The 54,155-nt window shown below is 60.2% G+C and carries 59 protein-coding genes, 1 tRNA gene and 1 other RNA gene (2 of these 61 cut by a window edge); 28 read left to right on the top strand and 33 right to left on the bottom strand.

The genetic code is table 11. The features are described 5' to 3' along the window. The 4 genes from rsgA to B5477_RS12630 all read left to right on the top strand — a co-directional run. Positions 1-329, top strand: the 3' portion of a protein-coding gene (gene rsgA, locus B5477_RS12645) for a ribosome small subunit-dependent GTPase A (protein WP_079700021.1). The gene continues 580 nt to the left of window position 1, outside the view; only the last 329 of its 909 coding nucleotides appear in the window; its start codon lies beyond the left edge, outside the window; its stop codon occupies positions 327-329. Next, positions 326-955 (top strand): thiamine diphosphokinase, encoded by a 630-nt coding sequence (locus B5477_RS12640; protein ID WP_079700020.1) that lies wholly within the window; start codon positions 326-328, stop codon positions 953-955. Before rsgA ends, B5477_RS12640 begins: the two co-directional genes overlap by 4 nt. 138 nt (positions 956-1,093) lie before the next feature. Further along, the gene (locus B5477_RS12635; RefSeq protein ID WP_079700019.1) at positions 1,094-1,252 is read left to right on the top strand and encodes a rubredoxin; all 159 of its coding nucleotides are present in this window, start codon (positions 1,094-1,096) and stop codon (positions 1,250-1,252) included. 62 nt (positions 1,253-1,314) lie between these two features. Beyond that, positions 1,315-2,517 (top strand): FprA family A-type flavoprotein, encoded by a 1,203-nt coding sequence (locus B5477_RS12630; RefSeq protein WP_079700018.1) that lies wholly within the window; start codon positions 1,315-1,317, stop codon positions 2,515-2,517. A gap of 78 nt (positions 2,518-2,595) precedes the next feature. Here B5477_RS12630 and B5477_RS12625 read toward each other — a convergent pair whose 3' ends face one another. Further along, entirely contained in the window at positions 2,596-3,978 is a 1,383-nt protein-coding gene (locus B5477_RS12625) for an MATE family efflux transporter (protein ID WP_079700017.1), read from the bottom strand. Between the two features lie 240 nt (positions 3,979-4,218). Here B5477_RS12625 and B5477_RS15100 point away from each other — a divergent pair, with 240 nt between their 5' ends. Both B5477_RS15100 and spoVM read left to right on the top strand, forming a co-directional pair. Further along, the gene (locus tag B5477_RS15100; RefSeq protein WP_159449047.1) at positions 4,219-4,371 is read left to right on the top strand and encodes a hypothetical protein; all 153 of its coding nucleotides are present in this window, start codon (positions 4,219-4,221) and stop codon (positions 4,369-4,371) included. A gap of 51 nt (positions 4,372-4,422) precedes the next feature. Then, positions 4,423-4,506, top strand: coding sequence for a stage V sporulation protein SpoVM (gene spoVM, locus B5477_RS15485; protein ID WP_117507962.1), 84 nt, complete (start codon positions 4,423-4,425; stop codon positions 4,504-4,506). A 68-nt stretch (positions 4,507-4,574) separates the two neighbouring features. Here spoVM and B5477_RS12620 read toward each other — a convergent pair whose 3' ends face one another. Next, positions 4,575-5,969: a hemolysin family protein gene (locus tag B5477_RS12620; protein WP_079700016.1), complete on the bottom strand. Its 1,395-nt coding sequence runs from the start codon at positions 5,967-5,969 to the stop codon at positions 4,575-4,577. A 202-nt stretch (positions 5,970-6,171) separates the two neighbouring features. On the opposite strand from B5477_RS12620, the gene B5477_RS12615 reads away from it, so the two are divergent. From B5477_RS12615 to B5477_RS12605, 3 genes are all read left to right on the top strand, one after another. After that, positions 6,172-6,258 (top strand) — tRNA-Leu (locus B5477_RS12615). Between the two features lie 176 nt (positions 6,259-6,434). Next, positions 6,435-7,430 (top strand): hypothetical protein, encoded by a 996-nt coding sequence (locus B5477_RS14955; RefSeq protein WP_143533598.1) that lies wholly within the window; start codon positions 6,435-6,437, stop codon positions 7,428-7,430. 17 nt (positions 7,431-7,447) lie between these two features. Further along, on the top strand, positions 7,448-8,470 hold the full coding sequence (locus tag B5477_RS12605) for a hypothetical protein (RefSeq protein WP_143533597.1): 1,023 nt from the start codon (positions 7,448-7,450) through the stop codon (positions 8,468-8,470). Positions 8,471-8,586: 116 nt separating this feature from the next. On the opposite strand, the gene B5477_RS12600 is transcribed toward B5477_RS12605, so the two are convergent. Continuing rightward, positions 8,587-8,988: a DUF1284 domain-containing protein gene (locus B5477_RS12600; RefSeq protein WP_079700013.1), complete on the bottom strand. Its 402-nt coding sequence runs from the start codon at positions 8,986-8,988 to the stop codon at positions 8,587-8,589. Next, entirely contained in the window at positions 8,975-9,535 is a 561-nt protein-coding gene (locus tag B5477_RS12595) for a biotin transporter BioY (protein ID WP_079700012.1), read from the bottom strand. Before B5477_RS12595 ends, B5477_RS12600 begins: the two co-directional genes overlap by 14 nt. A 178-nt stretch (positions 9,536-9,713) precedes the next feature. Here B5477_RS12595 and trkA point away from each other — a divergent pair, with 178 nt between their 5' ends. From trkA to B5477_RS12580, 3 genes are all read left to right on the top strand, one after another. Beyond that, a complete protein-coding gene (gene trkA / locus B5477_RS12590) occupies positions 9,714-11,072 on the top strand; it encodes a Trk system potassium transporter TrkA (protein ID WP_079700011.1) in 1,359 nt (452 codons plus the stop codon). Positions 11,073-11,094: 22 nt separating this feature from the next. After that, the gene (locus tag B5477_RS12585; protein ID WP_079700010.1) at positions 11,095-12,567 is read left to right on the top strand and encodes a TrkH family potassium uptake protein; all 1,473 of its coding nucleotides are present in this window, start codon (positions 11,095-11,097) and stop codon (positions 12,565-12,567) included. A 176-nt stretch (positions 12,568-12,743) separates the two neighbouring features. Beyond that, positions 12,744-13,736 carry an SIS domain-containing protein gene (locus B5477_RS12580; protein WP_079700009.1) on the top strand — a complete coding sequence of 331 codons (993 nt, stop codon included), beginning with the start codon at positions 12,744-12,746 and terminating at the stop codon, positions 13,734-13,736. 96 nt (positions 13,737-13,832) lie between these two features. Here B5477_RS12580 and B5477_RS12575 read toward each other — a convergent pair whose 3' ends face one another. The 5 genes from B5477_RS12575 to B5477_RS12555 form a co-directional block, all read right to left on the bottom strand. After that, a complete protein-coding gene (locus B5477_RS12575; protein WP_079700008.1) occupies positions 13,833-14,285 on the bottom strand; it encodes a C-GCAxxG-C-C family protein in 453 nt (150 codons plus the stop codon). Continuing rightward, positions 14,278-14,952 (bottom strand): hypothetical protein, encoded by a 675-nt coding sequence (locus B5477_RS12570; protein ID WP_079700007.1) that lies wholly within the window; start codon positions 14,950-14,952, stop codon positions 14,278-14,280. The genes B5477_RS12575 and B5477_RS12570 overlap by 8 nt, the downstream gene beginning before the upstream one ends. 60 nt (positions 14,953-15,012) lie before the next feature. Next, on the bottom strand, positions 15,013-17,619 hold the full coding sequence (gene clpB, locus B5477_RS12565) for an ATP-dependent chaperone ClpB (RefSeq protein WP_079700006.1): 2,607 nt from the start codon (positions 17,617-17,619) through the stop codon (positions 15,013-15,015). A gap of 222 nt (positions 17,620-17,841) precedes the next feature. Then, on the bottom strand, positions 17,842-18,774 hold the full coding sequence (locus tag B5477_RS12560; protein ID WP_079700005.1) for an alpha/beta fold hydrolase: 933 nt from the start codon (positions 18,772-18,774) through the stop codon (positions 17,842-17,844). Positions 18,775-18,803: 29 nt separating this feature from the next. Beyond that, on the bottom strand, positions 18,804-19,247 hold the full coding sequence (locus B5477_RS12555) for a hypothetical protein (protein ID WP_079700004.1): 444 nt from the start codon (positions 19,245-19,247) through the stop codon (positions 18,804-18,806). A gap of 244 nt (positions 19,248-19,491) precedes the next feature. Between B5477_RS12555 and B5477_RS12550 the strand changes: the two genes are divergently transcribed. The 4 genes from B5477_RS12550 to B5477_RS12535 all read left to right on the top strand — a co-directional run bounded on the left by B5477_RS12550 (position 19,492) and on the right by B5477_RS12535 (position 22,536). Beyond that, positions 19,492-20,652, top strand: coding sequence for an isocitrate/isopropylmalate family dehydrogenase (locus B5477_RS12550; protein WP_079700003.1), 1,161 nt, complete (start codon positions 19,492-19,494; stop codon positions 20,650-20,652). A gap of 98 nt (positions 20,653-20,750) precedes the next feature. Further along, entirely contained in the window at positions 20,751-21,389 is a 639-nt protein-coding gene (locus tag B5477_RS12545; RefSeq protein ID WP_079700002.1) for a redox-sensing transcriptional repressor Rex, read from the top strand. A gap of 41 nt (positions 21,390-21,430) precedes the next feature. Next, positions 21,431-21,970 (top strand): GNAT family N-acetyltransferase, encoded by a 540-nt coding sequence (locus tag B5477_RS12540; RefSeq protein ID WP_159449046.1) that lies wholly within the window; start codon positions 21,431-21,433, stop codon positions 21,968-21,970. A 335-nt stretch (positions 21,971-22,305) separates the two neighbouring features. Then, positions 22,306-22,536, top strand: coding sequence for a helix-turn-helix domain-containing protein (locus B5477_RS12535; protein WP_079700000.1), 231 nt, complete (start codon positions 22,306-22,308; stop codon positions 22,534-22,536). A 326-nt stretch (positions 22,537-22,862) separates the two neighbouring features. Here B5477_RS12535 and B5477_RS12530 read toward each other — a convergent pair whose 3' ends face one another. The 4 genes from B5477_RS12530 to B5477_RS12515 form a co-directional block, all read right to left on the bottom strand. Then, the gene (locus B5477_RS12530; protein WP_079699999.1) at positions 22,863-23,495 is read right to left on the bottom strand and encodes a cytidylate kinase-like family protein; all 633 of its coding nucleotides are present in this window, start codon (positions 23,493-23,495) and stop codon (positions 22,863-22,865) included. Between the two features lie 152 nt (positions 23,496-23,647). After that, positions 23,648-24,187, bottom strand: coding sequence for a hypothetical protein (locus tag B5477_RS12525; protein WP_143533596.1), 540 nt, complete (start codon positions 24,185-24,187; stop codon positions 23,648-23,650). Then, a complete protein-coding gene (locus B5477_RS15230; RefSeq protein ID WP_079699997.1) occupies positions 24,187-24,663 on the bottom strand; it encodes a hypothetical protein in 477 nt (158 codons plus the stop codon). The genes B5477_RS12525 and B5477_RS15230 overlap by 1 nt, the downstream gene beginning before the upstream one ends. Positions 24,664-24,692: 29 nt before the next feature. After that, a complete protein-coding gene (locus B5477_RS12515; RefSeq protein WP_079699996.1) occupies positions 24,693-24,926 on the bottom strand; it encodes a hypothetical protein in 234 nt (77 codons plus the stop codon). 176 nt (positions 24,927-25,102) lie between these two features. Between B5477_RS12515 and B5477_RS12510 the strand changes: the two genes are divergently transcribed. From B5477_RS12510 to B5477_RS12500, 3 genes are all read left to right on the top strand, one after another. Further along, positions 25,103-25,582, top strand: a complete 480-nt coding sequence (locus B5477_RS12510) for a metallophosphoesterase family protein (RefSeq protein WP_159449045.1) — start codon at positions 25,103-25,105, stop codon at positions 25,580-25,582. A gap of 83 nt (positions 25,583-25,665) precedes the next feature. Then, complete coding sequence (locus B5477_RS12505) at positions 25,666-26,850, top strand: cation diffusion facilitator family transporter (protein WP_079699994.1); 1,185 nt, start codon at positions 25,666-25,668, stop codon at positions 26,848-26,850. Positions 26,851-26,973: 123 nt separating this feature from the next. Next, a complete protein-coding gene (locus tag B5477_RS12500) occupies positions 26,974-27,843 on the top strand; it encodes a cation diffusion facilitator family transporter (protein ID WP_079699993.1) in 870 nt (289 codons plus the stop codon). 86 nt (positions 27,844-27,929) lie between these two features. On the opposite strand, the gene gdhA is transcribed toward B5477_RS12500, so the two are convergent. Further along, positions 27,930-29,282, bottom strand: coding sequence for an NADP-specific glutamate dehydrogenase (gdhA, locus tag B5477_RS12495; RefSeq protein WP_079699992.1), 1,353 nt, complete (start codon positions 29,280-29,282; stop codon positions 27,930-27,932). A 251-nt stretch (positions 29,283-29,533) separates the two neighbouring features. Here gdhA and rnpB point away from each other — a divergent pair. After that, an RNA gene (gene rnpB, locus B5477_RS12490) (RNase P RNA component class A) lies at positions 29,534-29,885 on the top strand. A gap of 307 nt (positions 29,886-30,192) precedes the next feature. Here the strand turns inward: rnpB and B5477_RS12485 are convergent. Both B5477_RS12485 and B5477_RS12480 read right to left on the bottom strand, forming a co-directional pair. Beyond that, complete coding sequence (locus tag B5477_RS12485) at positions 30,193-30,873, bottom strand: DeoR/GlpR family DNA-binding transcription regulator (RefSeq protein ID WP_079699991.1); 681 nt, start codon at positions 30,871-30,873, stop codon at positions 30,193-30,195. An 88-nt stretch (positions 30,874-30,961) separates the two neighbouring features. Continuing rightward, positions 30,962-31,156 (bottom strand): DUF6774 domain-containing protein, encoded by a 195-nt coding sequence (locus tag B5477_RS12480; protein ID WP_079699990.1) that lies wholly within the window; start codon positions 31,154-31,156, stop codon positions 30,962-30,964. A 315-nt stretch (positions 31,157-31,471) separates the two neighbouring features. On the opposite strand from B5477_RS12480, the gene B5477_RS12475 reads away from it, so the two are divergent. After that, positions 31,472-32,722 carry a hypothetical protein gene (locus B5477_RS12475; protein ID WP_079699989.1) on the top strand — a complete coding sequence of 417 codons (1,251 nt, stop codon included), beginning with the start codon at positions 31,472-31,474 and terminating at the stop codon, positions 32,720-32,722. A gap of 79 nt (positions 32,723-32,801) precedes the next feature. On the opposite strand, the gene B5477_RS12470 is transcribed toward B5477_RS12475, so the two are convergent. The 8 genes from B5477_RS12470 to B5477_RS12435 all read right to left on the bottom strand — a co-directional run bounded on the left by B5477_RS12470 (position 32,802) and on the right by B5477_RS12435 (position 39,935). Next, entirely contained in the window at positions 32,802-33,113 is a 312-nt protein-coding gene (locus B5477_RS12470; protein WP_079699988.1) for a YbjQ family protein, read from the bottom strand. Beyond that, positions 33,094-33,315 carry a hypothetical protein gene (locus tag B5477_RS12465; protein WP_079699987.1) on the bottom strand — a complete coding sequence of 74 codons (222 nt, stop codon included), beginning with the start codon at positions 33,313-33,315 and terminating at the stop codon, positions 33,094-33,096. Before B5477_RS12465 ends, B5477_RS12470 begins: the two co-directional genes overlap by 20 nt. A gap of 21 nt (positions 33,316-33,336) precedes the next feature. After that, a complete protein-coding gene (locus B5477_RS12460) occupies positions 33,337-34,158 on the bottom strand; it encodes a hypothetical protein (RefSeq protein WP_079699986.1) in 822 nt (273 codons plus the stop codon). 205 nt (positions 34,159-34,363) lie between these two features. Further along, entirely contained in the window at positions 34,364-35,581 is a 1,218-nt protein-coding gene (locus B5477_RS12455; protein WP_079699985.1) for a homocysteine S-methyltransferase family protein, read from the bottom strand. A gap of 223 nt (positions 35,582-35,804) precedes the next feature. Continuing rightward, the gene (gene argS / locus B5477_RS12450; protein ID WP_079699984.1) at positions 35,805-37,496 is read right to left on the bottom strand and encodes an arginine--tRNA ligase; all 1,692 of its coding nucleotides are present in this window, start codon (positions 37,494-37,496) and stop codon (positions 35,805-35,807) included. A gap of 17 nt (positions 37,497-37,513) precedes the next feature. After that, complete coding sequence (locus B5477_RS12445; protein ID WP_165873174.1) at positions 37,514-37,939, bottom strand: YwiB family protein; 426 nt, start codon at positions 37,937-37,939, stop codon at positions 37,514-37,516. 58 nt (positions 37,940-37,997) lie between these two features. Beyond that, on the bottom strand, positions 37,998-38,807 hold the full coding sequence (gene murI / locus B5477_RS12440) for a glutamate racemase (RefSeq protein WP_079699983.1): 810 nt from the start codon (positions 38,805-38,807) through the stop codon (positions 37,998-38,000). Positions 38,808-38,861: 54 nt separating this feature from the next. Beyond that, complete coding sequence (locus tag B5477_RS12435; protein ID WP_079699982.1) at positions 38,862-39,935, bottom strand: D-alanine--D-alanine ligase family protein; 1,074 nt, start codon at positions 39,933-39,935, stop codon at positions 38,862-38,864. A 378-nt stretch (positions 39,936-40,313) separates the two neighbouring features. On the opposite strand from B5477_RS12435, the gene B5477_RS12430 reads away from it, so the two are divergent. Then, a complete protein-coding gene (locus B5477_RS12430; protein ID WP_079699981.1) occupies positions 40,314-40,553 on the top strand; it encodes a hypothetical protein in 240 nt (79 codons plus the stop codon). Further along, positions 40,553-41,899 (top strand): hypothetical protein, encoded by a 1,347-nt coding sequence (locus B5477_RS12425; protein ID WP_079699980.1) that lies wholly within the window; start codon positions 40,553-40,555, stop codon positions 41,897-41,899. The genes B5477_RS12430 and B5477_RS12425 overlap by 1 nt, the downstream gene beginning before the upstream one ends. 67 nt (positions 41,900-41,966) lie before the next feature. On the opposite strand, the gene B5477_RS12420 is transcribed toward B5477_RS12425, so the two are convergent. From B5477_RS12420 to B5477_RS12395, 6 genes are all read right to left on the bottom strand, one after another. Next, the gene (locus B5477_RS12420; RefSeq protein WP_079699979.1) at positions 41,967-42,422 is read right to left on the bottom strand and encodes an ATP synthase subunit B family protein; all 456 of its coding nucleotides are present in this window, start codon (positions 42,420-42,422) and stop codon (positions 41,967-41,969) included. A 1-nt stretch (position 42,423) separates the two neighbouring features. After that, positions 42,424-42,936, bottom strand: coding sequence for a pantetheine-phosphate adenylyltransferase (coaD, locus tag B5477_RS12415; protein WP_079699978.1), 513 nt, complete (start codon positions 42,934-42,936; stop codon positions 42,424-42,426). A gap of 1 nt (position 42,937) precedes the next feature. Further along, positions 42,938-43,576 carry a 16S rRNA (guanine(966)-N(2))-methyltransferase RsmD gene (rsmD, locus tag B5477_RS12410; RefSeq protein WP_079699977.1) on the bottom strand — a complete coding sequence of 213 codons (639 nt, stop codon included), beginning with the start codon at positions 43,574-43,576 and terminating at the stop codon, positions 42,938-42,940. Between the two features lie 243 nt (positions 43,577-43,819). Continuing rightward, positions 43,820-44,974, bottom strand: coding sequence for a DUF4097 family beta strand repeat-containing protein (locus B5477_RS12405; protein WP_079699976.1), 1,155 nt, complete (start codon positions 44,972-44,974; stop codon positions 43,820-43,822). Next, positions 44,971-45,648, bottom strand: a complete 678-nt coding sequence (locus tag B5477_RS12400; protein ID WP_132084998.1) for a permease prefix domain 1-containing protein — start codon at positions 45,646-45,648, stop codon at positions 44,971-44,973. The genes B5477_RS12405 and B5477_RS12400 overlap by 4 nt, the downstream gene beginning before the upstream one ends. After that, the gene (locus tag B5477_RS12395) at positions 45,539-45,979 is read right to left on the bottom strand and encodes a PadR family transcriptional regulator (protein WP_079699974.1); all 441 of its coding nucleotides are present in this window, start codon (positions 45,977-45,979) and stop codon (positions 45,539-45,541) included. Before B5477_RS12395 ends, B5477_RS12400 begins: the two co-directional genes overlap by 110 nt. A 178-nt stretch (positions 45,980-46,157) precedes the next feature. On the opposite strand from B5477_RS12395, the gene B5477_RS12390 reads away from it, so the two are divergent. From B5477_RS12390 to B5477_RS12375, 4 genes are all read left to right on the top strand, one after another. Further along, a complete protein-coding gene (locus B5477_RS12390; protein ID WP_079699973.1) occupies positions 46,158-47,453 on the top strand; it encodes a bifunctional folylpolyglutamate synthase/dihydrofolate synthase in 1,296 nt (431 codons plus the stop codon). Between the two features lie 155 nt (positions 47,454-47,608). Beyond that, on the top strand, positions 47,609-47,932 hold the full coding sequence (locus B5477_RS12385; RefSeq protein WP_117508194.1) for an STAS domain-containing protein: 324 nt from the start codon (positions 47,609-47,611) through the stop codon (positions 47,930-47,932). An 8-nt stretch (positions 47,933-47,940) separates the two neighbouring features. Next, positions 47,941-48,369 (top strand): anti-sigma F factor, encoded by a 429-nt coding sequence (spoIIAB, locus tag B5477_RS12380; protein WP_079699971.1) that lies wholly within the window; start codon positions 47,941-47,943, stop codon positions 48,367-48,369. A gap of 148 nt (positions 48,370-48,517) precedes the next feature. Then, positions 48,518-49,165: a sigma-70 family RNA polymerase sigma factor gene (locus B5477_RS12375; RefSeq protein ID WP_079700490.1), complete on the top strand. Its 648-nt coding sequence runs from the start codon at positions 48,518-48,520 to the stop codon at positions 49,163-49,165. A 30-nt stretch (positions 49,166-49,195) separates the two neighbouring features. Here B5477_RS12375 and B5477_RS12370 read toward each other — a convergent pair whose 3' ends face one another. Together B5477_RS12370 and B5477_RS12365 are read right to left on the bottom strand one after the other, a co-directional pair. Beyond that, positions 49,196-49,489, bottom strand: a complete 294-nt coding sequence (locus tag B5477_RS12370; RefSeq protein WP_143533595.1) for a DUF6809 family protein — start codon at positions 49,487-49,489, stop codon at positions 49,196-49,198. A 1,014-nt stretch (positions 49,490-50,503) separates the two neighbouring features. Then, positions 50,504-52,768: a transglycosylase domain-containing protein gene (locus tag B5477_RS12365; RefSeq protein WP_159449044.1), complete on the bottom strand. Its 2,265-nt coding sequence runs from the start codon at positions 52,766-52,768 to the stop codon at positions 50,504-50,506. A 322-nt stretch (positions 52,769-53,090) separates the two neighbouring features. On the opposite strand from B5477_RS12365, the gene B5477_RS12360 reads away from it, so the two are divergent. Continuing rightward, positions 53,091-53,444 (top strand): hypothetical protein, encoded by a 354-nt coding sequence (locus B5477_RS12360; RefSeq protein ID WP_079699968.1) that lies wholly within the window; start codon positions 53,091-53,093, stop codon positions 53,442-53,444. A gap of 392 nt (positions 53,445-53,836) precedes the next feature. Here the strand turns inward: B5477_RS12360 and B5477_RS12355 are convergent, their stop codons facing one another. Beyond that, positions 53,837-54,155 carry the 3' end of an SPFH domain-containing protein gene (locus B5477_RS12355; RefSeq protein WP_079699967.1) on the bottom strand. Its footprint extends 602 nt past the window's final position, so only the last 319 of its 921 coding nucleotides appear in the window; the start codon falls outside the window, past its right edge; its stop codon occupies positions 53,837-53,839.

Below are 54,155 nucleotides of genomic sequence, written 5' to 3'. Positions count from 1 at the left end.
AGCTCGGCCGGGGCCGGCATACCACCCGCCATGCCGAGCTCTACGAGCTCGAGGGCGGCGGCTACATTGCCGACACCCCCGGCTTCTCGGCGGTGGAGCTCTCCCGCTACGAGGTCATCCGCAAGGAGGAGTTGCAGCGCTGCTTTCGGGAGTTTGCTCCCTATCTCGACGGCTGCCGGTTTACCGGCTGCTCACACACCTGTGAAAAGGGGTGCGCGGTGCTAATCGCCGCCGGGGAGGGCAGGATCGCCGAAAGCCGCCTGCAAAGCTACAGGGTGATGTACGAGGACGCCAAACAGATCAAGGAATGGGAGCTCGATAAGCGATGAAAAGGGGACTGATCGTCGCCGCCGGGGAGGGGGTCCCCCCCGGGCTGCTGCAAGCACTCGCAGATGAGAGCGACCTTGTCTACGCGGTGGACGGCGGCTACCGCCACTGTCAAGCAGCGGGGATCGCCCCCGACCTGCTGCTGGGGGACATGGATTCGCTGGGGATACCGCCCGAGGAGACGGGGGTGCCCTTCGAGCGCCTCCCCTGCGAGAAGGACGACACCGACGCCCTCTATGCCGCGCGCAGGCTGCTCGCGCAGGGGGTGGAGCGGATCACCCTCGCCTGCGCGCTGGGCGGCCGGCTGGACCACATGCTGGGGAACCTCGGCGTGCTCTGCTTCCTGCTCGAGCAGGGGGCCGCGGGCCGGATCGTGGATTCCCGCTGCTGCGCCGAGGCATTCGCGCCGGGGGAACACACCCTAAAAAAGGAGGGCTACAACCTCTTTTCCCTTTTCCCGCTGGAGGGGGCCTGCGAAGGGGTCTGCATTCAGAATGCGAAGTATCCGCTGGAGCGTTACCGGCTGGTCATGGGCTTTCCCATCGGGGTGAGCAACGAGTTCCTTTTGGGGGATGCGCGCGTGTCCTTCGAGAGCGGCAAGCTGCTGGCCATCCGGCTGAAAATTTGAGCCGGGCGGGATAATGGAAGAGTTTTGGGAAAATCTATCATTATCCAAGATTTCTGTCAAAAGCCTATTGACAATTATACTTAAATAGTATACAATTGAGCTACAATCTGAATGTTATAATTTAGGAGGAAATAGAAGATGGCGAGATATGTGTGCACGGTGTGCGGTTATGTGTACGACGAGGCCGAGGGCTATCCGGACGGCGGGATCGCGGCCGGGACCAAATGGGAAGATGTTCCCGACGATTTCGTTTGCCCGATGTGCGGCGTTGACAAATCGATGTTCCAGGCGGAATAATTGCAGGACGATCGGCCTCCGCCTTATGCGGGGGCCGATTTCAAAGAGAAGGAGAATGCAAGATGATCAAAATTTCCGATTCGGTCTATTCGGTCGGGGTGCTCAACCCCAATCTGCGGGTGTTCGATATCGTGATGCGCACCGACTTCGGCACCAGCTACAACTCCTACCTGGTGTGCGGGGAGAAGAAGGCGCTGATCGAGACCTGCCACGACACCTTCTTTGAGGCGTATCTGGAGAACATCCGCGAGGTGTGCGACCCGGCCGAGATCGATTATATCATCCTCAACCACACCGAGCCGGACCATTCCGGCGCGCTCTACCGGCTGCTGGAGCTCTGCCCCAAGGCCGAGATCGTCTGCTCGCAGGCGGCCTCGATCTATCTGAAAAACATCACCAACGCCAAGGATTTTCAGGCGAAGGTGGTGCGGGACAACGACACCCTGGACTTGGGCGGCGGGCGCGAGCTGCGCTTCATCAACGCCCCCTTCCTCCATTGGCCGGACAGCATGTTCACCTACCTGCCGGACGAGCGGGTGCTTTTTTCCTGCGACTTCTTCGGCTCCCACTACTGCGAGCCGCGGATGATCGATGTGCACATCACCTATCCCGCCAAGTACCAGGTCGCCCTCAAGGGCTATTTCGACGCGATTTTCGGGCCCTTTAGACCCTATGTGCTCAAGGGGATCGAAAAGATCAAGGACCTGCCGATCGACTATGTCTGCACCAGCCACGGCCCGGTGCTCACTCCCGGCGGCCTTTTCCCGCAGGTGCTGGCGCAGTATACCGAATGGGCGCAGCCGGTTAAAAACGACAAGCCGCAGATTCCGATCTTCTACTGCTCGGCTTATGAGAACACGCAGCGGGTCGCCGAGAAGCTGCGCGAGGGGGTCTTAGCGGTGCTGCCCGAGGCCGAGGTCCCGCTTTACAACATCATCGACCACGATATGGGGCTGCTGCAGGAAAAGCTGGGCTGCTCCGACGCCTTCATGGTCGGCTCGCCGACCATCAACCGCGACGCGGTGCCGCCCATCTGGGAGCTGCTCAGCCATGTGGACGCGATCAACAACCAGAAGAAGCCGGTGCTGGTCTTCGGTTCCTTCGGCTGGAGCGGCGAGGCGGTCCCCGCCATCATCAGCCGCCTGAGCCTGCTGAAGCTCGCCGTCTTCGGCGAGGGCTTCAAGGTCAACTTCGTGCCGGATGAGCAGGACCTCGAAAAGGCCGTGGCGCTCGGCCGGGAGTTCGCCGAAAGCCTCAAGAAGTAATATTTAATACAGATATTACAAACAGGATAATAAAACAGCCGCTGCGGGGCCCCGCAGCGGCTGTTTTTGATTGAGCGCTTACGCTTCGCTTTGCGGCTTTGCTTCGAGCTCGCGGAAGAGCTTTCGCGAAAAGCGCAGGAACATCAGGAAGGTGACGCTCGCCGCGGTAATGTCCGCGATCGGCTCGGCCAGGAAGATTCCGAAGGTTCCGAGGAAGCGCGGCAGCACCAGCGCCAGGGGGATAAGCAGGATCACCTTGCGCAGCAGCGCCAGGAAGAGGGAGGTCTTGGCCTGGCCCATCGCCATGAAGCACTGCTGGCAGCTGAATTGCAGCCCGATCATGAAGACGCCCGCCATGTAGATGCGCAGCGAATGGACGGCGACCTCCATCAGCTCGGGCTTGTCGTTGAAGATCAGGATAAACACCTGCGGGAAGAATTGCAACGCCGCCCAGAGCAGGCAGGAGGCGATCACGCTCACCTTGATGAGCAGCTTGTAGGTGTGCTTGACCCGCTCGTAGTTGCGCGCGCCGTAGTTGTAGCTGATGATCGGCTGGGCGCCCTGTCCCAGGCCCATCAGCGGCATGGACATGAACTGCATGATGCTGCTGATGATGGTCATCGCGCCGACATACAGGTCGTTGCCGTAGCGCTGCAGCCCCGAGTTGAGGGTGATCATCACCAGGCTCTCGGTGGACTGCATGATGAACGGGGAGATCCCGAGGCTGAGGATCGCGCCCATGATGTCACGGCGCAGGGGCATGTGCCTGAGGGTCAGGCGCAGCACCGTCTTTTTGCCCGTGAGAAAGAGCAGCACCCAAACGGCCGAGACCGCCTGCGAGAGGATGGTCGCCAGCGCCGCGCCGCGCACCCCCATATCGAAGGTGAAGATGAAGAGCGGGTCGAGCGCGATGTTGAGCACCGCGCCGATCAGGACGGTGAGCATCCCCTCCTTGGCGAAGCCCTGGGTGGTGATGAAGGCGTTGAGCCCCAGGGCGATCATCACGAAGACGGTGCCGCTGACGTAGATGGTGATGTAGCGCACCGCGTATTCGATGGTCGCCTCGGAGGCGCCGAAAAACATCAGCAGCGGGCGCTTGAAGGCGAGGAAAAAGGCGGTCAGCACCACGGCGAGGATCAGCAGCGAGGTGGCGGCGTTGTTGAGGATACGGTTGGCGCGCTCGCGGTTATCCCGCCCGAGCTCGATCGAGGCCAGCGGCGCGCCGCCCATGCCGACCAGCGCGGCAAAGGCCGAGATCAGCATGATGATCGGGAAGGTGATCCCCACGCCGGTGAGCGCGAGGTCCCCCACCCCCTCCATATGCCCGATGTACATCCGGTCCACAATGTTATACAGGGCGTTGATCAGCTGGGCGGTGATGGTTGGCACCGCCAGCCTCACCAGTAGTCTGCCGACCGGCCCGGTACCGAGGTCGTTCACCGAATTCTGCGCGTTCTTCATGAGCATTTCCTTTCGCGGGACCCTTGTTACAGCGCGAAAAGAGACCGCGCCGCCGGTTTTGGGATCATGCCGGCGGAAAGGTCTCGAAGGGCCCGAACCAAATATTGATAACTGATTTATTATATCAGAAAACTTTGAACACAACGTAAACAAAAGGAAGTTTTCGCGGGGTTTCTCACCTTTTTCCCCCGCCCAGCGTATCCTATAGTAAGGAAAGCTGATGGGAAGGGGGGGAGGAGCATGCCGCGCGGTCCCGGAAGCGGGATCTGGTGCAGAACGGCGGTCATGTTCGGCTGCGCCATGTTCCTGATCTGCTTTTGCCCGATCCGCCTGGTGCTGATCATCGCCGCATTCCTGCTCATCCTGGCGGGCGTCTCCTCCTGGAGATGCTGACTGCCGGCCAAAGCGTACATTCAATACTTTCAGTTTGGGAGGAGACCCGGTATGAAGATCGTCGTTGTCAAGAGCCCGAAGTTTTTAAGCCCGATCCTGCGCATGCTCTTTAAAATTAAGAAGGAAGAGGCCTGATCTTTGAGAGGCCCCCAGGGAGCAAAAGCGAGGCCCTTTCTCGTCGTTTAGAGAAAGGGCCTCGTATTTTATTCTTTTTCTTCCCGTTCGCGCTCCCGTTTTTCCTTGCGGGACTTTTCCTTGGGCAGCGGCTCGGGGGGCGGGGGCGGCAGCTTTTCCGCGCGCACCATCGCGATCCGGCGGTCCTCCACCGCCAGCACCGAGAAGATCACGTCCTCGATCTGCACCGAGGGGTGTTCATCCTCCTTGGGGATGTAGCCGAGCAGATCGGTGATGAGGCCCCCCAGCGTGTCGTAGTCGTCATTCTCCTCGTCGAAGGTGATGTTCATCAGCTTCTCCACGTCCTCGAGCGAGACCGAGCCGTCGAAGTCATAGAGGGTGTCGCTGATCTTGCGGACCTCCTCCTCCTCGTTGTCGTACTCGTCCTGGATGTTGCCGACGATCGACTCGAGCAGGTCCTCCATGGTCACCACACCCGAGGTGCCGCCGTATTCGTCCACCACGATGGCCATCTGCAGCTTCTTCTCCTTGAAGGAGTGCAGCAGCTCGCTGCAGTTGTTGGATTCGGGCACGTACATCGCCTCGCGCATGATCGAGCGCACGGATACGCTGTCGTAGTCGGGGTTGCCCACCAGCGAGAGCATATCCTTGACGTAGAGGATGCCGATGATGTTGTCGATGTCCTCCTCATAGACCGGGATGCGGGAGTATCCCTCCTCGATCGCGAGCCGGATGATGTCGGAAATCTTCTCATCGGCGTCCGCCGCCACCAGCTCGGTGCGGTGGGTCATCACGTCGCCCGCGGTGCGCTCGTCGAACTCAAAGATGTTGTCGATCATGTCCTTTTCGCTCTGTTCGATGACGCCCTTTTCATTGCCCACGTCCACCATCATGCGGATTTCTTCCTCGGTGACCTTGTTGGGCTCGTCGTGCGGGTTGATCCCGCACAGACGCAAAATGCCGTTGGTCGAGGCGCTCAACAGCGCGACAAAGGGCTTTTCCACTCTATAAATTGCGGTAAGCAGGCCGGAAATCTTGTATGCGATCGCTTCGGGATAGAGCATGCCGAACCGCTTGGGCACCAGCTCCCCGAAGACCAGGGTGAAGAAGGAGAGCAGGATGGTGATCAGCGCCAGCGAGATGATGTGCAGCACCGGGCGCGGGATGGGCACAAAGGTGAGCGCCGCGACCAGCATTTCGGCGAAACGGTCGGCCGCCACAGCCGAAGCGAGCAGCCCGGAAAGGGTGACGCCCACCTGGATGGTGGACAAGAAGCGGGAGGGCTCGCTGACGAGGGCAAGGATGCGCTTGGCGCGCTTATCGCCGTTTTCGGCCAGGCGCTGCACCTTGTTGTCGTTGAGGGAGATCACCGCAATTTCGCTGAGCGCGAAGAATGCGTTGGTCAGGATCAGGACGATCAGCAATACAATGTAGGTCAACCAATTACCGTCAGGGTCGGGCATGTTTATAACCATTCCTTTCAATGTTCGGGGCTGTGCCCCATGGTGATGAGGCGCCGGGCCAAATTACCTCAAAATAGATAATACTGTAAAACCGGGGTTCTGTCAACGGCCAAAACCGGGCCAAATACTTGACTGAGGCCCCAAAAAGGTGTATCATAATTAAGATTCCCGCACGGCACGCAGCCATGCGGGCTCTAGATCGGCCGCCGTGGCGAAATCGGCAGACGCAAGGGACTTAAAATCCCTCGCTGGCAACAGCGTACCGGTTCAAGTCCGGTCGGCGGCACCAGCGGCGAGCCGCCGCTTCCAAACGCGCTCTCACATTTGTGAGGAGCGCGTTTGTTTTTTTTGCATGGGGATATTTTGAAAATTACAATATAATGTGTGAAAAAGTGATACGTTAATGTAACGATTTTAGAATACCTCCCATTACGATAGGACAGTAACAATGGAGGTATTAAAAATATGGAAAATAAAAGTAGTAAACAGGTCACCAAGACAGGGTTTGTCTTATGTGGGGCTGATAAAAAGTATATACGCAGCAAAAATCGATACCCTAAAACGGAATCAAAATATTTACAAGTTATTTGTGAATCCGGAGCCTGTGAAAACTGCCAACGACACAGCGGTATCCCTGTACTTACTTTAGAAGGCGCAATAGGAGAAAATCTTCCACCATTTCATCCAAACTGCAAATGTAGAGTGGAACCGTGGGAAATTGACTCTTGGCAGGCTGAAAATTTCATCTGGGCAAAAGTGGATGACGAAAGTCTGAACTGTGAACAGAGATCGCAGCTACTGATTGATTTTTATCATATTACAGACTTTTCAATTCAATCCATTCGAAGGGTTTTATTTATTTTACGCAATCCTGATATTTACGGGAATACGAATGAGTCAGTACTCGATCAGATAAAAACGTTCTTTTTTATTTTGGGAAAAGCTCCGCAATCATTAGGAAAGGAAATGGAGCTTCCAAAAGAAAATGTTAACTTTGAAATGTACCGATGGGAGGATTATAATGGAATAAAAAGAGATAATCCTAAAATCATGCAAGATATGGCTTATACGGACCAAGACGGGTTTCGACGAATTCATGTTCCGGGGTTGGAAGAAGCCGCCTATATGGCTGCGCTGGGGTCTTTTTACTTAAAAGATGAAATGGGGAAAGTGAATCCCAATGGCGTTGTCTTCCAAGTATATTTGTCCAATGGATATTCGTTTTATTTGGTTGCCGGAGATATGAAAGCAGATAATGATACCAATACAGACACACACCAATATACTTATAATGTAGATTATAATATTATTGAGTCTAATACGGACATAATTGAGTTCATCATTGACCGGGCTCAAATGGATTCCAAGATGTATGAAAATAATTTCAAAGAAATACCTTCCTATTTTCATGGTGGAATTATTAGAATGGAGAAACTTCCTATGACAGTTCTAAACAAGTAGGAAAGGATGTGGCTTTGTTGATAAAGCTCTTTAGATTGCTGGGATTATTTTTGGCGGCGTCGTTGACATTTTGCGGCTGCCAGGACACAAGGGACAATTCCTACACGATGGAAGCCCCTTTGGCTGAGCAGCCCGCAGGCTCCACCACTTCCTCCTCTTTGGAAGCGTCATCGGCGGCTGCAACAGAGCTGCCTAGGCCGCCCGCCTTGTACCCCAAGGTTTGGGAGGCACTCCACGCCTTCAACTGGATGGGAAGCGACGGGGTTTCTGAGGAGCGATTTGCAGGAAAGCCATTTTTACAGGAAAACGACGACGGGATAACCGGTGCCGCGGGGGTTCTGGACATCGACCGGGATGGTGAACCGGAGTTCGTGATGGGAATCTGGCACTGTCCTAGGGGAATCCCGTCGGTGGAAGTCTTCGAGTTCAGGGATGACCGCTTGCAATCGGCCGGCGGCTTCTTCCAAAGCAAGTTTTATCAAAAGGAGGGCCCAATTATGCTCTCCTTTTATCGGGACGCACAGAATCGCCTGCTGCTGGTGCAGCAAACGCACGCTGGCTACGGCGGCTACAATGATACATGGGTTGCGACGGATGTGAACAGTCTGCAAACCTTTCCGATAGCTGGACTGTACAGTGGTTATGACCAAGACCCGATAGGCTACTATGTCTATCCGTCCCCGGATAATGAACAAATTCGTTGTACCAATCATTTTTTATGCACGGGTGATTTGCTCTACAAGGGCCCGAATACAGGAATAGAGGTAACAAAAGAGGAATATGAAAAGCGAATTCAGGAGTATATGAGTTCGCTCACCTGGGCAGAGGATGTGCCATTTGAGTATAGCATTTATTATCATCTATACAACTGGTACGATATCGGGATTGAGTTTCGTTATAAAGAGATTGTGGAGGCGGACGATGGCCCTTATGGAGAAACCTATGCAGAATATCAGTCCCCGGAGAAATTTAAAGAGACCAGCGATCTGGTGGCCGACGCCGTGTATGCGGATTACGTCCAGGCCATGAATAAAAAATAAAAAGCCCCCGCATGAAACTGGCGGTTTCACGCGGGGGCTTTTCTGATCTGGTTGTACTTTCATCTACGGCCTTCGCCCGGGCCTGGAGCCCGCCGCCCGCCAGGAGGAATCCCCCTTTAACGATTGACCGCCTTCCCCTCACAGATGGCGAGCCACTCGCAGCCCCCGCACACCTGCCGCAGCCTGCCGGGAAGGATGATCCGCTCCGTTACCCGCGCACAGTATTCCCCCCAGGAAAGGAGATCCCCCTCCCGCAGTGCGCACAGCCGCAGCACCGCCGTGTCGTAGGCGCGCACCTTCTGCCCGCTCTCGCAGGTCCCTTTGCAGTTATGGGGGCAGTGCGCGCAGATCACGTTCGCTTCGCACCAAAGCCGTACCGGCCGCGACGGGTCGCCGCCGAGGTCTTGCAGCACGGCGGTCATATTCTTAACGAACCCTTCGCTGTAGCCTTTTCCTTCAAAAAATTGCGCGCACAGCCCGTGATGGGGCCGAAGCGCCACCGCCTCAGAGCAGCCCATGGCGTGAGAGGGGGCCGCGTAATTTTCGGCAGAGGCTGGCGGCCAGCAGGATTTTAATCACATCCCCCGGCAGGAAGGGGAAGACGCAATAGAGGAGGCTGGTCCACAGGTTCATCCCGGTGACGACCATGAACCAGATCGTCCCGAAGAGGTAGCAGGCCGCCACCCCAATCGCCATGGACAGGCAGAGTCCCCAGAAGGAGCGCAGTCGGCCCGAGAGCGCGCCGACGATCGCGGCGGCCGCGATATAGCCGATGATATACCCGCCCGTCTTGCCGAAGAGGATGCCCGGTCCCCCGGTCAGCCCCGCAAAGACCGGCGCGCCGATCCCGCCGAGCAGCAGGTAGATCACCATGCTGATCGCCCCGTTTTTCGCCCCCAGCAGCCCGCCGGCCAGGTGCACCGCCAGCAGCGCCAGATTGATCGGCACCAGCGGCAGAGGAATTTGAATCTGCGAGCAGACCGCCGTCAGGGCGGCGAACAGGGCGCAAAGCAGCAGCTGCCGGGTGCGGCTGCGGCCCGCGGTGGTGGTGCGGGTCGTTTCCATGGGTGTTTCCTCCTTGCCATACTTCGATAGGAATATGATAGCGGAGCGGCTTTCTTTTGTCAACTATAAATTTTAAATTGGTTGACCAAAAGATGTTTGTCTTTTCTCCTTCTTCTTGCTATACTGAAAGGAGCGAAAAACCGGGAAAAACAGTGTATGAAGGGCGAGGGGACTGGTTATGAGGATCATCATAGTGGGGCTTGGCAAGGTTGGGCTGGCGCTGACCGCCATGCTCTCGCGGGAGGGCCATGACTTGGTGGTGGTGGACTGCGACCCCGTGGTATTGCAGAACACCCAGGAGACCTTCGACGTGATCGGCGCGGATGGCAACGGCGCTGCGCTCGGCGTGCTGCGCGAGGCGGGGGCGGAATTTGCCGATCTGATCATTGCGGTGACGGGGGCGGACGAGATCAACCTGCTCTCCTGCGTCACCGCCAAAAAGCTCGGCTGCGCCCACACCATCGCCCGGGTGCGCAACCCGGAATATGTCAAACAGCTCTCGCTGCTCAAGGAGGAGCTGGGGCTGAGCATGGTCATCAACCCCGAGGATTCGGCCGCGCGGGAGATCAGCCATATTTTGCAGTTCCCCTCCTTCATCAAGCGGGAGTCCTTCGCCAAAGGGCGCGTGGAGATCGTCGGCCTTAAAATCCGGCAGGGCTGCACCATCATCGGCAAGCCCCTCAGCGAGCTCTACCGCGAGTCGAAGGTCAAGGTCCTGGTCTGCGCGGTGGAGCGGGAGGACGAGGTCTTTATCCCGGACGGGAACTTCGTCATCCGGGCGGGGGACAAGATCCACGTCACCGCCGAGACGAACAACCTGGCGGGGCTGATTAAATACCTGGGGATCCCCATGCAGAAGGTGCGGGACGTGGTCCTGATCGGCGGCAGCAAGATCGCCTTCTACCTGGCCCGGCGGCTGATCGTGGCCGGGATCAGCGTCAAGATCATCGAGAAGGAATACGAGCGCTGCGTCAAGCTCTCCGAGCAGCTGCCCCGGGCGTTGGTCATCAACGGCGACGGCTGCGCGCAGAAGCTGCTCGATGAGGAGATCAACCGCAAGGCCGACGCGGTGGTGGCGCTGCTCAATATCGACGAGGCGAACCTGGTGGTCTCGATGTACCTCTCGGGGCTCGGGGTGCCGATCATCGTGGCCAAGATCGACAGGACCGAATACATGGACGTGTACAAAAACTTTGGGCTCGAGTCGATCATCAGCCCCAAGGGGATCATCTGCAACGACGTGCTGCAATACGTGCGCGCGCTGTGCAATTCGGCCGAAAGCTCGGTCATCACCCTTTACCGCCTGGTCAACGACCAGGTCGAGGCGCTGGAATTCAGGGCCGCCAAGGATACCCGCTATCTGGGGGTGCCGCTTGCAAAAGCGCCCATCCGCAAGGGGGTGCTCATCGCCTGCCTCAAGCGCGGCAGCACGATCATCTTCCCAAGCGGTGACGACAGCATCCAGCTCGGGGACACGGTCATCGCCGTCACCTCGGGCGAGCGCACCATCGGCGAACTCAACGATATTTATCACTAAGCTGAAAGGCAGGAGAACCGCCATGAATCACCGCGTGGTTGCCCGGCTGCTGGGAAGGATTCTGATCATCGAGACGATCGCGCTCGCCCTCCCGCTGACGGTCTGCCTGATCTACGGGGAGGCCGGGAGCGCAAAGGCCTTCCTGATCACCATGGCCTGCACCGCGGCCGTGGGGCTGCTGGCGCTGCGGGTCAAGGCCCAGCATAAACAATTTTACGCTTTGGAGGGCTTCGTGGTCACGGCGCTCTCCTGGATCGTGATCTCGCTCTTCGGGGCGCTGCCCTTTTACCTCAGCGGGGCCATCCCCAGCCTGATGGACTGTTTCTTCGAGGTGGTCTCGGGCTTCACCACCACCGGGGCGAGCATTCTCAGCGACGTCGAGGCCCTCTCCCACGGGCTGCTCTTCTGGCGCAGCTTCACCCACTGGCTGGGCGGGATGGGGGTGCTGGTCTTCCTGCTGGCGGTCGCCTCGATCGGGAAGGGGGAGGGGCACGAGCTCTATCTGCTCAAGGCCGAGAGCCCCGGCCCGAACGTCGGCAAGCTCACCTCCAAGGTGGGGAAGAGCGCCAAGATCCTCTACGGGCTGTATGTCGTCTTCAGCCTGGTGGAGGTGTTGTTCCTGCTGGCAGGCGGCATGCCGCTCTATGACAGCCTGTGCACCATGTTCGCCACCGCCGGCACCGGCGGCTTCGGGATCAAGAACACGAGCATGGCCTTTTACCAGAGCTACTATTTGCAGGGCGTTGTGACGGTGTTCATGGCGCTCTTCGGGGTGAACTTCAACATCTTTTTCCTGCTGCTCATGCGGGAGTTTTCCCAGGCCTGGCACGACGAGGAGCTGCGCGTCTACCTGGGGATCATGCTGAGCTCGATCGCGCTGATCACCCTCAACATCCTTCCGATTTATGGGAACACCTTCGAGGCGTTCCACCAGGCCGCGTTCCAGACGGTCTCGATCATGACCACCACCGGCTTCACCACCACCAACTTCGACATGTGGCCCGAATTCTCCCGCAGCCTGTTGGTGCTGCTGATGGTCGCGGGCGCCTGCGCGGGCTCGACGGGGGGCGGGATGAAGACGGCGCGGCTGGTGATCGCGCTCAAATCGGTCAAAAAGGAGATCAGCCGCATGCTCCATCCCAGGCAGGTCAAGATCCTCAGGATGAACGGCAAGCAGCTGGACAACCGGATCGTCAAGGGCGTCTCCCTCTTCATGACCGCCTATTTCATCACGGTCGCCGCCTCCTTTTTGATCGTTTCATTGGACAACAAGAGCATGGTCACCAACCTGACGGCGGTGCTGTCCTGTCTCAACAACATCGGCCCCGGGCTGGACTTGGTGGGCCCGCTGGGGAATTTCTCCAGCTTTTCCAACCTGAGCAAGGCGGTGCTGACGCTGGACATGCTGCTCGGGCGGCTGGAGTTCTTCCCGGTGATCTTCCTCTTTAACCCCGCGGTCTGGCGGGTGAGGAAGCGGATCCACGAACCGGATTGAGGATAGGACCTAAACGGACATTGCTGATAATTCGCCAAAAGAAAAGCTTGTTTTTCGTCAAACTGCCGAAAAACAGGCTTTTCAAAGAATTTATCAGAATTCGCTTGACAGAACAATATAGAACATTATACAATGACCGTGGGTTCTAAATCTTGAGAAAACGGGAGGAATCACAAATGGAAAAAACCAGAGAAGAGTACACAAAAAGCATTAACGAAGGCGTAGCGCAGAGAGAGGCCGTTGAGAAGGCAGTTGCCGAGATCTACAAGAAGGGCTGCAAGAACGTATTTCTCGTCGGCTGCGGCGGAAGCCTGGCCGTCATGTCCCCGATGAGATACTTCATCGAGAAGTACTCCGAGCTGCCGGTTTATGAGTTCAACTCCAACGAGTTTGTGCACATGAAGCCCAGACAGTTCTGCAGCGAGTCCATGTTCATCACCTCTTCCTACACCGGCACCACCCCCGAGACCGTTGCCGCCGCCCAGTACGCCAAAGAGACCGGCGCGCACATCATCGCTTTCACCGGCAACCTCGAATCTCCTCTGGCCCAGACCGCTGATTACTCCTTCTCCTGCGGTTCCAAGCTGATCATCATGTATCAGATCATCTTCTACATGCTCCGCCTGCACGGCGACTTCGACCAGTACGAGGAGATGCAGGACATCCTCTCGAAGATCGCGGACGAGATGTACGATGCCAAGCTGGCCGCCGAGGATAAAGCCAAGGAGTTCGCCAAGACCTATAAGGACGAGAAGTTCTTCTTCGTCACCGGTTCCGGCGCGGGCTACGGCGAGTGCTATACATACGGCAACTGCATCCTCGAGGAAATGCAGTGGATCTATGCGCATCCGGTGCATGCCGGCGAGTTCTTCCACGGCGCGTTCGAGATGCTCACCGAGGAAAGCCCGATCATCGTGCTGCAGGGCGAGGACGCGACCCGTCCGCTGTCCGACCGCGTGCTGAGCTTTGCCAAGCGCTACACCAAGAAGATCATCCATGTCGACACCGCCGAGTATGCCGATCAGATGCCCAGCGTCAAGGGGATTTTCCGCGAGGTGTTCACCCCCTTCATGCTCACCGAGATCTTGGCGGTTTACTCCTACGAGCTGTCCGTCATCCGCAACCACCCGCTCAAGACCAGAAGATACATGTTCAAGGTGGAGTATTAATCTCCCCGGCAAACAGGGTTATAGCGGCCAGGGCGCATGCTTTTGCATGCGCCCTGGTTTTTTTACGGGGCCGGGGACGCTATGCGGCGTCCCCGGCTAGTTGCCTTTTGGGAAAAGCTCTTCCTCCAGTATTTCAGCCGCGCGGCGCACCAGCTCGGGGCAGGGGCGCTTTTTGTAGTACGTCCCGGTGCGCGCCTCGGGGGTGGGGGAGTCCGGCCCGGCCGGGAGCCCGAGCAGCTCGCGGCAGACGATCGAACCGTTCTCCTCCCGGTAGCGCGCGGCCAGCCGCTGGATCAGCTCGTAGTGCGCCTTTTTGGCGACGGGGTCCTTCGGGTCGCTGTAGCCGCACAGCAGCCCGGCGGCCAGGAAAATACCGCTCACCGCGCCGCAGACCTCCCGCAGCCGGCCCATGCCGCCGCCGAAGGAGGAGGCGAGCGCCGCGGCCGTCTCCCGGCTGAGCCCGCATTCCTCGGCAAAGGGGAGGAATGCCGCCTGCGCGCAGTTGTAGCCCTCCCTGAAAAGTTTTTCCGCCTGCTCCGGTCTAGTCATCCGTTTTGCCTCCCTGATCTTCAAGATAAGTGTTCCGCGCCGCGTCCCACACGTAGGGGACCTGCTCGTACTCCCCGGTCGCGTTGTTGTAGACTTGGGTGGTGAAGCCGTTTTCCTCTTGCACAAAGACGGCGCAATATTCATTGTCCCCCTTGCCATCGCTGGCAAAGATCGCGTAGGGCCCGCTTTGCGGAGTGATCGTCCCGTCGGGCGCGATGGTAAAAAGAGTGTAGCAGTCCGCCGTGCTGCCGGCCCACTGGCCGATGGTGAAGTCCGGGTTCCCGTCGCCGTTATAGTCTGCAAAGCGCAGCGCGAAGGGAAGGCCGACGTCGCTGAAAAGCAGCTCCTCCCGGCCGTCGCCCTCCAGCGCAAGGGAGGAAAGCGCCTCCCCGTCCGCCAGGACCTGCACCTCGCAGACGCCCTGGTAGTTTTCCTCGCCCAGGCCCCCGCCCAGGGCCACCTGATCGCCGGTGAGGAAGACCCCCTCACGCAGGACGAGGCGCACGGTCGCGCTCCTGCCGTCGCCAAGGACGGTATCCCCCTGCGCCAGCAGAAGATCGCGTACCGGCGCGCCCGCGGTCTCGTCCTGTGGGTCGCCCTGTGTTGTGCGGGCGCAGCCCGAAAGCAGGAAGGATACGGCAAGCAGCCCGGATAGGAAACGTTTCATGGTCTCCCTCCTTCATGACAAAGAAATGGTGGGGAACGAAAGCTCCCCACCATTGTAATCTTATTTTTCCCGGATGGCAAGGGCCCCGTTCTCGAGATAGATTTCCATCGCGGTGCCCGGCGCCAAGTCTTTCCCGATAATCTCCTTGGCGATCAGGGTTTCCACCTTGTGCTGGATAAAGCGCTTTAGCGGCCGCGCGCCGTAGACCGGGTCGAAGCCGCTGTCCACGATGAAGCGCTTGGCGTCGTCGGTGACGGTGAAGCTCAGCTGCCGCTCCTCCATCCGCCGTCCGAGGTCCTGCAGCAGCAGGTCGACGATCTTCATGATCTCATCCTTCTGCAGGGGCTTGTAGAAGACGATCTCGTCCAGCCGGTTTAAAAACTCGGGCCGGAAGGACTGGCGCAGCAGGGCGTTTACCTGCTCCTTGCTCTCCTCGCTGATCTCGCCGCCCTCGGTGATCCCGTCGAGAATGTAGTTCGAGCCGAGGTTGGAGGTCAGGATGATGATGGTGTTCTTGAAGTCCACCGTGCGCCCCTGCGAGTCGGTGATCCGCCCGTCGTCCAGCACCTGGAGCAGGACGTTGAACACGTCGGGATGGGCCTTCTCGATCTCGTCGAAGAGCACCACAGAGTAGGGCTTGCGGCGAACCGCCTCGGTGAGCTGGCCGCCCTCCTCATAGCCCACATAGCCGGGAGGCGCCCCGATCAGGCGGGAGACCGAATATTTCTCCATGTATTCGCTCATGTCGATCCGCACGATGTTGTGCTCGTCGTCGAAGAGGCATTCGGCCAGCGCCTTGGCAAGCTCGGTTTTCCCGACGCCCGTCGGTCCCAGGAAGAGGAACGAGCCGATCGGCCGTCCCGGGTCCTGGATCCCCGCGCGGGAGCGCAGGATGGCTTCCGACACCTTGGTGACCGCTTCGTCCTGGCCGATCACCCGCTGATGGAGGATCGGTTCGAGGTTTAAGAGCTTTTCTCGTTCGCCCTCCATCAGCCGGGCCATCGGGATGCCGGTCCAGCGCCCGACGATCCGCGCGATCTCCTCCTCGGTCACCTTGTCGCGCAGCAGATTGTCGCTGCTCGTGCGCTCCTGCTCGGCGATGGTTTCCTCGGCCTCCAGCTCCTTTTGGAGCGCCGGCAGCCGGCCGTATTTGAGCTCGGCGGCCTTGTTGAGGTCATATTCCCGCTCGGCCTTTTCGATCTGGGCGTTGACCTGCTCGATCTCCTCGCGCAGGTGCTGCACCTTGCCGATGGCCTGCTTCTCGTTCTCCCAGCGCGCCTTCATTTCGCCGAAGGTGGCGCGCATCTCGGCGAGCTCCTTCTGGATTTCCCGCAGATGCTCCTGCGAGAGCTTGTCGCTCTCCTTTTTGAGCGCGGCCTCCTCGATCTCATGCTGCATGATCTGCCGGGAGATGTCGTCCAGCTCGGTGGGCATGGAATCCATTTCGGTGCGGATCATCGCGCAGGCCTCGTCCACCAGGTCGATGGCCTTGTCGGGCAGGAAGCGGTCCGAGATGTACCGGTGGGAGAGGACCGCCGCGGCGATCAGGGCGTTGTCCTGGATTTTGACGCCGTGGTAGACCTCGTAGCGCTCCTTGAGTCCGCGCAGGATCGAGATGGTGTCCTCCACCGTCGGCTCGTCCACCAGCACCGGCTGGAAGCGCCGCTCGAGGGCGGCATCCTTCTCGATGTACTGGCGGTACTCGTTTAGGGTGGTGGCGCCGATACAGTGCAGCTCGCCGCGCGCGAGCATGGGCTTTAAGAGGTTGCCAGCGTCCATCGAGCCCTCGGTCTTGCCGGCGCCTACAATGGTGTGCAGCTCGTCGATGAAGAGGATGATCTTCCCCTCGCTCTTCTTGACCTCGGTGAGCACCGCCTTGAGGCGCTCCTCGAATTCGCCGCGGAATTTGGCCCCCGCGATGAGCGCCCCCATGTCCAGCGAGAAGAGGGTGCGCTCGCGCAGGTTTTCCGGCACGTCTCCGCGCACGATCCGCAGCGCCAGCCCTTCGGCGATGGCCGTCTTGCCGACGCCCGGCTCGCCGATCAGGCAGGGGTTATTCTTGGTTTTGCGGCTGAGGATGCGGATCACGTTGCGGATCTCGCCATCCCGCCCGATCACCGGGTCGAGCTTTTGCTGGCGCGCCAGCTCGGTCAGGTCCTGGCCATATTTTTTGAGCACGTCGTAGGTGTCCTCCGGGTTGTCGCTGGTGACCCGGGCATTGCCCCGCACCGTCTGCAGGGCATCCAGGAACTTGTTCTTTTGCAGATCGAAGCTCTCGAACAGCTTGCGCATCGAACGGCTGGGGCGCTCCAGGAGCCCCAGGAAGAGATGCTCGACCGAGACGTATTCGTCCTTCATTCGCTCTGCGATCCGCTCGGCCTCGGTCAGCGCCCGGTCGGTGTCCTGGGAGACGTAGATTTTCCCGCTCTCCCGCCCCGAGCCGCTCACCGCCGGCAGCTTTCGCACAAGCTGTGCGACCGAGCTCGTCATCATCTGGGGGTCGATCCCGATTTTTTTGAGCAGCTGCGGGATCAGCCCGCCCTCCTGCTCCAGCAGCGCCTGGGCGATATGCTCCTGCTCGATCTGCTGGTTTTGGTTTTCTATGGCAATGTTCTGTGCCGCGCCAATCGCTTCCATCGATTTCTGGGTAAGCTTTTGGGTGTTCATCTGTGATTCCTCCTCACTGGGGTAACATTTCTATTCTGCCCTAGTTTCTATTATAGTCATAAATATGAAAAGAATATGAATCAAAATGATTTATTTTGAAAATTAGTGAAATAATATTGTTCTTATCACTGGGAGCCAACCCTATGACGATTGCCCCCGGACGGTTCCTTTTTCACACAAAAAGCCCCCGCTCGTATGCGAGCGGGGGCCCGGCCGACCCGATTAAATCTCGTTCTCGATCCAGTCCAGGATGTCCCCATAGACCTCTTCGCGGTTGAGTTCATTGAGCAGCTCGTGCCGCGCGCCCTCATAAAGCTGCATTTCCAGGTCCTCGACCCCGGCGCTCTGCAGCCGGTTATAGACCTGCAGCACCCCGCGCCCGAAGTTCCCCACCGGGTCGCAGTCGCCCGAGAGCAGCAGGGTGGCAAGCCCCTTGGGATAATCTCTGGCCCAGCGCGGGGAATTTGCAACCTCCATCATGGTGAAGAGATCGAGATAGGCCGAGGCGGTGAAGCGCTGCCCGCTTACAGGGTCGGCAAGATAGCGGTCCACCGCCGCCTCGTCCCGGCTGAGCCAGTCGCTGGCGGTGCGCGTGGGGGTGAAACGCCGGTTCATGTTGCCGATGACCAGCTCGTGCAGCCGTTCGGGGCGGCAGAATTCGCCTTCCTTACGCAGATACCGCTGTGCGAGCAGGATCCCGAAGCCGGTCATCGGGTTCGGCCCGGCGGTGCCCATCAGGATCACCCCCGCCAGGGTGTCCGGGTATTTTACACAGTAGAGCCGCGCGATCAGCGAGCCCATCGAATGCCCCAGCAGGAAGATTTTGCGCTCGGGGAACATCCCCGCCGCGATGTGGCAGAGATGCCGCAAATCCCTGATCAGGCACTGGTAGCCGTTCTCGTGCGCAAAGTAGCCCAGCCGCTCGGGACTGCCGGCGCTCTTGCCGTGGCCGAGATGGTCCTGTCCGAAGACCGCAAGGCCCTGCTGCGCGAGATAGAGCATAAACTCGTGGTAACGTCCGATGTGCTCGAGCATCCCGTGGCTGACAAGCACGATCCCACGGATCTCCTCCCCCTCGGGGAAGTAGGCGACGGCGCTGATGTTGTCCTCGCCGTTCGCGCTGTGAAAGCTGATGGAACGAATATTGATGCGCATATCATTTCACTTCCTTTGATTGGCCCACATCAGATGGAGGCGGGCTTTGCCTTGCGCCGCGCCGGAATCTGCGCGCGGGTCACCTCGGCGGTATTCCCCTCGCCGTCCACCGTGAAGAAGCGCACATGGGTGAACTTGCGCCACACGTCGCAGAGGATGGAATCCTCCCCCTGCGGCAGGCCGGTGAGGACGTTCTGGGTCTTGTTATGCTTGATAAAGCTGATGATCAGCTTGACGGGGTCGTCCCCGTAGACGATGTTCATGGTGGCGTCATGGCTTTTGGAGACCTTGTAAAGATGCTCGAGCGCCAATGGATTCTGCGGGTAGCGCCCACTCTGTACGCTGAAGACGCACAGCTCGGTCTTGGTAATATCCGCCACGGTCTGCCCCGCGTGGATGATCCGCTCGCACTGGAATTGGTTTGTCACCAGCACCACGGTTTTGGGCGTCGCCTCTTTGCGATTGGCCGTCATGGCATTCTCCCCAATCTGTATCGTTGCGCTGCGGTAACAGCGTTCCATCATTATTATAACGTATCTTTGTGAAGAAATCATTACTGGCCTGTATTTTTTCCGCACAGGCTGTCGCATAATGGAACTTGCAATGCAGTATAAAACTTATTGTCATATAATTGACAATCGTTCCCGATTATACTAAAATAAAACCATTGAAGGAAGGCCATGTGTTGATTTTGAGAAGACCCCCAGGAGGTTTACTGTGGAAGATAAGCTCAGCGGCGCCACCGCCCGTTTCGAGCAGCTGGTAAAAGACCAGCTCGCCCGGGTCGAGCGGATGAAGGCGCAGAAGGATTTCATTGACTATAAAACGCTCGACCCCATCATCATCGGGGTGTGCGGGGGTGACGGGATCGGCCCGGTCATCACCGGCGAAGCGAGAAGGGTGCTCGAGTACCTGCTCGCGGACGAGGTGGGGCGCGGCAAGGTGGAGTTCCGTTCGATCGACGGGCTGACCATCGAGAACCGCGCGGCGCAGCATAAGGCCATCCCGGACGACGTGCTGCAGGAGCTCAAGGCCTGCCACGTCATCCTCAAGGGCCCCACCACCACCCCGCGCGCCGGGGACCCCTGGCCGAACATCGAGAGCGCCAACGTCGCCATGCGCAAGGAGCTCGACCTGTTCTGCAACATGCGCCCGGTCAAGGTGCCCAGCGAGGGGATCGATTGGACCTTTTTTAGGGAGAACACCGAGGGCGCCTACGCGGTGGGCTCTTGCGGGGTGAACGTGGACGAGGATTTGGCGATCGACTTCGTGGTCACCACCACCGAGGGCACCGAGCGGATCGCCAAGCTCGCCTATGAGTTCGCGGATAAAAACAAAAAGGACCGCGTCTCGATCGTGACCAAGGCCAACGTCGTCAAGACGACCGACGGCAAGTTTTTGAAGCTCTGCCAGGAGATCGGCAAGCAGTATCCGCACATCACCACCGACGACTGGTATATCGACATCCTGACTGCCAAGCTGATCGACCAGAAGCGCCGGCGCGATTTTAGGGTGTTTGTGCTCCCCAACCTCTACGGGGACATCATCACCGACGAGGCCGCCGAGTTCCAGGGCGGGGTGGGCACCGCGGGCAGCGCCAACATCGGCAAGCGCTACGCCATGTTCGAGGCGATCCACGGCAGCGCGCCGCGCATGGTCAGCGAGGGCCGCGCCCAGTATGCCGACCCCTGTTCGATGCTGCGTGCGGCGGTGCTGCTGCTCTCCCACATCGGGTATCAGCAGCAGGCCGACAAGCTCGAGCGGGCGCTGGATATCTGCATGTATGAGGAGAAACGCCTGAGCGTCACCGGGCGGGACACCGGCGCGACCTGCGAGGACTTCGGCGACTATGTGATGGAGACGATCACAAAGCTCTAGAATTGACACCGCGGGGGCAGACAGGACCGTCTGCCCTCGATTGGTTCTTTCGACGGATGGTCGCAATATGGGAAAATGAAGGGTTGGAAGGTGAAATAGTGGCACGATATGAAGGGGTCTCCCCATCGGTGATCCGGCGGCTGCCGCGGTACTACCGCTTTTTGGAGGACCTGCAGAAAAAGGACGTGCACCGCATCTCTTCCCGCGAGCTCTCCCAGCTGATGAACCTGACCGCCTCGCAGATCCGGCAGGACCTCAACTGCTTCGGCGGGTTCGGCCAGCAGGGGTACGGCTACAACGTGGACGCCCTGCTCGGGGAGATCGGCAACATTCTGGGGCTACATAAGGGATACAAGGTGATCCTCATCGGGGCGGGCAATCTGGGCCTGGCGATCGCCAAGCACATGTCCTTCGAGACCAAGGGCTTCAACCTGATCGGGATTTTTGACAAGCAAAAGGAGCTCATCGGCATGCCGGTGCGCCATCTGGTGATCTCGGACGTGAACCGGCTGGAGAATTTCTGCAAGACCTTCTCGCCGCAGGTGGCGATCCTGTGCATCCCGCGCGAGGAAGCGCCCGAGCTGGCCGACCGGCTGGTGAACTACGGGATCAAGGGCTTTTGGAACTTCTCGCACTATGATCTGGCGATGGATTATCAGGACATCGCGGTGGAGAACGTCCACCTGGGTGACAGCCTGATGACGCTGTGCTACGAGATCAGCGAGATATTGGAATGACCACAGGCGGGCTGCGGCCCGCCTTTTTTAAAGGAGACAGCATGGGAGAAATTGTGATCCGCTCCCTCGGCGTGCGCGACTGCGTACCGGGCCTGCTGCAAAGTTTCGAGCGCTACCAGCAGGTCACCAGGGTCTGGCGCACCGTCGGCGGGGAGCAGAGAATTGTGGATTGCCCCTTCACCGAGCACTGGAGCGGGGAGGAGAAGGACGAACTGGTGAAAAACACGCTCCTGCCCACGCTGCAAGCTGGCGGCGCGCTCTACGCCGCCTACGACGGGGAGACGGTGGCCGGCTTCGCGCTGCTGGAGGGGGCGCCTGCGGGCAGCCGGGGGCAGTACCGCATCCTCGCCGAGCTCTACACCTCTTATCCTTACCGCGGCAGGGGTATCGGGCGCAGGCTCTTTTTGCGCTGTGCCGATCGCGCGCGGGAGATGGGCGGGCAGTATCTCTATATTTCGGCCCACTCGGCAGTGGAGAGCATGGCCTTTTACCGGGCGATGGGCTGCGTTCCCGCCGGGGAGGTCAATCAGAGGCTGGCTGAAAAGGAGCCTTGCGACTGCCAGCTGGAGTGTAGGATTTAGCGGGGTTTCGCCCCCGTACGACGACCCCTTTCTTTTGTTTGAAAAGAAAGGGGGAAAGAAAGCAAACAAAGGAGGGGGTACCCCTCCTTGACCACCCCACGCGCGACCACGCGCGGACTATACACGTTTTCGCACGCCGCGAAATGCGAAGCCGCCCCCGACGTATGTCGGGGGCGGCTTTTTGCCCGCGCAGGCAACTGATCACTACAACGATGGTGCCCTTTCCCGCGCAGGCGCTCTATAAAAGTAAATTTTGTTAGTGCAGTCTTAGTGCAAAAGAGCCCTTGCTTAAAAAAATAGGGTACTATTAATCTACATAAGGGGAGGTGGGAGTCTTGCAGGACAGGGAATATGGATATATAAAAATAAAACTGGAAAAGGTCATCCGGGAAAGCGGCCTAAGCAAAAACAAGGTGTCCCACTTTTCTGAAATGCAGCGCACGCAGCTAAACACCTATTGCAAGGGCGAGTTGCAGCGCGTGGATTTGGTGGTGCTGGCCCGGATATGCCATACGCTAAGCTGCAAAGTCCAGGACGTTCTTGAATATGTGCCGCCTCAAAGATGATTCACCTGGTGTGGTTGGCATTTCTTTTGCGGGCCGAGCTGCAACCCGGTTTGCAGCTGCTTGGCTTCGCGTTCTGCTGTGTCCGGCGGCGCAGTCAGCTTTGAGCAGTGCGTGAGGGGGAACATAAAAAGAGGGGGATACTTCCCCCTCTTTTTCGTCTTTTCAGAGCCCTTTTCTTTGAAAAGGGCTTAATCTTCTTCTACGTCGAAAAGGTTACTCGGGGCGTGAGGCGGACAGCCCCACAAACGAAACTCCCGGTGTACAGCCGAGGAAATCCTCGGCCACCGGCCGCCCCGACACTGCCGCGCGGCGGCCTCGGATGACAATTAAAGAGAAATCCCCAGCTTGATTTCGAGATAGGCCTTGGTCAGCGCCACGCACTTGTCCCACCCCAGGTCGCTGGAATTGAGGCACAGGTCGTAGTTGTCCGCGTCCCGCCAGCTGTTGCCGGTGAAATAGCGGTAATAGTCCCCGCGGCGCTTGTCGGTCTTGCGGATAAAGCGCTTGGCCTCCTCCTCGTCGAAGTTGGGGTGTACCTCCATCGTCTTTTTCACGCAGTAATCGAACGGCGCGTGCACGTACAGGCGCAGCACGTTCGGGTAGTCGCGCAGGATGTAATCCGCGCACCGCCCCACGATGACGCAGCTCTCGGTGTCCGCGAGCTGGCGGATCACCTTGCACAGATAATTAAAGAGGTTCTGATCGCTCGTGAAATCGTCGCTCTCCGGGGGGATGACCTCCCCGGTGTGCACGCTTTTGGGCGCCTTGAGGATCAGGGGCTTTTTCAGGTTCTCGTCCGCCTTGGCGAAGAGCGCCTCGTTGATCCCGCTCTCGTCCGAGGCGAGGCGGAGCAGCTCGTCGTTGTAGAACTTGATCCCCAGCTCCTCGGAGAGCATCTTGCCGATGGTCTTGCCGCCGCTGCCGTATTCCCGCGCGACTGTGATCACATAGTTTTTCATATGACCGCCGTCCTTTCCTGTTTGCATGACGGATATTTCCTACCTTCAGTATAGGATATTGTTGGGGACAGGTCAAGGAGAAGGCGGCAATTTTTTATTGACGGCGCTCCGGGCAAATGAATGGCCACCGGCTATGCCGGTGGCCATTACAATTATAGCAACAGGTAGAACAGGGCGACCAGCAGCGTAAAATCCGCCTTTTCGTTCATCAACAGCAGCAGCAGCCCGATGAGCAGCAGCCGCTCGTTGTCGATGTTTAAAGCGTCGAGCACCTTCCCGATGGGGGAGTCCTCCCCGACAAAGTTCGAGATGACGTTCCCGAGGCCCTTCCCTTCGCCCTGCCCGAACTGGGGCAGGTGGATTCCCAGGTTCCCCGTCAGCTGGCTGAGAAGGGAGGAGACCGTGCCGCCGCTCTGTGTGCCCGCGGTCCCGCTATGCGCGCCGCCGCCCGACGGATGGTTCGCGCCGGCCGCCTGCGGGCCCGGTGCGTTTGGGGTGGCGTTGCCCGGGCCCTGGGTGGGGCCCTGCACCGGGATATGTATGGTGTCCTGCATGGGCGGCGAGATCACGGCGTTGGCCTGCTGCACCGTCTGGCGGGAGCGCTGCTGCATCTGGCGCACCCGGCGGATCGCCTCCTGCTGCATGTTGAGAAGATCCTTTTCGGTATAACTCACACCTTTCCAATCGGCCATCAGCCATCATCACCACCAAACAGATTGCCGAAGATGCCGGTCTCCTTGAGCAGGGGGAGCATCTTGACCAGCTGCATGATCCGGATCGCGTCGTCCACTTTTTTCTGCCGCTTCTCCCCGAAATGGGGCTTGAGCGCGAGCAGCAGCTCAACGTTGGAGTCCCGGGTATTGAGCCCCTGCAAAATCTGCGAGACCTTTGCAATGGTGTTTACATCCAGGCTGCCCAAGAGGTTGGCGGCCGCGCTGGGCGCCGCGGGCTGGGCGGGCGGCGGGGTAAACAGGTTTTGCAAAGGGGGAGCGGGCTGTGCCTGGGGCTGCGCGGGTTGTGCGGGAGGCGGTGCGGCGGGCGGCTGTGCGTCCGCCGCAGGGGCGGCGCCGTCTCCCCCCAGTCCCAGCTGGTTTGCCAGGTTCATGATCTGCTGCATGGTCTGGGGGTTGTTCAGAAGAGAACCGAGGGCCGAAGCCATATCTTCCATGCGCGCACCCGCCTTCCGTTTTTAGTCTGTTATTTCTGCATGAGTTTTCCGAGCAGTCCCTTGACCTGGGGGGAATTGAGGAACTGTTCGAGCTGCTGGGGATTGTTCAGCAGCTGGTTGACCTGGGCGGCCTTCTGCGGATCGAGGTTCCCGAGCAGGTCCTTGACCTGGCCCCCCTCGATCTGCTGGCGAAGCTGCTGGGGATTTTTCCCCAGCTTCTGCCCGGCCATACCCAAGAGGCTGTTCATGGCCTGCTGGGACATATTTGGGCCGCCTGACGGCCCCCGATTATTCTGATTCATCACAAAAAACTCCTTTCCACCGGCTTCTTACACCATGCTATGCCGCCGGGAGTTAATTTGTGAAAAACCTTTTATTTCCCTACATTTTATGATAAATTATAGGTATGTATGACGCGAAAGCAAAGGATGAAATCAGTATGAGAATTGTGGCAGTGGGGGATACCCACCGTGACTTCATGGGCCTGCGCGAGCTGATCGAGCAGCAGATGGACAGCACCGACCTGTTTATTCATACCGGCGATGGGGAGCGGGAGCTCGACGACATCCGCTCGCTCTATCCCGAGCTGCCGCTGCGCGCGGTCTGCGGCAACTGCGATTTATATTCCAGCGACCCGCAGGTGGATTTGATCGATGCGGGAGGGGTCAAGATTTTCGTCACCCACGGGCACGGCTTCGGGGTAAAATATTCGGTGGAGGAGCTCGAGCAGAACGCCCGCCGCCTCGGCGCGGCTATCGTGCTCTTCGGGCATACGCATTGCCAGTACTACCGCTATGACGAGGGGCTCCATCTCTTAAACCCCGGCAGCCTCTCCCATCCGCGGGGCACGTCCCGGGGGTACGCGGTGATCGAGATTCAAAACGGGCAGATTTTGTGCAACCTGGTGCAGCTTCGATAAGTGGGATATACCAACCCCGTCTCTTGGGCGGGCAGCAGGCAGGGGCGCTCCTGTCTGCTGTGTTTTTGAGGGAGGACAAATGGATGACGGAGTTTTTGATACGGCATTTCATCAAGGACAGCGGGCAGCTGGGCGACCCCAAGGTGCGCGGGCGGTATGGGCTGCTCTCCTCGCTGGTCGGCATCTGCTGCAACGCGGTGCTGTTTCTCTGTAAGTTCCTGATCGGCACCGTCTCGGGCAGCGTGAGCATCATGGCCGACTCGGTGAACAACCTCTCGGACGCGGGCTCGTCGGTGGTCACCCTGATCGGCTTCCGGATTTCGGGGCGCCCGGCGGACGAGGGCCATCCCTTCGGGCACGCGCGCGCCGAGTACATCGGCGGGCTGATCGTCTCCTTCATGATCCTGCTGCTGGGGGTGGAGTTCTTGCGCTCCTCCTTTTTAAAGATCCTGCACCCCGAGCCGGTGACCATCAGCGCGCTGGCCCTTTTTTTGCTTTTGCTTTCGATTTTGCTCAAGGCCTGGATGGGCCTCTTCAACCGCCGGGTCGGGAAGCGGATCGATTCCGCCGCGCTGCTGGCGACCGCGCAGGACAGCTTCAACGACGTGATCACCACCTCGGTGGTCCTGCTCGCCGCGGCGCTCGCCAAGTTCACCGGCCTGCAGATCGACGGCTACATGGGCGTCGCGGTGGCGCTCTTCATCCTCTATTCCGGCCTGGGGCTGGCGCGCGAGACGGTCAGCCCCCTGCTCGGCCAGGCGCCCGACCCCGGGATGGTGCAGGCGCTGGAGAAAAAGATCACCTCCTATGACGAGGTGCTGGGGGTGCACGACCTGGTGGTCCACTCCTACGGGCCGGGCAACTGGTACGCCAGCGTGCACGCCGAGGTGTCGGCCAAGGAGGATATCCTCAAAAGCCACGACGTGATCGACAACATCGAGCGCGAGGTGCTCGCACAGATGGGGATCCACCTGGTCATCCACCTCGACCCGGTGGTGACCGACGACCCGGCGATCAACGAGCTGCGCGAATTCGTGCGCGGCAAGCTGCGCGCGATCGACCCCGCCCTCTCGATGCACGACTTTCGGGTGGTCTTCGGCGAAACCCACACCAACCTGATCTTCGATGTGGTGGTGCCCGTGGGCTTTCGCCAAAGCGACCATCAGCTCGGCGAGCAGATCCAGCAGGCGGTGGAGGAGCTCGATCCCGGCTACTACTATACCGTCGTCACGTTCGACCGCAGCTACACCTCGGCCACCGGCTGCTGAACCTTCTCCCCTCCTCGCGCATAGGATGGGGAAAGACCCCTGCCACAGCGGGCGAGAGAGGCACATCCGCGTTTGCGGGTGTGCCTCTCTCGCCCTCCGGCAGGGAAGCGGGGAGGACGAAAAATGAAAAAGTGTGACGAGCGCGTGGCGCTCCGAGTATCCCGGGTGAGCATCGGGGTCAACCTGCTGCTATCGGCGCTGAAGTTTATGGCGGGGCTCCTGGCCCATTCGGGGGCCATGCTGTCGGACGCGGTCCACTCCGCGTCGGACGTGCTGAGCACCCTGGTGGTGATGGTGGGGGTGCGCCTGGCGGGGAAGGAACCGGATTGGGACCACCCCTATGGGCATGAGCGGCTGGAGAGCGTCGCGGCGCTCCTGCTCGCGGGGATGCTCGCGCTCACGGGTCTGTTGATCGGCGTGCAGGGGGTGCGCCATGTCCTGAATCCCGGCGCGCTGCAGGTGCCGGGGGCTTTGGCGCTCTGGGCGGCGGCGCTCTCGATCGGGGTCAAGGAGTGGATGTACCGCTACACCAAGCGCGCCGCTCAGAAGACCGGCTCGGACGCGCTGATGGCCGACGCCTGGCACCACCGCTCGGACGCGCTCTCCTCGGTGGGCAGCTTCCTTGGGATTTTCGGCGCGCGCCTGGGGTTCCCGCTGCTCGATCCGCTGGCCGCGGCGGTGATCGCGCTCTTTATCCTGCGCGCGGCCTTCGGGATCGCCCGGGATTCGGTCGGCAGGCTGACCGACCGCGCCTGCGATGAGGAGATTGCAGCGCGCATGCGCGCCGCTATCCTCGCGCAGCCGGGGGTCCTCTCGCTGGATGAGCTGCGCACCCGGGTCTTCGGTTCGCGGCTCTATGCCGACGTCGCCATCGGAGCGGACAGCTCGATGACCCTCTACCAGGCGCACGCCATCGCCGAGGGGGTGCACGTCGCGCTCGAGCGGGAGTTCCCGGCGCTCAAGCATTGCACCGTCCACGTCAACGCCTTGTAGGCAGAAACCAGGAAGGGCGGGCACCGCAGTGCCCGCCCTTCCTGGTGGTTTAGATAATCAGATATGGAAATGTAGGAGATAGCGGTTTAATAGGCCACGCCCTGGGCGATCATCGCCTCGGCCACCTTGAGGAAGCCGGCGATGTTGGCGCCCATCACGAGGTTGCCGGAGCTGCCGTATTTTTCGCTGGCGTCGTAGGCGGCGTGGAAGATGCCCAGCATGATGTCGTGCAGCTTGGAATCGACCTCCTCGAAGGTCCAGCCGTAGCGCAGCGAGTTCTGGCTCATTTCCAGCCCGCTGACGGCGACGCCTCCGGCGTTGGCCGCCTTGGCGGGCGCGAAGAGGATCCCGGCCGCCTGCAGCTTTTCCACCGCCTCGGGGGTGCAGGGCATGTTGGCGCCCTCGGCCACCGCGGTAACGCCGCCCTGGATCAGCTTGTCGGCCGACGCGCCGTCCAGCTCGTTCTGGGTGGCGCAGGGGAGGGCCACGTCGCAGGGGATGCTCCAGATCCCGGTGCACCCTTCGGTGTAGGTGGCGGTGGGCACGCTCTGCACATATTCCTTGATCCGCGCGCGGCGGACCTCCTTGATGTCCTTGACAATATCCAGCTTGATCCCGTCGGGGTCGTGGATGTAGCCGTCCGAGTCGGAGAGCGCGACCACCTTGGCGCCCAGCTGCTGGGCCTTTTCGGTCGCGTAGATGGCGACGTTGCCCGAGCCGGAGATGACCACCGTCTTGCCGGACACCGAGTCGTTCTTCATGCACCGGAGCATCTCCTCGGTGAGGTAGAGCAGCCCGTAGCCGGTCGCCTGGGTGCGCCCGAGGGAGCCGCCGAAGGTGAGGCCCTTGCCGGTCAGCACGCCGGTGAACTCGTTGCGCAGGCGCTTATACTGCCCGTACATGTATCCGATCTCCCGCGCGCCCACGCCGATGTCCCCGGCGGGCACGTCGGTGTCGGCGCCGATGTGTTTACACAGCTCGGTCATGAAGCTCTGACAGAAGCGCATGACCTCCGCGTCCGACTTGCCCTTGGGGTCGAAGTCGGAGCCGCCCTTGCCGCCGCCCATGGGCAGCCCGGTCAGGGAGTTTTTAAAGGTCTGCTCGAAACCGAGGAATTTGATGACCGACCCGGTCACCGAGGGGTGCAGGCGCAAGCCCCCCTTATACGGGCCGATGGCGGAGTTGAACTGGACCCGAAAGCCCCGGTTGACCCGCACGTTGCCCGCGTCGTCCACCCAGGAGACCCGGAACTGGATGAAGCGCTCCGGCTCCACGATCCGGTCGATCACGCCGGTTTTGATGATGTCGGGATTCTGCTCGACGACCGGCTCGAGGGATTCAAGCACCTCGCCCACAGCCTGCAAAAACTCGGTCTCACCCTTGTTTCTTGCGGCGACGTCGTCATATACCTTCTTCAGGTACGAGTTTTTGAATGCCATGGGAACCACTCCTTTAATATTCTTTGTATATATACTATTATAAGCAGAAATTTGCAATTTTGCAATATAAAAATTGCAGGACGAGAATATTTTTATGACCCGCACATCCTGTACAAGCGGTTTGGCCGCAGGTTTATGGTTTTTGATGGTTATTTTGCAGGATTGCCCTGCAAATAATTCAAGCAATGCAGGATTGGGAGGCATCCCGGTTGCGCTTTCCCTGCGGATGGGTTATAATGGGGGTATTCCATCGAGCAGGCCAGATGGCAGCGCGCGCAGCGCCGAAAGGCCGCGTGTGAGGAAAGTCCGAGCTCCGCAGGGCGGGATAGCTGCTAACGGCAGCCGGGGGCGACCCCAGGGACAGTGCAACAGAGAGATACCGCCGCGCGCTTTGCGCGGTAAGGGTGGAAAGGCGAGGTAAGAGCTCACCGGCACACTGGCGACTGTGTGGCCATGTAAACCCTATCCGGAGCAACACCGCATAGAGGGCACAAAGCGGCGGCCCGCCGCGCCCTCGGGTAGGTGGCTGGATTTGCCCGGCGACGGGCAAACAAGATAGATTGTCGTCAAATACAGAACTCGGCTTACAGACCTGGTCGGTGGAATTTTTGGAAAAACAGCGGGCCCGCACTAAGGGCGCACCCATGAGGGTGCCCTTAGTGCGGGCCCGCGTAGCTTTTCGATGACGAATCACTTGACAATTGGCGCAAAGGGAGGGGGTCCCCCTCTTGGGGGTTCCCCTCCCGGAGCTCCAGTGGCGCTCCGATTCACCCCTCCTGCGCTTTTTACGTCTTAATGAGGGCTTCTCGCCCTCAAACTCCCCGCCAAGGGGGCGCCGCCCCCTTGGAACCCTGTAATAGGTGGGCGGGTTTGATAAACCGAGGCCCGCACAATTGTGCGGGCCCGCTTGCTATGCTTCGCAGATCACGGTGCAGTCCTCGGGGGTGACGGCCAGGCAGAAGGCGCGCCGCCCCTCGCAGCCCGGGGGCACCAGCAGATAGGTGTGCCGGCTGCGGGACTTGACCAGCGCCTTCTGGTGCGCCGCCTTCAGGTCGCAGACATAGGCGCCCTCCTCGGGGAGGTAGCCCTCGGCCTGCAAAAAGGCCCGGTCGAAGTAGAAGGTGGAGATCATCCGCTCGGTCAGCGACCCGCCCACCGTGCGCGCGGCGGGGGAAACCTCGCCGCCGAGCAGGATGCACGAGCGCCCACTCCCCGCCGCCAGGGCCACCGCCAGGCTGGCGGTGACGATGGTGACCCGCTTCTCGCCCAGAAAGCGCAGGATGGCGGCGCAGTCCGCCCCCGCATCGAGGAAGATCACATCCCCCTCTTCCACGAATTCGGCCGCGCGCCGGGCCAGCTCGCTCCCCTCCGCCGCGGGGGAGGCTGCCGCTGCCGGTGCCGGTTCGGCGCGGGCCAGCTTGGCCGCGCCCCCGCGCAGCTGGACGATCAACCCCTCCTGCTCGAGGGTGGAGAGGTCCCGGCGCACGGTGGAGACCGAGATGCCCAGCGTCTCGGTCATTTCCGCAATATAAGCAATCTCATGCTGGGAGAGATATTCGATGATCTTGGTTTTGCGCAGATAGGGAATCATAGCCGTTTCATGCCTTTCGGATGGGATGTGAGGGCATGCGCCCCCTCCCTTTTATTATAGCCGGAAGGCCTCGGCCTTTCAACAGAATTCAAATTGTTTCATTTTTGTTCATGTTTTCGCCACACTTGCGGCTGAGGTATTCCCGCTGGACCGCAATGGTCTCCAGCGTTTCGCCCAGCTGCACGAAGACCGAGCCGAGCAGAAGAAGGTCCTCGGTCGGGGTATTGTTGGCGATGGTGATGGCGGTCGCGGCCACGGCGGCGGCCAGCTCGCTTGGATTCATAGTAATCCCCCCGTATATCCTTATTCGCCCGGGAGGGTGGACAGAAGGGAAGACAAAGAACAGCCTGCCGCGGCAGGCTGTTCTTCACGGGTGGTTTGCTTTATAAATGACCGCGAGATAAGCTTTCTTGTTGGCATACTTCCGCTCCCTTCCCAGGAAAAGCGGAGCAAATCCCTTGCCTTTTTCAAACTTATCCCAATTATATCCTCTTCTGGCGGATTTTGCAAGTGAATACATACTTCCGTGCCTGTCCCTCTCTTCCCGCATGACCGATAGAAAGCTTATCTGGCGGTCATTTATGAGGGAGGGAAACCATTGAACAGGAAAGCATTTGCGCCGATCCTGGCGCTAGCGCTGATTTGGTCTGTGCCGGCCGGCGCGGCCGGGGGTGCGGCGGTACGGGTCCAGGAGGGCTATGACTGCGACTACGGGGTGTATATTCCCTTTACCCCTTCGCCCCGCACCGGCAGTTACACCTTCGCACTCTACGAGGGGGAGGGAACGTCGGGCGCGCCCGAGGTGACGGCCGAGGTGGATACGGCGGGGAGCGCCCGGCAAACCGTCTATCTGCCGCTGCGTTACGACGTGAGCGGCCCGAGCACCTGGACGCTGGAGGTGACGGCGCGCGCCCCAGCGGGGCGGGAAGCATTTGACCGGGAGGCGACGCTCGTCAAAACTTTTGAGACCAGCCCGTCCTGCGGCTGTCCGGCGGGGACGGCGGGTGCCTTTTACGCGGGGGATGGGAGTGGAAAAAGCCCTTACCAGGTCGGGGCATCCGAGCAGCTGCAGCATGTCAACCGGCATTTGGGCGGCAGCTTCCGGCAAGTGAATCACATTGACCTCAGCGCCTATGGGAGCTGGACCCCCATCGGGGGAAACAGCTATGCAGCCTTTTCGGGGACCTACGACGGCGGCGGATACAAGATCACCGGGTTCACGGTGGGGAATACCATGCAATACAGCGGGCTGTTCGGCCTGGTCTCCGGGGCGGTGATCCAAAACCTCGGGGTACAGGATTACAATGTCAATGCGCCCGGCTCGGATTATGTGGCGGGACTGATCGGACAGATAGGCAATGCCAGCTCCCTGCGACGCTGCTTTTCCCGCGGCGGTACGGTGCGGGCCGGCGGGGATACCGGCCCGCTGGTGGCTTATGCGCTAGGCGAGGCCAACAACACGATGGAGGACTGCTATGTCAACGGTACCGTCGTCATCGGCGGGCAGAAGAGGACGGCGAGCGCGGGCGGCTTTAACGGGAATCCGTTTGCATTTTCCACTATTTCAAACTGTTACGCCCTCCCGGCCTCGGTCAGCTGCCACTATGTCGGCGGATTTGATTCCGCCGGCTACAGCACGGTTTATGCCAACTGCTGCTGGAGCACCAATATCGCCTCCTATGCCAGCGCATACAATATGAAAAATCCGCCCGGGACGAGAGGCTATACAACTGCGCAGCTGACCAACCCTGACCTGCGCGCCACTGTCTACAGCGGCTTCGATTTTGATACGGTATGGATCTGGGACGACCATATGGGTGCGCCGAAGCTCAGAGTCGAAAAAGAATGAGCCATGTGAACAGGGAACTAAACAGAACAGCCTGCCGCGGCGCCGCGGCAGGCTGTTTCATTTATAAAAGACAGAGGGATTATTTGAACTTTACCGCGGTGCCGTAGGCGATGACCTCGGCCGCGCCCTGCATGACCGCCGCCGAGGCATAGCGCATGCAGACGACGGCGTCCGCGCCCATCTGCTCGGCTTCCTCGACCATCCGCTTGGTGGCCAGGGCCCTCGCCTCGTTCATCATGTCCGTATAGGCCTTGAGCTCGCCGCCCACCAGGGTTTTGAAGCTCTGGGTGATGTCCCGGCCGATATTCTTGGACTGGATGGTGCTCCCGCGGCACAGCCCCAGCATCTCGAGCTCCTTGCCGGAAATGGTTTCAGTAGTGACTAAGATCATCTTCTTCTCCGCTCCTTACTTCATGGATTCTCTCGATCAGCACATAGATGGAAACGCCGGCCAGCGCCAGCGGGATCAGGCAACCCAGCGCCTTTATCCAGAAGGGCATGGCGATCAAAAAGCAAGCGGCCACAAAGCCTAAAAAATAAAGGGTTAGCACCGCCGTAATAATAATGGGCGCAATCAGCTTTTTCAGTTTCATCGGCGCGCCCTCCCCGAAAAATTAAAAATTGTACTCCGCAATGTAGGTCTCCCCTTCGTTGGAGAGGGTGAGCACCGGCGTGCCGTCCCCGATGGTGGTGCGGTAGCGCTTGTAGCCGTCGGGGAAATCCCGATCCCCAATGCAGCCGCTGGTGTTGATGGTGAGATTCTCGGGCGCCTCGCGCAGCCGCAGCCGGATCATGCTGCGGTGGTCGGTCAGCGCAATGTCGGCGTTATCCAGGAACCCGTCGGCGTTGAGCAGCACCTGCGCGGCCTTGCCCTCGATGTAAAGGCGGCTGTGCAGCATCTGTTCGGCGTCCACCCGCACCGTCCCCTCGTCAGAGGAGATCTGCACGGTGGAATTGATGTCCGGCAGGTAGACCACGCCGCCCGCGTCGTTGACCGCGAAGTTCTGGTACTCCTTGTCCGGGATGGTCAGGCGGACCACGTTGACCTGGTAGCCCTTGGGAACGCTGACATAGTCGAGGTCCTCGTCCGCCTCCACCGAAATGGTCAGCTTGCCATAGCGGTCCACCGCGGCGGATACCTCGAAGAGGTCCTGATCGTCCACCCCGACGTAATCCAGCTTGAAGTTTTTGCCGCTGCCCTTCTCCACCACGATCCCGCAGTTCGAGGAATTGATCTCCACCCTTGTGACCTCCCCGCCCGGGATGGTCTTGATCGCGCTGACCGCGTTTGGTTTGTGGGTCTCGAAGCGGTATTCGGGGATGTCCTCGTCATCCAGCAGATATTGGTGATAATCCTGCAGCGCGAAGGCGCTCGTCCCGCTGCCCAGAAGCAGCGCCGCCGCTGCCACGCCTGCAAGCAAGTTCTTTAGTTTCATATGGATTCTCCTTTTGATAAAACTGCCGATAAGCCTATTATACAGCCGTTTTGAGGCATTGCAAGCGCGGCGGCGCGGGATTCACAATGAGTTAACACCGGGTTTACAAAACTGGAAGAATTTAGATGGTATCAATCCAAAAAGGCCGCAAGGGGCTTTTGAAAAAGAATGCGCCTCTTTCCGGTTTGCCGGAAGGAGGCGCATTTTAGATAACGGTTGCACCATATCCCATCGCCAGCCGCTCCAGGATCTCGCGCGGCAGATCGGACATCGAGTCGATGATCGCCCGGCCGTTGTAGAGGACCAGCGCCATCTCCAGCGCCTCCTCGCTGTCCGAGACGAAGGCGACCGGCAGGCGGGCCATGTGCGCGTTGAGGGCGAAGAAGTGCGCGTCCTCCGCCGTATGCACCCGCACGAGGAGCACGTCCTCGCCGCGGTCCTCGATTTCGAGGATTTCATCCGACATGTCCAGCGAGCAGCGCAGCTCGTCGGAAAATTCGAACTCCTCCTCGAGGGAGAAGCTCTGCGCGTCGCAGGCGGCGGTGATCTCATGTTCGTCCCGCTCGATCTGCACCGCTGAAAAATCGAAGCTGTCCAGCAGCCGCCGCAGCTCGCGGATATGCGCGGGGGTGGTCTGGCAGCAGCCCCCCGCGATGGTGACCCCCGCCAGCAGAAGCCGCTCCATGGTGCGGGCGAACTCCCGCGGGGAGAGCACGCGGTCGGGGGAGAGCCCGGCGCTGGGCTTCGCAAGCAGGGGGATGTTCGCCTGGGGCGCCAGACGTAAAAATTGTTCCTCGAGCCCCTGCGAGGAGTCCGAGCAGTTTATTCCGAAGGCGCTCGCGCCCAGCCCCTGCATGGTGATCAGCACGGCCATGGGGTCGGCCTCCTGCGGGGTGCGTCCGCTGTCGTCCACCGTCACCGAGACGTAGACCGGAAGCCCGGTCTCCCGCGCGGCGAGCAGGGCGGCGCGGCATTCGGTCAGGCTGGTCATCGTCTCGCAGACGATTAGGTCCACCCCCGCTCTCTTAAGGGCAAAGGCCTGCTCGGCAAAGCAGTCCACCAGCTCCAGGAAGGGCAGGTCCCCGAAGGGCTCGACCTGCTCGCCGGTGGCTGAGATGTCGCCCGCGACCAGGCAGCGGCGGCCCGCCGCCTCGCGGGTGAGCGCGACGAGGCGCTCGTTGAGCTCGATCACCGGGAGGCTCAGCCCCTGCTGGCGCAGCCGCAGCCGGTTGGCGCCGAAGGTCGGGGCGAGCAGCAGGTCGCTGCCCGCTTCGAGGTAGGCGCGCTGCAAGTCCTGCAGCGCGCACGGATGATCGAGGACCCAAGTCTCGGTGCAGGCGCCGGGGGGCATTCCCTGCTGCAGCAGATTGGTCCCGGTCGCGCCGTCGAGCAGCAGCGGCCTTCGGGGAGGAGGGGTATTCATCGCTTCGTTTTCAGCTCCTTACGGATGACAAGTTGGTTGATGGGCCGGGGACGCAGAAAGTGCCGGTTCAGAAAAATCCGCATGTTTGGGCGCTATGCGCCCAAACTACATTCCCATTGGACTGCAAGCTACCAGGAAAGGCTCGTGTTCGGCGCGTAGCGCCGAAATGCAACTCGTTATGGGTTGCAAGAGACTTTTTATTGCTGCTGTGAAACAGCAGCGTTTACATCGTTTCGGGTGCGTTGATCTTGAGCAGCCGGAGCACATTGCGCAGCACCTGGCGGGTGGTCATGCACAGCATGATCCGCGCCTGCATAAGCCCCGTGTCCTCGCCCACCACCCGGCAGGCGTTGTAGAACTTGTGGAACAGAGTGGCCACGTCGATGGCATAGTGGGTCAGCCGCGCGGGGTCATAGGAGCGCGCCGCCTCGATGATCTCACCGGGCAGGCCGGCAAGGCGGCGGATGAGCTCGATCTCGCCCGGCTCGGTGAGTTTTTGCAGCTCGGCCTTCGCGGGGTCGTAGGCGATCTTTTCGGCCGCCAACTTCTTTTCGATCGAACAGATGCGCGCGTGGGCATACTGTACGTAGTAGACCGGGTTCTGGCTCGACTGCTCGACCGCGAGGTCGAGGTCGAAGTCCAGTGCCGAGCCCGCCTCGCGCATGTTGAAGAAGAAGCGGGCCGCGTCGATCGGGATCTCCTCGAGGATGTCGCCGAGGGTGATCGACTTGCCGGTGCGCTTGCTCATGCGGTAGGGCTCGCCGTCCTTCATCAGCCGCACGAGCTGCATGAGGATGATGTCGAGCTTCGAGCCGTCCAGCCCGATGGCGTCCATCGCGCCCTTGAGGCGGGCAACATGCCCGTGGTGGTCCGCGCCCCAGACGTTGATACACCGGCTGAAGGCGCGCACCGCAAACTTGTTGTAGTGATAGGCGATGTCCGCCGCGAAGTAGGTCGGATTGCCGTTTTGACGCACCAGCACCTCGTCCTTCTCGGCCCCGAACTCGGTGGCCTTGTACCAGACGGCCCCCTCGCTCTCATAGGCGAGCCCGCGCTTTTTGAGCGCTTCGATGGCTTCATTCACCGCGCCGCTCTCGTGCAGGGTGCTCTCCCTAAACCACACGTCGTAGACGATCCGGTACTTCTCCAGATCGTCGTGCAGCTTCTGGATGTTGCGCGGCAGGGCGTAGTCCACCAGCGCCTGGCGGCGCTCCTGATCCGGCACATTTAAATACTTGTCCCCATGCAGGCCGGCAAATTCCTGCGCGCGCTCCTTGATGTCCTCACCGTGGTAACCGTCCTCGGGGAATTCGATGGCGTCCTCGCCCTTGTAAATTTGCAGGTAGCGCGCTTCAAGCGACTTTGCGAACTTTTCGATCTGGTTGCCCGCGTCGTTGACGTAGAATTCGCGCGTCACGTCGTACCCGGCCGCGTCCATCGCGCTGGCCAGGCAGTCGCCGATCGCCCCGCCCCGGGCGTTTCCCATGTGCATGGGGCCGGTGGGATTGGCCGAGACGAACTCGATCATGACCTTTTCCTGCTTGCCGTAGTCCGAGCGGCCATACGCGTCCCCGTCCTCGGCGATGCATTCCAGCACCGAGCCGAACCAGCGCGGCGCGAGGAAGAAGTTTAAAAACCCGGGGCCCGCGACCTCGGCGCGCACAAAAAGGCTATCCGAAAAATTGAGATGATCTAAAATTACCTGGGCGATTTTCTGGGGGGCCATGCGAAACGCGCGGGCCGAGACCATCGCGACGTTCGAGGCGAAGTCGCCGAACTTGGTGTCTCCGGGGATCTCCACCACAAAATCAGGCAGCTCGCAGCTTGGCAGGGAGCCGTCCTCCATGGCGGACTTTGCAGCCGCCTGGATCAGCGCTTCGAGCTGGTCGGTGGCCTGCTTGACGGGATTGTGCATCGTAGTTCTACCTCCTGCTATTTACATTCCTTGACGTCGATATACACTTCATTTTCGCTGGCGAGCGAGGTGTTGATGTCCAGCGAGTACTTAAACTGGATATTCCCGCCCTTGTCGGTGAGGGTGGAGGAAATCTGGTTGCCCAGCACCCCGATCATCATCTCGCCGTAGCCGGTGTCATACACGCATTGGTGCCGCCGCCCCTTCTCCACGATCAGGTGGGAGCGGTAGGCCCCCGAGCGCAGCATGGTCACCCGGCCGTCCTGCTCCAACCGGAGGGTGGTCTTGCTGCCACCAAAACCGGTGGCCTCGGTCTCCTCGTAGGAGAGGTAGTAGCTGTCCTTCTTTTTATACAGGTTTCCGACCGTCATCAGCTCGATGACCTCTTCCTGGCCCTCCACCCGCTGGACCCCCTTGATGGAGATCAGCACGTCCTTTTTCATGTTTATGATAGTTCCTTTCCCGGGCGTTTGAAAGTTTCTCCTTTCCAACCTTCCCCTATCAGGACAGGGAGATTTTTTTGACGCTCCCTGAAACATCCTGCTGTAAAAATATTTTTGCCACCGAGCAAAAATCCTCGGCGCTGTCGGTCACATAGAATTCCCGCCTGCCCTCCTGCTGCCGCTCGCTAAGCAGCCCGTTCACCGTCAGGAAGCTCTGCACCGACTTTGCAGCCTCGCGGCCGGGGTCGATCAGGGTCACTTGGTAGTCGAGCACCTCATTGATCACGTCGTAGAGCAGCGGGTAGTGGGTGCACCCCAAGATCAGGGTGTCGATCCCCTCGCGCCGCAGCGGCTGCAGATAGGTCTCGGCGACCAGGCGCACGATGGGGTCCTTGGGGGAAAACTGGCCGTTTTCCACCAGCGGCACGAAGAGGGGGCAGGCGTTGCCGAAGACATGGGCGTCCGCCTTGATGGCCCGGATCGCCTTGCCGTAGGCGTTGGTGCGGATCGTCAAATTGGTGCCGATTACCCCGATCCGTCCACAGAGCGTCAGCGCGCAGGCGGTCTGTACCGCCGGGCCGACCACCCCCGAATACTGGACGGGCAGCGCGTCAGCGACTTTCTGCGGCAGGGTCGAGCTGACGGTGCCGCAGGCGGCGAGGATAAACTTTACGTCGTGGGAAAGCAGGAATTTAATGTCCTGCTGGGCGTAGTCGATGATGGTCTCCCGGCTCTTGCTGCCGTAGGGCAGCCGGCCGGTATCCCCGAAGTAGATGATGTCCTCGTTCGGCAGCAGGGCTTCCAGCTCTTTATAGGCGGTCAGCCCCCCCACGCCGGAGTCGAAGACGCCGATCGGGCGGTTATCCATGGAAAAGGCCTCCTTTCATGAGGAAGGCGGGAACGCCGGGAAGTTTTCCGCTTCTCAGCGTCCGAGCGCAAGTTCGATCAGCCGGTCCAGCAGCTCGCCGTAGCCCATCCCGCCGTGGCAGAAGAGCTTGGGATACATGCTGATATCGGTAAAGCCCGGCAGGGTGTTGAGCTCGTTGAGCACCACCCGGCCATCCTTGTGCAGCACAAAGAAGTCCACCCGCGCCAGCCCCTGGCAGTTCATGGCCCGGAAGGCGCGCACCGCGATTTCCCGCACCTCCTGCGCCTTAGCAGGCGGCAGGCGGGCCGGGATGTGCAGCGCGGTGGTGTCGTCGCAGTATTTGCCCTCGTAGTCGTAGAGCTCGCGCAGCGGCTCGATCTCCCCGACGTCGGCCGAGGCGACGGGGTCGCCGTTCCCCAGGACGGCGCACTCGACCTCGATCCCATCGAGGAATTCCTGGACGATGGCCTTGCCCCGCCCATCCTCGCGCAGCGCGAGCTGCAAGGCGGGGAGCAGTTCGCCCTCGCCGTGCACCTTGCTGATCCCCACCGAGGAGCCCGCGTTGGCGGGCTTGACAAAGACCGGGTAGGAAAGGGCGGCCTCCCGGAGCTTGCGGGCGACCATTTCGGGGTGGGTGAGCTCCTCCTCCCGCACGCAGATGCTGCGCGCGCTGGGGATTCCGCGCTGGGTGAGTACGCTGTAGGCGACGTCCTTGTCCATGCAGACTGCGCTGGCGAGCACGCCGCACCCGACGTAGGGCACGCCGCAAAGCTCAAAGAGCCCCTGCACCGTGCCGTCCTCGCCGTTCTTGCCGTGCAGCACCGGGAAGATCACATCCAGGCGGATACGCTGGACCCCGCCCTCGCGCAGGACCAGCAGGCCGTGGTCGGCCCGGTCGGGCGAGAGGATGGCGGGGGTGACGTACCGCCTATCGTTCCAGCGGTCGGGCCGGATGTTGGAAATCTCGCCCTCGTAGAGCAGCCAGCGCCCGTCACGGGTGATGCCTACCATATAAATGTCGTATTTTTCCCGGTCCAGGTTGTTTAAAATCGACGTTACCGACATCAGCGAGACTTCATATTCGCTCGAACATCCGCCGAACAGAACGCAGAGACTCAGTTTTTCCATGTTGCGGAATCAGATCCTTCCTATTCAAGCGGCGCACGGGGCGCCTGATGTTGTCAATAGAGCCTGTTAGTCATAAGTATATTTAGTTTAGCACATCCATATGCGATTTACAACGCAAAATTTACACCTCAAACGGCGTGAAAACTGGTGATGGGAAACAAAAGAAAGACCGTTAGCTAAGGCAGCTAACGGTCGTCTTTTTGTGTTTTCTTGGAAAGAGGCGCGAGCTTTCCGCCGGTTTCCTCCCTGTTTATCCTAATTATATCCTGTTCTGGTACGGATTTCAAGTGAAATCTTCCCTTTCCCGCCCCCACCCCCGGAGCGAAAGACCGCAAGCTGCCTTATCTACTGGTCTTTTATTCTTAAGGGGGAAGTCAAATGAAAAAATTCCTAACCGCGTTCCTGCCCGCTCTGGCGATACTTACTTTCTGCGGGTTTTCCTCGCAGGAAAACCCACGGGAGTATTACGCCTCCCTGCTTGGGCAGGGGATCATCACCGCGCAGGAGTATGAGCTGCTCGAGCGGTACGATTTCGAGCTGCCCGAGAGCGAGCAGCTCCCGCTCGACGGGTTCGTGATCGGGGAGATCACCACCTGCGCAATGCGGGAGCAGGGATGATGAGCCGGGCAGTGCGCCTGCGCCGGCTGCTGACCGCTTCGCTCACAGCAGGCATGTTCCTGCTCACCGCCAGCGCCGGGGCGGCGCAGAGCGGGATCACCGTGACGGTGCAGGATAACTACCAAGCGGACTACGGGGTGACCATTCCCTTCACCCGCTCGCCGCGCACCACCGACTACACCTTCTCGCTCTACGAGGGCGGCAGCGCCGCCGGGACCCCGGCGGTCAGCGCGAAGGTGGAGATGACGGCGGCGCAGGGGGATGTTTACCTGCCGCTGGCCTATGACATCACCGGGCCGCAGAGCTACACCCTGAAAATTGAAGCGCGCCCGCTGCCGGGCCGGATCGGGACGGACACGGCGGCGGCGCGGGAATTCTCCTTCACCACCAAGCCGACCTGCGGGTGCGCTTCAGGGACAGCGGGCGCGTTCTACCGGGGGAGCGGGAGTGCGGCGGATCCCTTCTACGTCGGCTCGCAGCAGCAGCTCGCGCATGTGGGAGCGCACAGCGCGGCGAACATCTACCAGGACCGGGACATTGCCCTCTCGGGCAACTGGACGCCGATCGGCAGTCAATCGGCCCCCTTTATGGGAACGTACAATGGAGGCGGGCACAGGATCACCGGGCTCAACATCAGCGGAGACAATCACGGCGGCCTGTTCGGCTATATCAACCAGGCGACCATTCAAAGGCTGGGGATCGAAACCACCGGAGTCATCAGTGGGACCGAAGCCGTAGGCTCTTTTAGCGGCGTCGCAAATAATAGTAACCTCATCAGCTGCTATGCCGTGGCCCAGGTGCGCAGCACCGCCACCAGCGGCTGGCCGGTGCTCGGCGGCTTGATCGGATCGAATACGGCTTGCCTGATCGAGGACAGCTACTTTGCCGGCAGTCTGCAATGCACCGACGGCTCCGTCAACGTGCGTTGGAGCGGCGGGCTTTGCGGAATCGCCCGCGAACTCTCCACTGTGCGCCGTACCTGGAACATTGTCGAATACTCTATCGGTTCCGCATCTCTCGGGCCAAACCGCCGTATGGTGGGCGGAGTCGCCGGAGACGTTTCCTCGGGCTCGGGTTCGGAGTGCAGACCGGGACAGCTGGGCGCTTCCAACAATTATTGGTCGGCAAGCGGCAGCGGTGGCCCGACCTATGCGGTTGCAAACTCCGCCAACGATATGAACTACGATTCCGGCGTCAACACCGGCTGCACGCAAATCTCCTCCTTTTCCTCCCTCCCGGCGGATTTCGACCCGTCCGTCTGGGAGATGGGCACCGTCACCGTCCCCACCCTGTCGGGCGGCAGCAAGACCGTTGCCGCCCCGGTTCTCAAAGTGTTTCAGTCGTAAAAGAATCCCATGCAAGAACCCCCGGCGGCCCATATGGACCTCCGGGGGTTCTTATCTTTATTATTTTTTATTTCCGAATGGCGTTGCGCAATCCCTGGCGGGTCCCCTTGACGTCGCTCAAGGAGCGCGCGAGGCTCTCCTCGGTCTGGCGCAGCACGTTCTCCGAGTAGTCCTGCGCCGCGCTGCGGATTTCCCGCGCCTTCATCTGGGCCTGCTGCATGATCTCGGCCGCGCGCGCCTGGGACTGCTTGACGATCTCCTCCTTGGAAATCATGGCCTTGGCATGCTCCTCGGCCTTCTGCACAATCCCCTCGGCCTCCCGTTTGGCGACCGAAATGATCTCGGCGCGGTCGGCCACGATGGCCTTGGCCTGCTTGATCTCGCCGGGGAGGTTCAGGCGCACCTCGTCAATCATGTCCCGGACCTTGTCCGCATCCACCACGCAGCGTCCGCCGGTCAGCGGCAGGTTCCAGGCGCGGTCGAGCACCTCGTCGAGCACATCCAGAATTTCTTCGATGTTCATATTACGATTCCTCCGTTTCGCCGGTTCTCTTTTTTTCTTTCAAAAGCCGCCCGGTGATCGTTTCAAGCACACAGGATGGGACGAAGTCGGTGATGTCCCCGCCGAACCCCGCGACCTGCTTGACCAGGCTGGAGCTGAGATACATATTTTCCGCGCTGGTGGTCAAAAAGACGGTCTCCGCATAGGGGAGCAGCTTTTTGTTGGTCAGCGCCATCTGGAATTCGTATTCAAAATCCGAAAGCGCGCGCAGCCCCTTGACGATGGCCGAGGCGCCGGCGCGGCGCACATAGTCCACGAGCAGCCCATCGTAACTGTCCACCCTCACGTTGGGCAGGAAGTCGGTGGCCTTGTTTATCATATCACAACGCTCCTGCACTGTAAAGCTGGCGTTTTTCTTGGGGTTGATGACCACCAGCACGATCACCTCCTGGAACAGGACGCTCGCGCGCTTGATGATGTCGAGATGCCCCATGGTCACCGGGTCGAAGCTGCCCGGACAGACGGCGATGGACATGTTATGCCTCCTCCCGTTTGCGGTAGACGGTGATCTTGGCCTTGCCGTAGCGGTATTCCCGGTAACGCGTGAAATCGCCCGCCGTCTCGGGCGGGTCCTCGCGGCGCTCGGTCTCGCAGACGATCACGCCGTTTTCCCGCATGAGCGCTGCGCACAGCGGCAGCACCTGCTCCAGAATCCCCTTCTGGTAAGGGGGGTCGAGCAATGCGATGTCAAAGCGCTCGCGGCTGCCGCGCAGATAGGCCGCCGCATCCATTGCGGCGACGCTGGCATTTTCCTGCAGCCCGGTCTTTTGGAGGTTTTCGCGCACCACCTGCTGGGCCTGGCGGCTCACGTCCACAAAGACGCAGTAGCCCGCCCCGCGCGAAAGGGCCTCGATCCCGAGCTGCCCGCTCCCCGCGAAGAGGTCGAGCACCCGCGCGCCGGGCAGCTCGTTCTGCAGCATGCTGAAGATCGCCTCCTTGGCGACCTCGCTGGTGGGCCGGATCTCCATCCCAGCGGGGGAAAGCAGCCTTCTGCCCCTGGCTTGTCCGGTGATCACTCTCATGGATTTCTCTCCCCTCAGGATGAAACTTACACCTGCTATTATCCCCGTTTTACGGGCCCTTGTCAAGGAAAAGTGCAAATCGCGGCAAGGCATTTGGGACAGGCAAAAGGGATGCCGGATTTTAACCCGGCATCCCCTTCGGTTTTTAAGAAGAGACGGGGGAAACCCATCCCGGGGTGCCCCCTCGCGCTGCGCGCGGTTTCTCCTTTTTTTGTAGGCAAAAGACCTTGGGAGCTTCGCCTCCAAACCTCCACGCTGGAAGGATATGGCGCCGTCGGTGCCATTGGGCCCTTGCGAATCCCAGGTTTAAATCCCTTTTCAAGAGATCAATCCGCGTTATTGCCGAAAGTCCAGCTCGACGTCGCCCGAGCTGCAGGAAACCTCGATCGCGGCGGGCCCCCCGGAGCCCGAAACGTGGGAGCTGTCCTCGCCCTCGTCGTCCTTCTGGCGTTCGCCGTCCACCGAAATAGTCCCGTAGCTGGTGAGAAGGTCGTAGCCGGTCTCCCCGCGCTTTTGCGCGAGGCGCAGCCGTACGTCCCCATAGCTGGCGTGGATTTTGCTCCTGCCCGGCAGCGAGCCGGACAGCTCCACATCCCCGCTCGAGGCGTCCACCGACAGGGAGGTGCTGATTGTCACGTCGCCGCCGTACACCTCGCCATAGCTGTTGGAGAGGCTGGCGGTGTCGGCCTTGAGCTCGTCGAGCCGGAGGTCCCCGCTGCTCATCTGCACCTTCAGGTCGGTGCACCCGAGCTTTTTGAGCTTGACGTCGCCGTAGCTGTCGTTCACAGAGAACTCCCCGGCGCTGAGGTTTTCCACCTTCAAATCCCCGCTGCTCAAATCGAAGACGGCTTCCTGCGCCTCGAAGGGCCGGCTGTTCAGGAAGGAGACGTCGCCATAGCTGTTGACGATCCGCAGGCTGTCGGCATAGATTTCCCGGAAGCTGCCGTCTCCGCTGCTCAGCCGCAGCTCGGCGCTGGACGCGCCCAGGGACGGGATTTTCACATCCCCATAGGAGGCCTCCATCACGACCGAATCGAATCTCGTGTCCTCCGGATAGTAGAGCTTCACTTGGTTGGGCTTGGTCTCCCCGTCGAAGAAGATGCCCGATTCGCTGTTAAAGGTAATCCCGAAGAAGTTGAAGCCGCTGGTCCTGATCTGCACCTGCTGGTGCGCCTTATCCCAGACGCGCAGGGTATCCCCCTGCTGCTCATAATAAAACTCGTAGTAATTCCCATAGTAGCAGTGGTAGAGCGCGAAATGATCCGACGCGACGAATTCGATGTCCGCGTTCTCAATGTCGATGTCGATGTTTTGAACGGCGTCCAGCTCGACGGTCTCCTCATGCTTCGTCGTGGTGTCCAGCCTTTGTGAGGCGGCCGGAGCGGCCCCGGCGCTGCGGTTGCGGTGAAGGTGGGTGGACACCGAAAGCAGCACGCCCAACAGGAGGATCGCCCCGCAGATGGCGACGATCATTTTCGTACGGTTTTTCATTTTTCTTCCCCCTTGTCCTCACGCGCGCCGCCGAAATATTCGATCAGGGAGACGAGCAGCGGTGCGATCAAAAAGATGATCCAGCCCGGATGCCACAGCCCCATCGAGAAACCGAGGATCAGGTAGACGATGGCCGCCGCCAGCATGACGATCCCCCAGAGCCCTCCCCGGCGGGTGGGTTGGATGAAGGGCGCATCCTGCTCCCGGGCGGTCAGCCCCAGCAGGGAGCGGTAGTCCCTCGCCCGGCCGCAGAAGTAGATGAGCAGCCCCACCCCCGCGGCGATCAACCCGAAGAAGAGCAGGGGTGAGTCCAGCTCCCCGCCCGCGATGGGCGAGAGGATGAAAAGAAAGACCGCCGCCGCGACCGCCAGCCGCTGGCGGGGCAGGAAGCGCTCATATTCGCGCTGCAGGCGCTCGTGCTCGGCGTCCGAATCCGGGCCCGGCTGTGGCTGCTCCCCGCCGAAATCGAGATCCAGGCCGCGGCAGAGCTCTTCCATGCTGCCGAACTGGGAGATCACGATTCCCAGCGCCTCATACTCGTTCTTCCCCTCATCGAGCAGGTCGTTATACTTCTCCTGCATGTTCTCCAGGATGTCCTCCTTGATCTTGCGCACCTCTTCCGTCTTCGGCAGAGGCTGAAACATTGCCTCCACAAAGTTTGCGATCTGCTCCATCCTCGATATCCTCCCTTGTGAATTGATTGATCACCCGCTTGGTCAGGCTCCATTCCGCACATTTTGTCCGGTAATAGGAGCGCCCCTGTTCGGTGATGGTGTAATAGGTCCTGCGCTTGCCGAAGGTCTCGCTGCCATAATAGGAGGCGATCAGACCGCGGCTTTCCAGGCGCGCGAAGGCCGAATAGAGGGTCGTCTCCTTGATGGTGTAATTCCCCTCGCTGCGCTGCTCGATCTGGCGGGAAATCTCATAGCCGTATGAGTCCCGTTCCATCAGAAGGTGCAAAATAATGGTGTCGTTATAGCCCCGTATGACATCGCTGCTGATCAAACGGCCGCCCCCTTCCCAAACTACTACGACTGACGAAGTAGTCCCAGTATAGCACGATTACTACGACAGGTAAAGTAGTTTGAGAAAATTTCCGAATGATATTGTGAATTTCCCGCACAGGTGCTAGAATTTTCAGTAAACGCATTTAAGAAACCAAGCTGGAAATGGGGAAGGAAAGATGGATTACGAGGAGGCGCTGGCGTATATCCACTCGGCCTCGCGCTTTAAAGGGGAGCTGACCCTGCGCCGGATGGAACGGCTCTGCGCGCTGCTGGGAGAGCCGCAGAAGAAAATGAAGCTGGTGCATGTGGCGGGCACCAACGGCAAGGGGAGCACGGCGGCGCTCATCTCCTCGGCCCTGATCGCCGCCGGGTACCGCACCGGCACCTTCATCTCCCCCTATGTGCTGGATTTCCGGGAGCGCATGCAGGTCGGATTCCAGTGGATCACAAAGGAGGAGCTGGCCGGGACGGCGACCCGGGTGAAGGCCGCCGCCGGGGTGCTGGAGAGCGAGGGGCTGATCCCGACCGAATTCGAGCTGGTGACCGCCTGCGGGCTTTCCTGGTTCGCCGAGCGCGGCTGCGAGGTGGCGGTGCTCGAGGTGGGGCTGGGCGGCCGGTTCGACGCGACCAACGTCATCGGCCCGCCCGAGGTGGCGGTGATCACCCGGATCGCCCTGGACCACACCGCGATCCTGGGCGGAACACTCGCAAAAATCGCTTATGAAAAATGCGGGATCATCAAGGGGGGCGACGTGGTCTGCTACCCCGACCAGCCGCAGGAGGCGATGGACGTGATCCGGCGGCAATGCCGCGAGAAGGGCGCCCGCCTGCACCAGCCGGGGCGGGAGGAGGCGCGGGTGCTCGAATCGTCCCTCCGCCACAACCGGATCGAGTGGAAAGGGGAAGAGCTTTACATCCCGCTGGGCGGGCCGCACCAGGTGCTCAACGCCCTCACCGCCCTGGGCGCGATCGAGGCGCTGCGCGCGCGCGGCTTTGCGGTTCCCGGCGAGGCGGTGCGCCAAGGCTTTGCGGCGCTCTGCTTCCCCGCCCGGCTCGAGCTTGCCTGTGAGACGCCCCCGGTGCTGATCGACGGGGCCCACAATCCCGACGGGGTGGCCGCCCTGGTGCGCGCGCTGGGCGGCGCACAGGCGACGGTCATCTTTTCGGCCATGCAGGATAAGGACTACTCTGAAAGCCTGCGCCTGCTCGCCCCCCATGCGCGGCGGCTGATCGCCTGCGGCCTATCCCTGCCCCGCGCCGCCGGCCCCCAAGAGATCGCCGCGCTGGCGGCTCCCCTTTGTCCCGATGTGGCGGCCGCCCCGGATTTCCCCGCCGCCCTCGCCCTCGCGCGGGCGGGGCTGCGGGGGGGCGAGGCCATCCTGGTCTGCGGCTCGCTCTATCTGTGCGGCGAGGCGGAGAGCTACTTTCGCGCCAACCCGCCGATAAAGGAGAAAAACGGGACGGATTCGTAAATCTTCGACAGGATAATACAGATTGTATAGACAGAAGGGGACGATTTTCCCCGCTTCGCTGGAATATGATAGAGGATGACAGACTGAGGTCTGCCATCCTCTTTTTTTGCCGCGCAAAAAAGGACAGGCTGTGAAACAGAAAGGAAGTGCAGGATATGCCGGTCACAATCGAGTATCGGGACGAGGCCCTAATGGCGAGGCTGCAGGGAGAAATCGACCACCACTCCGCGCAGGGGCTGCGCGAGCAGATCGACGATGCAATCTCCCGGGCGATACCGCAGAAGCTGGTCATGGACTTCACCGACGTGACCTTTATGGACTCCTCCGGGATCGGGCTGATCATGGGAAGGTACCGGCAGATGTCGGTCTATGGCGGAAAGGTGGCGATCGCCGGGCTGAGCACCCAACAAAAAAAGGTGATGCGCCTGGCGGGGCTGGACAAGCTGGTCAGCTTTGAGGAGACGGGAAGAAAGGAATGATTTCTAACATGAAAAACAGCATGAAATTGCAGTTCGACAGCAGGTCCTGCAACGAGAGCTTCGCGCGCACGGCCATTGCAGCCTTTGCCGCGCAGCTCGATCCGACCTACGACGAGCTTTCCGATATCAAGACGGCGGTCTCCGAGGCGGTGACAAACTGCATCGTCCATGCCTATGCCGAGCGGCTCAACACCGTGTACATAACGGCTTCGATCAATGATGAAAACCTGCTCACCGTCAAGGTGCGGGACCGCGGCTGCGGAATCCCCGACATCAAGCGCGCCATGGAGCCCCTTTTCACCACCGATACGGCGGGGGAACGCGCGGGGTTGGGCTTCGCCGTGATGCAGTCCCTGTGCGACAAGGTACGGGTGCGCTCCACGCCGGGCAAGGGGACGACGGTCACCCTGATCAAGAAGCTGGAATCCAAAAGGTAAGGATTTGTGTAGGATGGAAGCAATTGAAAAGTCCGCGGGCACGGAGCGCCAGGAGCGGGAAGTCCAGCTGCCTTTGGAGAGCCAGGAGGCGGGCGCGCGCCTGGACGGGCACTGCCGCGAGGAGTACGCGAGCCTGTCTCGCGAAGAGATGATCAGCCAGAACATCGGCCTGGTCCATTCCTGCGCGCACAAGTTCAAGGGGCGCGGGATCGAATACGACGACCTGTTCCAGGCGGGCTGCATGGGGCTGATCAAGGCGGCGGACGCCTTTGACACCGGGCGGGGGGTGCGCTTCTCGACCTATGCGGTGCCGGTCATCCTCGGCGAAATCCGCCGGCTCTTCCGGGACGGGGGCACGGTCAAGGTCAGCCGCACCCTCAAGGAGCGCTCGATGAAGCTGACCCGCGCGCGGGAGACGCTTTCGATCACCCTCGGGCGGGAGCCGACCATCGGCGAGCTGGCGGAATACCTCGACCTGGACGCAGGCGAGGTGGTCGAGGCGATGGGCGCGGGCACGCCGCCCATCTCGCTGACCGAAACGGACGATGAAAACGGCGACTGCGGGCAGATCGACCTGCCCACCCAGTCGCCGGAGGAGCTGCTCTCGGACATCCTGTCGGTGCGCCAGGTGGTCGGGGAGCTCGGCGCAAACGACCGCAAGCTGATCGTCATGCGCTATTTCTGCGAAAAGACCCAGACCCAGACGGCCGAGGCGCTGGGCATGACCCAGGTGCAGGTCTCCAGAAGGGAGAAAAAGATCCTCGAGCTGCTGCGCCAGCAGCTTTTGGGGCCGTAAAAAAGACCTCCCCTTTCGGGGAGGTCCTTTTTAGTAGTCTTCTTCCGGGGCCTCGCGGGGCGTGGCGGAAAAGGCCTCGGCCATGACGCGCAGCCCCAGGGAAAAGGCTTTTTTGAAGATGAGCTCTTCAACGTAGTCATTCCGCTGCTGACAGGCGTTCAGATAGTGAAACATATCATTCTTCCATTCATACGGAAGGTTTTCGCTTAAAAACAGCTCGCGGCGCTCGATCTCCTCTTCCATGGCGAGATACTGTTTGTCCTCTTTCTTCCAGAGAGAAAGGGGATGCTTGCCGTAGTAAAGATTTAATAATACTTCTCCCATGATAATACCCCCTGACCGAATTTGGTCAGGGGCCTCCCTGGAGCGGCGGGGTGTAGGAGCCCCGCCGCCCCAGCCCCTTGCGGGGCGCATAAAGAAAAGCGCATGGAGGGGAAAACCCCATCCATGCGCTCGTGTCGCAAGGTCACCGGTATAAAACGCCGTTCTTTTCAAAGAGAAAAGAATGTGTTATAATGACACCAGCTAGGGTGCCGGGATACCGGTTGTATGGGGTGGTTGTGCACCTCATGCAGGGCGCAATGTGTTCGTGCACATTGCGCCTGCCATGGCTATTCTTTTTAGGGGAAACCCCTGTAAGAGCATTGTAGCACGGCAGGCAGGAAAAAGCAAGAAAAAAGGCGGAAATTGGAAGTTTTTCGTTGAAGGGAAACGCGGCGCTTCTACTGCCTCCCGCGAAAGGGACAGAGCGCGGAAGACCCCCTGCGGGTGCGGGGGCGCGGCCGTTTTCCTGGAGGGGAAGATGGCGGCCGGACTACCTGCGAGTGTGCGTGCGGCGGCCACTGCCTTGTGAGGAGATGGCGGCTTCGCCGCCATGGGGAAACCCCTTGATAGGGTTTCCCCACGTGCCAACGTTCCACTGGAACGTCGTCACTCCCCTTCCTGATCCGAAGGAGGATTCCGTCAAGGCGAGTGACAGCAACCCGGAAAGGTCGCGGGCGCCGCCCGCACCCGCCAAAGGACTTAGTCCTTTGGAAACCAGGAATTAACCTGAAAGGGGGTCCAACGCCTTAAAAGGCGTCTGAGGAAACGACCCGTTTCCAGCCTGTGAGACCCCCTGCGCGGGAAAGGGCACCATCGTTGTTGCCATCAGTCGCCTGCGCGGGCAAAAAGCCCCGCTCCGGTTTTCCGGAGCGGGGCTTCGCATTTTGCGGCGGGCCAAAACGTGTATAGTCCGCGCGTTGTCGCGCGTGGGGTGATGCTTTCATTTCCCCCTTTCTTTTCAAACAAAAGAAAGGGGTCGGGGTTTGGGGCGGACAGCCCCACAAATCCACAATCTTAGTCCCTGTTGGAACTGCTTCTTCGAGTGTTCCCCGCGCGGGAGGAGGAGCTGCTCTTTTTGCTGGAGCTCTTCTTGGAGCTGCTCCGGCTGCCGTCGTCGTCCTCTTCCTCCTCGGAGTCCTTGACCCCGACGTGCTCGGTGCAGACGTCCGGGATGTTGGTGGTCTTGTACCAGCCCATCAGCTGGCTCGGGCAGTCCTCGGTGGCCAGGTCCCCCGTCTCAACGCAGTATTGCTTTTGCACGATGTTCTGGCTGTAGTCAAAGTCGATCACCGGAAGCCCCTCGTGGATGGGCTGCATGACGTTGCGCCAGACGATCGGGGTGGGGAATTGGATGTAGTTGATCGGCTGCGCGACCGGCGCGTAGCCCATCCAGGTGACCCCGATGTAGTAGGGGGTGATCCCCACGAACCACTGGTCCTTGTTGTCCGACGAGGTACCGGTCTTGCCCGCGACGGGCATCCCCGCCAGGTCCCCCGTGAAGCGCGCGGCGGTACCGGTGCCGGGCGCGGTGGAGACGACCTGCTGCATCATCAGGTTCAGGATGGAGGAGGTCTCCTTGGAGATCACCCGCGTGGCGGTGGTGTCCGCCTCGAGCAGCAGGCTGTTCTCCCGGTCGTAAACCCTGGTGTAGGAGGTGGGCTTGGTGTAGGTCCCGCCGTTGGCGTCGATCTGATAGGCGCCGGCCAGCTCGAGGAGGGTGACTCCCTTGGTGGTGCCGCCGATGGCCATGGCGGAAAGGTTGTTGTCGTTGACCCGCGGATCCTCCTCGGGGGTGACGAGGTTCTTCATTCCGCATTTGTCGTGCAGGAAGTTGAGCGAAACCTGCGGTCCGATGAGCTGCATAAGCTTGACCGGGATGGTGTTGATCGAGCGCTGCAGCGCGTAGACGCAGGGGTGGTTGCCGTCGTAGTAACCGTAGTAGTTGACCGGCCACTGGGTTTCGGTGCCGGCGACCTCGTCCTTATAGGTGATCGGGCTGTCCTCGATGACGGTGGACCAGGTGATTAGGTCCTGCTCGATCCCCTGTAAATAGGCCGAGATCGGCTTCATGGTCGAGCCGGGCTGACGGGGCTCCTGGGTGGCGTAGTTGAGCCAGCGGTTGCCCTGCTTGGGCCGGTTGGAGCCGACCACCGCCTTGATCTGCCCGTGCAGGTCCATGACGATGAAGGCGCTCTCGGGGTAGATGGTGTTGCGGATCGGCGGGAAGGTGTTTTCCAGGTCGGTGTAGACCTCCTCGAGATAGGTCTGCATGTCGTTGTCCACCGTGGTGTAGATGTGCAGTCCGCTGCGGAAGAGCATGGAGGAGGCGGAGGAATAGTCCATCCCCTCCTTCTCCATCAGCCCGTCGATCACGTCCTCGATGACGTGGTCGACGAACCAGGTGTTCGAGGAGTTGGTCTGCTGGCCCGGGGCCTGGCTGCGCTCGGGGCGCACCTCGGTGTTGATCGCCTGCTCGTACTCCTCCTGGGAGATCATTCCGAGCTCGAGCATGGTCGGGAAGATATATTTGTTGCGCCGCTCGGCGTTGGCCTCGGGGTTGCGGAAGAGGTCGTACTTGGTGGGCGACTGGGTGGTGCAGACGATCGCCGCGCACTCCACGAGGGAGAGCTCGCTGACGTCCTTATTAAAATAGAGGTTGGCCGCCGCCTGTACGCCGTTGGTGTTGTTGCCGAAGGAGGCCACGTTGAGATAGGCCTCCATGATGTCGGTCTTGGAGTATTTCTTCTCGAGCTTTAAGGCGGAAAAAATCTCCTTGACCTTGCGTTCGACATTCGGCGCCCAGTTGTCGGTGGCGTTCTTGATCAGCTGTTGGGTGATGGTCGAGCCGCCCTCCTGGCGGTCCAGGATCGGGATGAACATGTTGATCGCGGCGGCGGCGGTGCGCTTCCAGTCCACGCCGTGGTGCTCGAGGAAACGCTTGTCCTCGGTGGCGATGGTCACGTCGGTCAGATAGGAGGGCATCTGCTCGTAATCGACCCATATGCGGTTTTCATCCCCGTGGATCCGGCTGAGCTCGTAGGGGTTGCCCTCGTCGTCGTTGGCATAGATGATCGAGGTGTAGTTGAGATCGATGTTGCGGATGTCGATATCCTCGAGCGTGCCGACATAATCGAGGATGTATACCGTCAGCACACAGCCGACGATGCACCCCGTGATCACGCAGACGAGGAAGACGGTGACAAGGGCCCTGAAGATGGTACCCAGGATCCACCGCACCCTGCGCGCCGCCGGGGAGCGTTTTTTCTTCTGTTTTGCCATAATGACCTCCATGAAAAGCAATAGCGCGGGTCATTCCGAATCCGGCCGTGCAGGTTATGTACGGAAGAAGCGACACACAGCTATAGCTTGGGCTTTCGCGAATAGAATTAGTCATGCCGATACAAAATACATTATAGCACAGTAGGGGGCAATTGTGTGAATTTTTATTAAACGTTCTTTTATGGCGCCGCCCCCGCGCGAAGCCTTTCACGGACAAGGCGGGGCCGCGGCGCATAAAATAAAAAAAGCGGTCCATATTATCTTTGAACCGCTGTGCCCCCTAAAGGGGCGGCAGCCTTTTTGGCAAAGGGGATGGAACCAAATGAAACGCAGCACGGGGCTCTGGACCGCGGGCGCGCTGATCTTCGCAATCGTGATCGGGGTATTTTCCGTCTATAGCTATAACCTGAATACCCGCGCCGGGCAGGAAGCCCAGCGCCCGGTGACCGACCTGCCGATCGAAGGGGAAGGGGAAATCCCGGAGGACTACCAGTATATCCTGCGCGCGCAGGACGGGCGGATCGCGGTCTTCCTGCCGCAGGAGAGCGAGCCCAAGATGATTTTCGACGTGCCGGTGGCGGTGCTGCCCGAATACGACCAGCGCCAGCTGGAGAGCGGGATCTATGTCCCGGATTATCAGACGCTGGTGACCCTGATCGAGGATTACATCAGTTAGCGCGCAGGAAAAAACTGCCTGTCCGGTAACGGAAACCGAAGCCAAAAATGACAGGGGCGGCGCATGACGGGCCCGTTCGGTTAAAAAATGTAATCAGTGGCGGGGTGCGGGTTACCGGTTTGTAACCGTCTTTTCACCAAAAAAGGATGAATGGAAGGGCCCCGGTGCGGTATACTATAGTCACAAGGAACAAGAGCTTGTAAGGAAAACCTTGTGAAGCTGGAGTTTCTTCCTCTTAACTTTAAAATCAAAACTTTGCCCGTTATGCGGGCAGCCGCCCGGCCTCTCCTCTGGCCGGGTATTATTTTGCCCAAAACGGGGAATCCCCCGCCTGCGCAGCCTGTGATTGCATAAAAATGGCCCGGACCATTGGTCCGGGCCATTTGGCATAATTAGTCTTTAAAGATTTCCTTGGCGCTGGCGGCCAGGCCCGCCAGGCCCTGGATCTCGCTGGGGATGATGATCTTGGTGGCCTTGCCGTCCGCAACTTTGGCCAGGGCCTCGAGGCTCTTGACGGTGAGGACCGGCGAGGTGGGATTGGCTTCGTTGAGCATCTTGAGGCCGTCCGCGGTGGCCTTCTGGACCATCTCGATGGCTTGCGCCTCACCCTGGGCCTCCAGGATCTTCTGCTGCTTGACCGCGTCGGCGCGCAGGATGGCCGCTTCCTTTTCAGCCTGGGCGCGCAGGATCTGGGATTCCTTCTCGCCTTCG

Source organism: Provencibacterium massiliense, from assembly GCF_900169495.1.
GTDB classification, from domain to species: domain Bacteria; phylum Bacillota; class Clostridia; order Oscillospirales; family Ruminococcaceae; genus Harryflintia; species Harryflintia acetispora.
The sequence above is the reverse complement of the archived record's forward strand: the minus strand, read 5'-3'. Positions and strand labels throughout refer to the sequence as shown.

Excerpts from the sequence above, each read along its gene's own strand:
- B5477_RS12640 (WP_079700020.1), top strand. The coding sequence starts at position 326 with ATGAAAAGGGGACTGATCGTCGCCGCCGGGGAGGGGGTCCCCCCCGGG.
- B5477_RS12635 (WP_079700019.1), top strand. The coding sequence starts at position 1,094 with ATGGCGAGATATGTGTGCACGGTGTGCGGTTATGTGTACGACGAGGCC.
- B5477_RS12630 (WP_079700018.1), top strand. The coding sequence starts at position 1,315 with ATGATCAAAATTTCCGATTCGGTCTATTCGGTCGGGGTGCTCAACCCC.
- B5477_RS12625 (WP_079700017.1), bottom strand. The coding sequence starts at position 3,978 with ATGAAGAACGCGCAGAATTCGGTGAACGACCTCGGTACCGGGCCGGTC.
- B5477_RS15100 (WP_159449047.1), top strand. The coding sequence starts at position 4,219 with ATGCCGCGCGGTCCCGGAAGCGGGATCTGGTGCAGAACGGCGGTCATG.
- spoVM (WP_117507962.1), top strand. The coding sequence starts at position 4,423 with ATGAAGATCGTCGTTGTCAAGAGCCCGAAGTTTTTAAGCCCGATCCTG.
- B5477_RS12620 (WP_079700016.1), bottom strand. The coding sequence starts at position 5,969 with ATGCCCGACCCTGACGGTAATTGGTTGACCTACATTGTATTGCTGATC.
- B5477_RS14955 (WP_143533598.1), top strand. The coding sequence starts at position 6,435 with ATGGAAAATAAAAGTAGTAAACAGGTCACCAAGACAGGGTTTGTCTTA.
- B5477_RS12600 (WP_079700013.1), bottom strand. The coding sequence starts at position 8,988 with ATGGGCTGCTCTGAGGCGGTGGCGCTTCGGCCCCATCACGGGCTGTGC.
- B5477_RS12595 (WP_079700012.1), bottom strand. The coding sequence starts at position 9,535 with ATGGAAACGACCCGCACCACCACCGCGGGCCGCAGCCGCACCCGGCAG.
- trkA (WP_079700011.1), top strand. The coding sequence starts at position 9,714 with ATGAGGATCATCATAGTGGGGCTTGGCAAGGTTGGGCTGGCGCTGACC.
- B5477_RS12585 (WP_079700010.1), top strand. The coding sequence starts at position 11,095 with ATGAATCACCGCGTGGTTGCCCGGCTGCTGGGAAGGATTCTGATCATC.
- B5477_RS12580 (WP_079700009.1), top strand. The coding sequence starts at position 12,744 with ATGGAAAAAACCAGAGAAGAGTACACAAAAAGCATTAACGAAGGCGTA.
- B5477_RS12575 (WP_079700008.1), bottom strand. The coding sequence starts at position 14,285 with ATGACTAGACCGGAGCAGGCGGAAAAACTTTTCAGGGAGGGCTACAAC.
- B5477_RS12570 (WP_079700007.1), bottom strand. The coding sequence starts at position 14,952 with ATGAAACGTTTCCTATCCGGGCTGCTTGCCGTATCCTTCCTGCTTTCG.
- clpB (WP_079700006.1), bottom strand. The coding sequence starts at position 17,619 with ATGAACACCCAAAAGCTTACCCAGAAATCGATGGAAGCGATTGGCGCG.
- B5477_RS12560 (WP_079700005.1), bottom strand. The coding sequence starts at position 18,774 with ATGCGCATCAATATTCGTTCCATCAGCTTTCACAGCGCGAACGGCGAG.
- B5477_RS12555 (WP_079700004.1), bottom strand. The coding sequence starts at position 19,247 with ATGACGGCCAATCGCAAAGAGGCGACGCCCAAAACCGTGGTGCTGGTG.
- B5477_RS12540 (WP_159449046.1), top strand. The coding sequence starts at position 21,431 with ATGGGAGAAATTGTGATCCGCTCCCTCGGCGTGCGCGACTGCGTACCG.
- B5477_RS12530 (WP_079699999.1), bottom strand. The coding sequence starts at position 23,495 with ATGAAAAACTATGTGATCACAGTCGCGCGGGAATACGGCAGCGGCGGC.
- B5477_RS12525 (WP_143533596.1), bottom strand. The coding sequence starts at position 24,187 with ATGGCCGATTGGAAAGGTGTGAGTTATACCGAAAAGGATCTTCTCAAC.
- B5477_RS15230 (WP_079699997.1), bottom strand. The coding sequence starts at position 24,663 with ATGGAAGATATGGCTTCGGCCCTCGGTTCTCTTCTGAACAACCCCCAG.
- B5477_RS12515 (WP_079699996.1), bottom strand. The coding sequence starts at position 24,926 with ATGTCCCAGCAGGCCATGAACAGCCTCTTGGGTATGGCCGGGCAGAAG.
- B5477_RS12510 (WP_159449045.1), top strand. The coding sequence starts at position 25,103 with ATGAGAATTGTGGCAGTGGGGGATACCCACCGTGACTTCATGGGCCTG.
- B5477_RS12505 (WP_079699994.1), top strand. The coding sequence starts at position 25,666 with ATGACGGAGTTTTTGATACGGCATTTCATCAAGGACAGCGGGCAGCTG.
- B5477_RS12500 (WP_079699993.1), top strand. The coding sequence starts at position 26,974 with ATGAAAAAGTGTGACGAGCGCGTGGCGCTCCGAGTATCCCGGGTGAGC.
- gdhA (WP_079699992.1), bottom strand. The coding sequence starts at position 29,282 with ATGGCATTCAAAAACTCGTACCTGAAGAAGGTATATGACGACGTCGCC.
- B5477_RS12485 (WP_079699991.1), bottom strand. The coding sequence starts at position 30,873 with ATGATTCCCTATCTGCGCAAAACCAAGATCATCGAATATCTCTCCCAG.
- B5477_RS12480 (WP_079699990.1), bottom strand. The coding sequence starts at position 31,156 with ATGAATCCAAGCGAGCTGGCCGCCGCCGTGGCCGCGACCGCCATCACC.
- B5477_RS12470 (WP_079699988.1), bottom strand. The coding sequence starts at position 33,113 with ATGATCTTAGTCACTACTGAAACCATTTCCGGCAAGGAGCTCGAGATG.
- B5477_RS12465 (WP_079699987.1), bottom strand. The coding sequence starts at position 33,315 with ATGAAACTGAAAAAGCTGATTGCGCCCATTATTATTACGGCGGTGCTA.
- B5477_RS12460 (WP_079699986.1), bottom strand. The coding sequence starts at position 34,158 with ATGAAACTAAAGAACTTGCTTGCAGGCGTGGCAGCGGCGGCGCTGCTT.
- B5477_RS12455 (WP_079699985.1), bottom strand. The coding sequence starts at position 35,581 with ATGAATACCCCTCCTCCCCGAAGGCCGCTGCTGCTCGACGGCGCGACC.
- argS (WP_079699984.1), bottom strand. The coding sequence starts at position 37,496 with ATGCACAATCCCGTCAAGCAGGCCACCGACCAGCTCGAAGCGCTGATC.
- B5477_RS12445 (WP_165873174.1), bottom strand. The coding sequence starts at position 37,939 with ATGAAAAAGGACGTGCTGATCTCCATCAAGGGGGTCCAGCGGGTGGAG.
- murI (WP_079699983.1), bottom strand. The coding sequence starts at position 38,807 with ATGGATAACCGCCCGATCGGCGTCTTCGACTCCGGCGTGGGGGGGCTG.
- B5477_RS12435 (WP_079699982.1), bottom strand. The coding sequence starts at position 39,935 with ATGGAAAAACTGAGTCTCTGCGTTCTGTTCGGCGGATGTTCGAGCGAA.
- B5477_RS12430 (WP_079699981.1), top strand. The coding sequence starts at position 40,314 with ATGAAAAAATTCCTAACCGCGTTCCTGCCCGCTCTGGCGATACTTACT.
- B5477_RS12425 (WP_079699980.1), top strand. The coding sequence starts at position 40,553 with ATGAGCCGGGCAGTGCGCCTGCGCCGGCTGCTGACCGCTTCGCTCACA.
- B5477_RS12420 (WP_079699979.1), bottom strand. The coding sequence starts at position 42,422 with ATGAACATCGAAGAAATTCTGGATGTGCTCGACGAGGTGCTCGACCGC.
- coaD (WP_079699978.1), bottom strand. The coding sequence starts at position 42,936 with ATGTCCATCGCCGTCTGTCCGGGCAGCTTCGACCCGGTGACCATGGGG.
- rsmD (WP_079699977.1), bottom strand. The coding sequence starts at position 43,576 with ATGCCTTGCCGCGATTTGCACTTTTCCTTGACAAGGGCCCGTAAAACG.
- B5477_RS12405 (WP_079699976.1), bottom strand. The coding sequence starts at position 44,974 with ATGAAAAACCGTACGAAAATGATCGTCGCCATCTGCGGGGCGATCCTC.
- B5477_RS12400 (WP_132084998.1), bottom strand. The coding sequence starts at position 45,648 with ATGGAGCAGATCGCAAACTTTGTGGAGGCAATGTTTCAGCCTCTGCCG.
- B5477_RS12390 (WP_079699973.1), top strand. The coding sequence starts at position 46,158 with ATGGATTACGAGGAGGCGCTGGCGTATATCCACTCGGCCTCGCGCTTT.
- B5477_RS12385 (WP_117508194.1), top strand. The coding sequence starts at position 47,609 with ATGCCGGTCACAATCGAGTATCGGGACGAGGCCCTAATGGCGAGGCTG.
- spoIIAB (WP_079699971.1), top strand. The coding sequence starts at position 47,941 with ATGAAAAACAGCATGAAATTGCAGTTCGACAGCAGGTCCTGCAACGAG.
- B5477_RS12375 (WP_079700490.1), top strand. The coding sequence starts at position 48,518 with ATGATCAGCCAGAACATCGGCCTGGTCCATTCCTGCGCGCACAAGTTC.
- B5477_RS12370 (WP_143533595.1), bottom strand. The coding sequence starts at position 49,489 with ATGGGAGAAGTATTATTAAATCTTTACTACGGCAAGCATCCCCTTTCT.
- B5477_RS12365 (WP_159449044.1), bottom strand. The coding sequence starts at position 52,768 with ATGGCAAAACAGAAGAAAAAACGCTCCCCGGCGGCGCGCAGGGTGCGG.
- B5477_RS12360 (WP_079699968.1), top strand. The coding sequence starts at position 53,091 with ATGAAACGCAGCACGGGGCTCTGGACCGCGGGCGCGCTGATCTTCGCA.